Source organism: Apibacter muscae (assembly GCF_007845595.1).
GTDB lineage: Bacteria > Bacteroidota > Bacteroidia > Flavobacteriales > Weeksellaceae > Apibacter > Apibacter muscae.
Window position 1 is genome coordinate 288,358 of sequence record NZ_SELI01000023.1, and the last position, 57,671, is coordinate 346,028.

58 protein-coding genes and 3 tRNA genes are annotated in these 57,671 nt (G+C 30.6%); 22 read left to right on the top strand and 39 right to left on the bottom strand.

What is annotated here, in order from left to right; genetic code table 11:
• Positions 1-220 precede the first annotated feature (220 nt).
• Complete coding sequence (locus ETU10_RS10065) at positions 221-1,978, top strand: AMP-dependent synthetase/ligase (RefSeq protein ID WP_146311966.1); 1,758 nt, start codon at positions 221-223, stop codon at positions 1,976-1,978.
• A 74-nt stretch (positions 1,979-2,052) separates the two neighbouring features.
• Here ETU10_RS10065 and ETU10_RS10070 read toward each other — a convergent pair whose 3' ends face one another.
• From ETU10_RS10070 to ETU10_RS10115, 10 genes are all read right to left on the bottom strand, one after another.
• A complete protein-coding gene (locus tag ETU10_RS10070; RefSeq protein ID WP_146311968.1) occupies positions 2,053-2,625 on the bottom strand; it encodes a hypothetical protein in 573 nt (190 codons plus the stop codon).
• A gap of 54 nt (positions 2,626-2,679) precedes the next feature.
• The gene (locus tag ETU10_RS10075; protein WP_146311971.1) at positions 2,680-3,285 is read right to left on the bottom strand and encodes a J domain-containing protein; all 606 of its coding nucleotides are present in this window, start codon (positions 3,283-3,285) and stop codon (positions 2,680-2,682) included.
• 82 nt (positions 3,286-3,367) lie between these two features.
• Positions 3,368-3,952 (bottom strand): porin family protein, encoded by a 585-nt coding sequence (locus ETU10_RS10080; RefSeq protein WP_146262875.1) that lies wholly within the window; start codon positions 3,950-3,952, stop codon positions 3,368-3,370.
• Between the two features lie 25 nt (positions 3,953-3,977).
• Complete coding sequence (gene sucD / locus ETU10_RS10085; protein WP_146311973.1) at positions 3,978-4,850, bottom strand: succinate--CoA ligase subunit alpha; 873 nt, start codon at positions 4,848-4,850, stop codon at positions 3,978-3,980.
• A 46-nt stretch (positions 4,851-4,896) separates the two neighbouring features.
• Positions 4,897-5,808, bottom strand: coding sequence for a UDP-3-O-(3-hydroxymyristoyl)glucosamine N-acyltransferase (locus tag ETU10_RS10090; protein WP_146311975.1), 912 nt, complete (start codon positions 5,806-5,808; stop codon positions 4,897-4,899).
• A gap of 26 nt (positions 5,809-5,834) precedes the next feature.
• Entirely contained in the window at positions 5,835-6,398 is a 564-nt protein-coding gene (gene efp, locus ETU10_RS10095) for an elongation factor P (RefSeq protein ID WP_146262872.1), read from the bottom strand.
• 20 nt (positions 6,399-6,418) lie between these two features.
• Positions 6,419-7,216 (bottom strand): acyl-ACP--UDP-N-acetylglucosamine O-acyltransferase, encoded by a 798-nt coding sequence (gene lpxA, locus ETU10_RS10100; protein ID WP_146311977.1) that lies wholly within the window; start codon positions 7,214-7,216, stop codon positions 6,419-6,421.
• 1 nt (position 7,217) lies between these two features.
• Positions 7,218-8,612, bottom strand: a complete 1,395-nt coding sequence (locus ETU10_RS10105) for a bifunctional UDP-3-O-[3-hydroxymyristoyl] N-acetylglucosamine deacetylase/3-hydroxyacyl-ACP dehydratase (protein WP_146311979.1) — start codon at positions 8,610-8,612, stop codon at positions 7,218-7,220.
• A gap of 18 nt (positions 8,613-8,630) precedes the next feature.
• A complete protein-coding gene (gene lpxD / locus ETU10_RS10110; protein ID WP_146311981.1) occupies positions 8,631-9,653 on the bottom strand; it encodes a UDP-3-O-(3-hydroxymyristoyl)glucosamine N-acyltransferase in 1,023 nt (340 codons plus the stop codon).
• Positions 9,654-9,705: 52 nt separating this feature from the next.
• Positions 9,706-10,932, bottom strand: a complete 1,227-nt coding sequence (locus ETU10_RS10115) for an HD domain-containing protein (RefSeq protein ID WP_185145092.1) — start codon at positions 10,930-10,932, stop codon at positions 9,706-9,708.
• 60 nt (positions 10,933-10,992) lie between these two features.
• Here ETU10_RS10115 and porX point away from each other — a divergent pair, with 60 nt between their 5' ends.
• The 3 genes from porX (at position 10,993) to ETU10_RS10130 (ending at position 14,189) form a co-directional block, all read left to right on the top strand.
• The gene (gene porX, locus ETU10_RS10120) at positions 10,993-12,534 is read left to right on the top strand and encodes a T9SS response regulator signal transducer PorX (RefSeq protein WP_146311983.1); all 1,542 of its coding nucleotides are present in this window, start codon (positions 10,993-10,995) and stop codon (positions 12,532-12,534) included.
• A gap of 85 nt (positions 12,535-12,619) precedes the next feature.
• Positions 12,620-13,525: an EamA family transporter gene (locus ETU10_RS10125; RefSeq protein ID WP_146311985.1), complete on the top strand. Its 906-nt coding sequence runs from the start codon at positions 12,620-12,622 to the stop codon at positions 13,523-13,525.
• A 16-nt stretch (positions 13,526-13,541) separates the two neighbouring features.
• The gene (locus ETU10_RS10130; RefSeq protein ID WP_146262866.1) at positions 13,542-14,189 is read left to right on the top strand and encodes a protein-L-isoaspartate(D-aspartate) O-methyltransferase; all 648 of its coding nucleotides are present in this window, start codon (positions 13,542-13,544) and stop codon (positions 14,187-14,189) included.
• 45 nt (positions 14,190-14,234) lie between these two features.
• On the opposite strand, the gene ETU10_RS10135 is transcribed toward ETU10_RS10130, so the two are convergent.
• The 4 genes from ETU10_RS10135 to ETU10_RS10150 all read right to left on the bottom strand — a co-directional run bounded on the left by ETU10_RS10135 (position 14,235) and on the right by ETU10_RS10150 (position 15,480).
• Positions 14,235-14,861, bottom strand: coding sequence for a DUF937 domain-containing protein (locus tag ETU10_RS10135; RefSeq protein ID WP_146311987.1), 627 nt, complete (start codon positions 14,859-14,861; stop codon positions 14,235-14,237).
• Positions 14,862-15,173: 312 nt separating this feature from the next.
• Positions 15,174-15,257 (bottom strand) — tRNA-Leu (locus ETU10_RS10140).
• Positions 15,258-15,297: 40 nt separating this feature from the next.
• Positions 15,298-15,370: transfer RNA gene (locus ETU10_RS10145), tRNA-Lys, on the bottom strand.
• A gap of 37 nt (positions 15,371-15,407) precedes the next feature.
• A tRNA-Lys gene (locus ETU10_RS10150) sits at positions 15,408-15,480 on the bottom strand.
• Positions 15,481-15,583: 103 nt separating this feature from the next.
• Between ETU10_RS10150 and ETU10_RS10155 the strand changes: the two genes are divergently transcribed.
• Positions 15,584-16,096 carry a shikimate kinase gene (locus ETU10_RS10155; protein ID WP_146311989.1) on the top strand — a complete coding sequence of 171 codons (513 nt, stop codon included), beginning with the start codon at positions 15,584-15,586 and terminating at the stop codon, positions 16,094-16,096.
• Here ETU10_RS10155 and ETU10_RS10160 read toward each other — a convergent pair.
• Positions 16,093-16,476, bottom strand: coding sequence for an RNA-binding S4 domain-containing protein (locus ETU10_RS10160; RefSeq protein ID WP_146311991.1), 384 nt, complete (start codon positions 16,474-16,476; stop codon positions 16,093-16,095). The two genes, ETU10_RS10155 and ETU10_RS10160, sit on opposite strands and share 4 nt — an antisense overlap.
• 171 nt (positions 16,477-16,647) lie before the next feature.
• On the opposite strand from ETU10_RS10160, the gene ETU10_RS10165 reads away from it, so the two are divergent.
• The 3 genes from ETU10_RS10165 to ETU10_RS10175 are packed head-to-tail and all read left to right on the top strand — an operon-like array spanning position 16,648 to position 19,428.
• Positions 16,648-17,994: a dihydrolipoamide acetyltransferase family protein gene (locus tag ETU10_RS10165; RefSeq protein WP_146311993.1), complete on the top strand. Its 1,347-nt coding sequence runs from the start codon at positions 16,648-16,650 to the stop codon at positions 17,992-17,994.
• Positions 17,995-17,997: 3 nt separating this feature from the next.
• A complete protein-coding gene (locus ETU10_RS10170) occupies positions 17,998-18,429 on the top strand; it encodes a copper resistance protein NlpE N-terminal domain-containing protein (protein ID WP_146262861.1) in 432 nt (143 codons plus the stop codon).
• Between the two features lie 57 nt (positions 18,430-18,486).
• Complete coding sequence (locus ETU10_RS10175; RefSeq protein WP_146311995.1) at positions 18,487-19,428, top strand: YihY/virulence factor BrkB family protein; 942 nt, start codon at positions 18,487-18,489, stop codon at positions 19,426-19,428.
• 86 nt (positions 19,429-19,514) lie between these two features.
• Here the strand turns inward: ETU10_RS10175 and ETU10_RS10180 are convergent, their stop codons facing one another.
• Positions 19,515-19,820, bottom strand: coding sequence for a hypothetical protein (locus ETU10_RS10180; protein ID WP_146311997.1), 306 nt, complete (start codon positions 19,818-19,820; stop codon positions 19,515-19,517).
• Between the two features lie 154 nt (positions 19,821-19,974).
• Positions 19,975-20,517 (bottom strand): YqgE/AlgH family protein, encoded by a 543-nt coding sequence (locus tag ETU10_RS10185; protein WP_146311999.1) that lies wholly within the window; start codon positions 20,515-20,517, stop codon positions 19,975-19,977.
• 43 nt (positions 20,518-20,560) lie between these two features.
• Here ETU10_RS10185 and pdxH point away from each other — a divergent pair, with 43 nt between their 5' ends.
• A complete protein-coding gene (pdxH, locus tag ETU10_RS10190) occupies positions 20,561-21,208 on the top strand; it encodes a pyridoxamine 5'-phosphate oxidase (protein ID WP_146262857.1) in 648 nt (215 codons plus the stop codon).
• A 3-nt stretch (positions 21,209-21,211) separates the two neighbouring features.
• On the opposite strand, the gene priA is transcribed toward pdxH, so the two are convergent.
• On the bottom strand, positions 21,212-23,635 hold the full coding sequence (gene priA / locus ETU10_RS10195) for a replication restart helicase PriA (protein ID WP_146312001.1): 2,424 nt from the start codon (positions 23,633-23,635) through the stop codon (positions 21,212-21,214).
• Positions 23,636-23,812: 177 nt separating this feature from the next.
• On the opposite strand from priA, the gene ETU10_RS10200 reads away from it, so the two are divergent.
• The 3 genes from ETU10_RS10200 to ETU10_RS10210 all read left to right on the top strand — a co-directional run bounded on the left by ETU10_RS10200 (position 23,813) and on the right by ETU10_RS10210 (position 25,587).
• Positions 23,813-24,340: a hypothetical protein gene (locus tag ETU10_RS10200; protein ID WP_146312003.1), complete on the top strand. Its 528-nt coding sequence runs from the start codon at positions 23,813-23,815 to the stop codon at positions 24,338-24,340.
• Positions 24,341-24,387: 47 nt separating this feature from the next.
• A complete protein-coding gene (locus ETU10_RS10205) occupies positions 24,388-25,029 on the top strand; it encodes an HD domain-containing protein (protein WP_146312005.1) in 642 nt (213 codons plus the stop codon).
• A 96-nt stretch (positions 25,030-25,125) separates the two neighbouring features.
• Positions 25,126-25,587 (top strand): YtxH domain-containing protein, encoded by a 462-nt coding sequence (locus tag ETU10_RS10210; RefSeq protein ID WP_146312007.1) that lies wholly within the window; start codon positions 25,126-25,128, stop codon positions 25,585-25,587.
• Between the two features lie 57 nt (positions 25,588-25,644).
• On the opposite strand, the gene glsA is transcribed toward ETU10_RS10210, so the two are convergent.
• Positions 25,645-26,625 (bottom strand): glutaminase A, encoded by a 981-nt coding sequence (glsA, locus tag ETU10_RS10215; RefSeq protein ID WP_146262853.1) that lies wholly within the window; start codon positions 26,623-26,625, stop codon positions 25,645-25,647.
• Between the two features lie 225 nt (positions 26,626-26,850).
• Here glsA and pheS point away from each other — a divergent pair, with 225 nt between their 5' ends.
• On the top strand, positions 26,851-27,870 hold the full coding sequence (gene pheS, locus ETU10_RS10220) for a phenylalanine--tRNA ligase subunit alpha (RefSeq protein ID WP_146312009.1): 1,020 nt from the start codon (positions 26,851-26,853) through the stop codon (positions 27,868-27,870).
• A 49-nt stretch (positions 27,871-27,919) separates the two neighbouring features.
• Here the strand turns inward: pheS and odhB are convergent, their stop codons facing one another.
• From odhB to aroC, 14 genes are all read right to left on the bottom strand, one after another.
• On the bottom strand, positions 27,920-29,155 hold the full coding sequence (odhB, locus tag ETU10_RS10225) for a 2-oxoglutarate dehydrogenase complex dihydrolipoyllysine-residue succinyltransferase (RefSeq protein ID WP_146312011.1): 1,236 nt from the start codon (positions 29,153-29,155) through the stop codon (positions 27,920-27,922).
• 9 nt (positions 29,156-29,164) lie between these two features.
• The gene (locus tag ETU10_RS10230; protein WP_146312013.1) at positions 29,165-31,927 is read right to left on the bottom strand and encodes a 2-oxoglutarate dehydrogenase E1 component; all 2,763 of its coding nucleotides are present in this window, start codon (positions 31,925-31,927) and stop codon (positions 29,165-29,167) included.
• Positions 31,928-32,277: 350 nt separating this feature from the next.
• A complete protein-coding gene (locus ETU10_RS10235) occupies positions 32,278-32,826 on the bottom strand; it encodes a hypothetical protein (RefSeq protein WP_146312015.1) in 549 nt (182 codons plus the stop codon).
• An 82-nt stretch (positions 32,827-32,908) separates the two neighbouring features.
• Positions 32,909-34,561: a DNA repair protein RecN gene (recN, locus tag ETU10_RS10240; RefSeq protein ID WP_146312017.1), complete on the bottom strand. Its 1,653-nt coding sequence runs from the start codon at positions 34,559-34,561 to the stop codon at positions 32,909-32,911.
• 5 nt (positions 34,562-34,566) lie between these two features.
• Entirely contained in the window at positions 34,567-35,472 is a 906-nt protein-coding gene (porD, locus tag ETU10_RS10245; RefSeq protein ID WP_146262847.1) for a type IX secretion system protein PorD, read from the bottom strand.
• Positions 35,473-35,485: 13 nt separating this feature from the next.
• Positions 35,486-36,688, bottom strand: coding sequence for a bifunctional phosphopantothenoylcysteine decarboxylase/phosphopantothenate--cysteine ligase CoaBC (gene coaBC / locus ETU10_RS10250; protein ID WP_146312019.1), 1,203 nt, complete (start codon positions 36,686-36,688; stop codon positions 35,486-35,488).
• A gap of 9 nt (positions 36,689-36,697) precedes the next feature.
• Positions 36,698-37,015 (bottom strand): DNA-directed RNA polymerase subunit omega, encoded by a 318-nt coding sequence (locus ETU10_RS10255; RefSeq protein WP_146262845.1) that lies wholly within the window; start codon positions 37,013-37,015, stop codon positions 36,698-36,700.
• A 19-nt stretch (positions 37,016-37,034) separates the two neighbouring features.
• Positions 37,035-37,904 carry an outer membrane protein assembly factor BamD gene (locus ETU10_RS10260; protein ID WP_146312021.1) on the bottom strand — a complete coding sequence of 290 codons (870 nt, stop codon included), beginning with the start codon at positions 37,902-37,904 and terminating at the stop codon, positions 37,035-37,037.
• 115 nt (positions 37,905-38,019) lie between these two features.
• The gene (locus ETU10_RS10265; RefSeq protein ID WP_146312023.1) at positions 38,020-38,877 is read right to left on the bottom strand and encodes a sugar phosphate isomerase/epimerase family protein; all 858 of its coding nucleotides are present in this window, start codon (positions 38,875-38,877) and stop codon (positions 38,020-38,022) included.
• A gap of 10 nt (positions 38,878-38,887) precedes the next feature.
• Entirely contained in the window at positions 38,888-40,174 is a 1,287-nt protein-coding gene (gene fucP / locus ETU10_RS10270; RefSeq protein ID WP_146312025.1) for an L-fucose:H+ symporter permease, read from the bottom strand.
• Between the two features lie 107 nt (positions 40,175-40,281).
• Entirely contained in the window at positions 40,282-41,160 is an 879-nt protein-coding gene (gene dapA, locus ETU10_RS10275) for a 4-hydroxy-tetrahydrodipicolinate synthase (RefSeq protein ID WP_146312027.1), read from the bottom strand.
• Between the two features lie 97 nt (positions 41,161-41,257).
• Entirely contained in the window at positions 41,258-41,782 is a 525-nt protein-coding gene (locus ETU10_RS10280; protein ID WP_146293535.1) for a TlpA family protein disulfide reductase, read from the bottom strand.
• 1 nt (position 41,783) lies between these two features.
• The gene (locus tag ETU10_RS10285) at positions 41,784-42,437 is read right to left on the bottom strand and encodes a thioredoxin family protein (RefSeq protein ID WP_146312030.1); all 654 of its coding nucleotides are present in this window, start codon (positions 42,435-42,437) and stop codon (positions 41,784-41,786) included.
• A 10-nt stretch (positions 42,438-42,447) separates the two neighbouring features.
• A complete protein-coding gene (aroC, locus tag ETU10_RS10290) occupies positions 42,448-43,509 on the bottom strand; it encodes a chorismate synthase (protein WP_146312032.1) in 1,062 nt (353 codons plus the stop codon).
• 385 nt (positions 43,510-43,894) lie between these two features.
• Between aroC and ETU10_RS10295 the strand changes: the two genes are divergently transcribed.
• From ETU10_RS10295 to ETU10_RS10325, 7 genes are all read left to right on the top strand, one after another.
• Complete coding sequence (locus tag ETU10_RS10295) at positions 43,895-44,623, top strand: hypothetical protein (protein WP_146312034.1); 729 nt, start codon at positions 43,895-43,897, stop codon at positions 44,621-44,623.
• Positions 44,624-44,626: 3 nt separating this feature from the next.
• Positions 44,627-45,295 (top strand): phage baseplate assembly protein V, encoded by a 669-nt coding sequence (locus tag ETU10_RS10300; RefSeq protein ID WP_146312036.1) that lies wholly within the window; start codon positions 44,627-44,629, stop codon positions 45,293-45,295.
• Positions 45,296-45,297: 2 nt separating this feature from the next.
• Complete coding sequence (locus ETU10_RS10305; RefSeq protein WP_146312038.1) at positions 45,298-47,145, top strand: DUF3289 family protein; 1,848 nt, start codon at positions 45,298-45,300, stop codon at positions 47,143-47,145.
• On the top strand, positions 47,139-47,693 hold the full coding sequence (locus tag ETU10_RS10310) for a hypothetical protein (protein WP_146312040.1): 555 nt from the start codon (positions 47,139-47,141) through the stop codon (positions 47,691-47,693). Before ETU10_RS10305 ends, ETU10_RS10310 begins: the two co-directional genes overlap by 7 nt.
• A 22-nt stretch (positions 47,694-47,715) precedes the next feature.
• On the top strand, positions 47,716-48,288 hold the full coding sequence (locus tag ETU10_RS10315; protein ID WP_146312042.1) for a hypothetical protein: 573 nt from the start codon (positions 47,716-47,718) through the stop codon (positions 48,286-48,288).
• A gap of 22 nt (positions 48,289-48,310) precedes the next feature.
• Positions 48,311-48,886 (top strand): hypothetical protein, encoded by a 576-nt coding sequence (locus ETU10_RS10320; protein ID WP_146312044.1) that lies wholly within the window; start codon positions 48,311-48,313, stop codon positions 48,884-48,886.
• Positions 48,887-49,020: 134 nt separating this feature from the next.
• Positions 49,021-49,230: a hypothetical protein gene (locus ETU10_RS10325; RefSeq protein ID WP_146312046.1), complete on the top strand. Its 210-nt coding sequence runs from the start codon at positions 49,021-49,023 to the stop codon at positions 49,228-49,230.
• Positions 49,231-49,446: 216 nt separating this feature from the next.
• On the opposite strand, the gene secA is transcribed toward ETU10_RS10325, so the two are convergent.
• The 6 genes from secA to ETU10_RS10355 form a co-directional block, all read right to left on the bottom strand.
• Positions 49,447-52,764, bottom strand: a complete 3,318-nt coding sequence (gene secA, locus ETU10_RS10330) for a preprotein translocase subunit SecA (RefSeq protein ID WP_146312048.1) — start codon at positions 52,762-52,764, stop codon at positions 49,447-49,449.
• A gap of 109 nt (positions 52,765-52,873) precedes the next feature.
• Positions 52,874-53,095: a DUF2795 domain-containing protein gene (locus tag ETU10_RS10335; RefSeq protein WP_146262825.1), complete on the bottom strand. Its 222-nt coding sequence runs from the start codon at positions 53,093-53,095 to the stop codon at positions 52,874-52,876.
• Positions 53,096-53,291: 196 nt separating this feature from the next.
• The gene (gene trxA, locus ETU10_RS10340) at positions 53,292-53,753 is read right to left on the bottom strand and encodes a thioredoxin (protein WP_146312050.1); all 462 of its coding nucleotides are present in this window, start codon (positions 53,751-53,753) and stop codon (positions 53,292-53,294) included.
• Positions 53,754-53,950: 197 nt separating this feature from the next.
• Complete coding sequence (locus ETU10_RS10345) at positions 53,951-54,754, bottom strand: TPM domain-containing protein (protein WP_146312052.1); 804 nt, start codon at positions 54,752-54,754, stop codon at positions 53,951-53,953.
• Positions 54,732-55,163, bottom strand: coding sequence for a TPM domain-containing protein (locus ETU10_RS10350; RefSeq protein WP_146312054.1), 432 nt, complete (start codon positions 55,161-55,163; stop codon positions 54,732-54,734). Before ETU10_RS10350 ends, ETU10_RS10345 begins: the two co-directional genes overlap by 23 nt.
• An 8-nt stretch (positions 55,164-55,171) precedes the next feature.
• Positions 55,172-55,777 carry a LemA family protein gene (locus tag ETU10_RS10355; RefSeq protein WP_146312056.1) on the bottom strand — a complete coding sequence of 202 codons (606 nt, stop codon included), beginning with the start codon at positions 55,775-55,777 and terminating at the stop codon, positions 55,172-55,174.
• 253 nt (positions 55,778-56,030) lie between these two features.
• On the opposite strand from ETU10_RS10355, the gene ETU10_RS11250 reads away from it, so the two are divergent.
• Both ETU10_RS11250 and ETU10_RS10360 read left to right on the top strand, forming a co-directional pair.
• Positions 56,031-56,225: a hypothetical protein gene (locus ETU10_RS11250; protein WP_221410381.1), complete on the top strand. Its 195-nt coding sequence runs from the start codon at positions 56,031-56,033 to the stop codon at positions 56,223-56,225.
• Between the two features lie 15 nt (positions 56,226-56,240).
• On the top strand, positions 56,241-57,362 hold the full coding sequence (locus tag ETU10_RS10360; protein WP_262710365.1) for a DUF5690 family protein: 1,122 nt from the start codon (positions 56,241-56,243) through the stop codon (positions 57,360-57,362).
• Positions 57,363-57,671 lie beyond the last annotated feature (309 nt).

The window sequence follows — 57,671 nt, forward strand, 5'->3', positions numbered from 1 at the left end:
AGTAAGCATAAAACTGAATCAACAAAAAATTTTCTTTCTTCAACTATATTAAGCTTATCCTAAATTATTATTCTTATTTTTGTAAGCGTTGTACTGTATTTATTAGGGATTCATAAATGGGTCTTTAGATATTTATTTTTGTAAACTTTTGTGTTTCAACATAAATCCATCTAAATAGTAATTTATAAAAACTTTGATACAGGTTTTAAATATTTAAACAATGAACTTTGTACATTCGATTTTAGAGAATCAAAAACTTAATTCAAAAAAAGCCTTAAATTATAAAGAAGATGGTGTTTGGAAGAGTTATTCATGGAAAGAATTTCATGACTTAGTATTGCAAACCGCAAATGCGTTATCTAAGCTGGGAGCCACCCCTCAAGATAATATAGCTATATACGCAGATAATATGCCCCAGTGGGTGATTATGAATTTTGCTATATTGTCCTTAGGTGCAACAACAGTTCCTATTTTTGCCACATTGCCGGAAGATCAAGTGAAGCATATTATTACTGATGCTAATGTAAAATTTATACTAGTAGGAAATCAAAAACAATATGATATAATCCTGAAGATTCAAGATAAAAAAGATTTAATTAAGCATATTATTTTAGCCAAAGATTCTTTAGAACTTAAAACCAATGATTCCTATCATTTTAATTCCATTATAAAAAATGAATCGGTTGATTTTAAAGTTTATAATAAAAATGAGGACGATACAGCATCTATTATATATACTTCTGGTACAACAGGAATTTCCAAAGGTGTTATGCTTACTCATGGTAATTTTTATACCATATGTAAATCTCATCAGGATTTTTTTGAATACGATTTTTACAATGAAAATTCATTAGTGTTTCTTCCACTCAGTCATATTTTTGAAAAAGGTTGGAGTTCATTTGTTTTATATTCGGGAGGACAATTAAGTTTTTGCGAGAATCCTAAAGAAATAATTAATTATTTAAAGGAAGTTAAACCTACGGCTATGTGTTCAGTTCCTAGACTTTTTCAGAAAGTTTACAATACTATTCACGAAAAAATTCAAAGTAGCTCTAACTTAGCACAAAACTTTTTTAAATGGTCTATTGGTATTGGAAAGCAAGTTTCTGAATTAAAAAGATTAAAAAAATCAATTCCAATCAACCTAAGATTTAAATACTTTTTAGCCCACCAATTAGCTTTTAAGAAAGTAAAGAATCAATTAGGTGGTAATCTTTGGTTTATACCTGTAGGTGGGGCTTCAATTACTTCGAATATTACTGAATTTTTTGATGCGATAGGACTTCACCTAACGGTTGGGTATGGATTAACAGAAACTTCTGCTACGGTTACTTTATTTCCTTTTCAAAATTATGTATATGGTACCGTTGGGAAACCTATAAATGGCGTAGATGTTAAAATTGGAGAAAACGATGAAATTCTTGTTAAAGGCAATAGTGTATTTAAAGGTTATTATAAAAATGACGAAGAAACTAAAAAAGTTTTCACTGAGGATGGATGGTTTAAGACTGGGGATGCCGGTAAGTTTGATAATGATGGCAATCTTATTATCATTGATAGGATTAAAGATTTGATGAAAACATCCAACGGAAAATATATTTCTCCTCAACCATTGGAAAACTTACTTACCAACGATAACTTTATTCAGCAAGCGGTACTTATAGGTGACAACCGCTCTTACGTTACTGCACTACTAGTCCCTGATTTTGAAAATTTAGAAAAATACGCTAAATCTAGTAATATTATTTACGAATCTAAGCAGGATTTAATAAACAAAAAAGAAATTATTGATTTCTACTCTAATAAAATTAAATCCATTCAAACGAACTTAGCTAGTTATGAACAGATAAAAAAATTCAAAATTTTACCTGAAGATTTTTCCATTGATACGGGCGAAATTACTCCCACGCTAAAAGTTAAAAGACGGGTAATTTTAGAAAAGTATCATTCAATCATTGAAGCCATGTATGGAGAATAAATTTTTATACTTCAAAATATATAAATTCATCATTCTTGTAATATTTAAATTTTGAATAGAAAAATTTTATAAAATTAAATTTCAAGGTCGTAGTTTGATAATGATAAACTCGTTAATACATTATCCTTATTAAAATAAAAAGTTGCATAAACTGAATTCGTTTTTAATTTATAGGTAGGCAATTCAGAGGTTTTAAATTTAATTAAACGATTGGAATAATTTTTTTGAATCTCTGACAATGTCGATTTATGTAAAGTTATTCCATCAAATAATTCAAAATCATTTATTCCTCCATAATTAAAACTTACTAAAAGTATTTTATCTTCATTCCCAGCCTTACCTTCAGGTTCAGAAATAGAACTAATTTGAAATCCGTTTGTAAAATCCCAAGTGTATATATTTCCTGCACCATTTATAGATTCAAAACTAGTATATCTAGCAATAGTATTAATCTCAGAAATTTTCTTGGGTAGCTTAAAGCCATCTTTGGTGAAAAATAAATCTTTAATTTTCCCTTTAGAAATCGGACCATATATCAATGCTGATCGTTTGACTGTTGGCGATTGATTCGCTATTTTTTGCGCATTTATTGAATTTATACTTATTGAATAAATGACTGTAATTAAAACTATTAATAAATGTTTCATAATAATATTTTTTAAGATCAAACGAAGATCATACCAATTATAATATGCAAAATGTTAAGATTTATTTAAAAATTGATCTATTTGTCTTTTTATATTTATTAAAACATTCATTAAATTAATATTTCTATTCATTGATTTAATATAACTATGAATGATGTCTATTAAATTGGATTTTGAATCGGCAAGAATAATTAACTGGTTAATAATATTTAATTTATCGTTGGATGAGAGATATTTTAAACAAGCCAACACTTCTTTAATGATTTGCTCTTTAATATTTTGTGAACAATTTGTATGCAAATAATGTAAATTTCTATTATCTAATAATTTTTGAAGTGCACTATACAATGCTTTCTTACTTATTTTATTTCTATTTCTAGAATTTAAAAATTTACGTATTTCAATAAACTTATTTAAAAAAATTTCTGGAGTAACTACTTTATTTTTTTGAGTAAAATACTTTAAATCGTATTTTTTTTTTAATTCAGAATTAGATAATATATGATAGGCTTCATTAATTTCAATAAAAAATTTTCTATAATCTTCATTATCCCTATTTCTATCCGGATGATATTTTAATGCTAAAGTTCTATAAGACTTTCTAATTTCAATACTTGAAGCAGAAGGAGTAAGATTTAATATGGAATATAAATCTTTCATATTGAAATAATTTTAATTTTGAGGAATATCTAAAAAAAGATAGAGAAAAAATTCTCTATCTAATATACATTTAAATATTTGATTAATAAGAATTGAAGTAATAGGTTACTCCAAATCCTAAAATTGAAGTTCTTTGTTGTCCTTGATATTTTTTATAAACATCTGTTAGTCCATAATTATATCTGGCAAATATTTCAAACTTACGAGAGAAACTATATCCCATTCCAGCACCAATGGATAAATCTAAAGTTTGTGGCTTATCACCATAGTAAGCTTCGTCTAATTCTTTATTTTTTTGAGAAACTAGTATTCCTATTTGCGGTCCTATCTCTCCGAAAAATTCACTATCAGCTTCAGAAAAATAGGCTCTAAAATAGATGGGTATATTAACGTAATTTTGAGCATATTTAATACTACCATCTTTTTCTCCTTGCATAGAATAGGCTAACTCTGCATTAATATAAAATTGATTGTCATACCCCAATGGGAATTTTACTGAACCTCCTAATGATCCTCCGATGAGAGCTTTAGAATCAACATGTATTTCACTAACATTACTTGTGTGAACAGTTCCTCTAATACCTATACTAATTTGTTCTTGAGAGTGTAAACGGGTAATAAATAATAGAAGCAACAAAAAAACAACTTTACTAAAATAATTTTTCATATAATAAATTTAACATTCTTCTAATTTATTTTAAGAGGTTAGCCACAGTTTTACCAATGTCTGCTGGAGAATTAACTACAACAATACCACATTCAGACATGATTTTCATTTTAGCCTGGGCAGTATCATTTTCTCCTCCAACAATTGCACCTGCATGTCCCATAGTTCTACCTTTAGGAGCTGTTTGACCTGCAATAAAACCAATAATAGGTTTAGGAGAACCTATAGATTTATACCAGTGGGCGGCATCAGCCTCAAGCTGACCACCAATCTCGCCGATCATAACAATGCAATCCGTATCCTCATCATTAATTAATAATTCTATAGCTTCTTTAGTTGTAGTTCCAATAATTGGATCTCCACCTATACCTATAGCTGTAGAAACCCCGTAACCTGATTTTACGACTTGATCTGCTGCTTCATAAGTAAGTGTACCAGATTTAGATACAATTCCTACTCTACCTTTTTTAAATACAAATCCAGGCATAATTCCAACTTTTGACTCTTCTGCGGAAATAACTCCCGGACAATTGGGACCTATTAAAGTGCAATCGTATGATTTTAAATAATTTTTAACCTTCACCATATCTTCAATGGGAATACCTTCCGTAATGCAAACTATAACTTTTATTCCAGCTTCTGCAGCTTCCATAATGGAATCTGATGCGAAAGCTGGAGGAACAAATATGATTGAAGTATTAGCTTGGACTTTATCCACAGCCTCTTTAACAGTATTAAATACAGGCTTATTTAAATGAACGGACCCACCTTTGCCTGGGGTTACTCCACCAACAATGTTAGTTCCATATTCAATCATTTGTTCAGCATGGAAAGTACCTTCTTTTCCTGTAAATCCCTGAACTATTACTTTAGAATTTTTATTAACTAAAACAGACATATTTTTCTCATTTTTTTTGTGTAATAAATATATAAATAATATATAGTTATTTGACTATTTTTTTTAATGTAGCTAATTCTTTTAATTTACTTTTAGCTTCATCTGCCGGATATCCAAAATAAGTTTTGTTTCCTTCTAAATTTTTTGAAACACCGGATTGAGCTAAGATAACAGCTTTAGATCTAATAGTTATTGAAGAAGCTACACCTACCTGTCCCCAAATAGTAACCTCATCTTCTATAATACAACAACCTGCTATACCTACTTGAGAGGCTATCAGACATTTTTTCCCAATAACCGTATCATGTCCTATTTGTATTAAATTGTCCAATTTTGAACCTTCCCCTATAATTGTTGAATCAGTAACTCCTCTATCAATAGTGCAGTTTGAGCCTATTTCAACGTTATCATTTATAATTACGTTACCTACTGATTTTAAACGATCGAAGGAGTATCCTCTATTTTTATAATAGAATGCATCTCCTCCTATCACAGACCCTGATTGAATGATTACATTATCACCAATAGTTGTAAAATCGTGAATGACAACATTGGGGAATATTATGCAATTTTTTCCAATTTTTACTTGATTTCCTATGAAAACACCTGGCTGAATAATTGTGTTATCACCAATATCAAGATCAGTAGCTATCATTTGATTTTTTAAACTGAAATCTCTAAAATAACCATTAATAGCGTTGAAATCTCTAAATGGATCGTCTGAAATAAGTAAAGATTTTCCTTCGGGACAATCTACTTTTTTATTTATTAAAATTGTAGTTGCATTACTATTTAATGCTTTTTCATAATATTTTGGGTGATCTACAAAAACTATCTCTCCTTTTTTTACTCGATGTATTTCATTAGTACCGTAAATAGGGAAATTTTCATCACCTATAAATTCAGCCTTAATTATAGAGGCAATCTCTTTCAGAGTAAAAATTTTAGGAAATTTCATAAATTAAGCTGAATAAAAATTAGTAATTATTTTACTCTTTCAATATAAGAACCATCTTCCGTATTAATCTTTATTCTTTCTCCAGCTTCAATAAATAAAGGAACTAAAATTCTTGCACCTGTTTCAATAACAGCATTTTTTTGTGCGTTAGTAGCTGTATTACCTTTAACCCCAGGTTCCGCTTCAATAACTTCCATTATTACACTTGCAGGTAATTCTGCAGATAATGGAGTCTCATCCTCCTCTTTTAAAATAATCATAACTTCTTCCCCTGCTTTCATAAACTGAGAATTTTCTATAAGATTTTTATCTATATAAATTTGTGAAAAGTCATCATTATTCATAAAATGAAATCCATGATCATCGTCGTATAAATATTGAAATTTTCTAGTTATAACTTTAACTTCTTCAATTTTACTACCTGCAGAAAATGTATTTTCAATTACCTTTCCTGAGGTTAAAGATTTCATTTTTGTTCTAACAAATGCAGGTCCTTTACCTGGTTTAACATGTAAAAATTCAATAATTTTAAATATATCATCATTAAAATTTATACAAAGACCTTTTTTTATGTCGCCCATTGAAGCCATAATATTCTAAACTTTTTTTATTAATCCATATTTTTTATAGCATTAAAACCTTTCATCACTCCTCTCATACTTGACTGTATAAATTGAATAATTTCATCCCTTTCTGGAGTAGCTTCAAACTCTGCTTCAACTACTGATAATGCTTGTGATATATTTAATTTCTTTTGAAAAATTACTCTGTAAATACTCTGTATTTCCGCAATTTTTTCTGAAGTAAATCCTCTTCTTCTTAAACCTACTGAATTTATACCTACATAAGATAAAGGATCTCTGGCAGCTTTTACATACGGTGGAATATCTTTTCTAACAAGAGAACCACCTGTAACAAAGGCATGACTACCTATTGAACAAAATTGATGCACTGCTGTCATCCCAGCCATGACTACAAAATCTCCAACTGTGATATGCCCTGCTAAAGTTGTATTGTTTGAAAATATACAATGATCACCTACAGTACAATCATGAGCTATATGAGAATAAGCCATAACTAAGCAATTACTTCCTATTGAAGTCTTCATTTTATCTAAAGTACCCCTATTTATAGTTACACATTCTCTTATAGTAGTATTGTTTCCAATTTCTGTAATCGTTTGCTCTCCTTTATATTTAAGGTCTTGAGGGGGTGCTGAGATCACTGTTCCTGGAAATATTTTACAATTTTCTCCTATTCTAGCACCATCCATGATCGTAACATTTGATCCTATCCATGTACCTTCTCCGATATGTACATCGCCGGAAATTGTGGTAAATGGCTCAATAGTTACATTTTCAGCAATCTTAGCTTTCGGATCAAGTGATATTAATAACTTTTGATTCATTTTAATCTTTAGTTTTTACAACTTGTGCCATCATTTCAGCCTCCACAACCATTTGTCCGTTACAATAGCCATATCCTTGCATATGGACAATCCCTCTTCTAATAGGCTCTAATAAATCTATTTTAAGTATTAATGTATCTCCAGGTACCACCTTCTTTTTATGTTTAACTTTATCTAATTTTATCAAGTATGTAGAATAATTTTGTGGATCTTCAACATTTTCTAAAACAAATATACCACCTGTCTGGGCCATTGCTTCAATTTGTAAAACTCCAGGCATAACTGGTTCACTTGGAAAATGCCCAACAAAAAATGGCTCATTTATAGTTACATTTTTTATACCTATGATATGTTTATCATCAATCTCCATTATTTTATCTATCAACAAGAAGGGAGGTCGATGAGGAAGCATTCTCATTATATCGTTAATATTATATACGGGCTGCTGATCGTAATTAAATTCTGGAATATTTTTCCTTTTGAATAATTTGTAAAGCTTGTTAAGTTTTTTAGCAAATTGAGTGTTGGAATGATGTCCAGGCTTATTTGCTATAATTTTAGCTTTTAGTTTTACTCCAACCAAAGTTAGGTCTCCAACAACGTCTAATAACTTATGCCTTGCCGCTTCATTGGGATAGTAAAGAGTTACATTATCTAAAATACCATTGGGTCTAACACTTACCTCTGGCTGATTAAAAACTGCTTTTAACTTCTCTAAAGTTTCTTCTGAAAGTTCTTTATCTACATAAACAATAGCATTGTTTATATCTCCACCCTTAATAAGCCCAGCATCTAATAAAGTTTCTAGTTCATGTAAAAAACTAAAAGTTCGTGAATTTGAAAACTCATCTTTAAATTCACTAATATTCTTCATTGTAGCATTTTGAGTACCCAGTACTTTGGTACCAAAATCAACCATTGTCATAACTTCAAAATGATCTGATGGAATGGCTGTTATCTCAGAACCAGTTTCTGGATCCGTGTAAGAAATAATTTCTTTAATGGTAAAATATTCTCGTACTGCCTCTTGTTCAACAATACCTGCTTTTTCAATGGCTTCAACAAAAAATTTTGAAGAACCATCCATTATTGGTGGTTCTGAGTTATTAAGTTCAATATAAACATTATCTAGATCCATGCCTGTTAAGGCTGCTAAAATATGTTCACATGTATGTATTTTGACTCCTTTTTTTTCTAAAACAGTACCTCTTTCTGTTGAGGTAACATAAGCCGCATCAGCTTCAATGGTAGGCTGACCTTCTAAATCAACTCTTACAAAAACAAAGCCTGTGTTAACAGGCGCTGGTTTTATAGTCATTATGACCTCTTTACCAGTATGAAGTCCTTTGCCTTTAAGTACAAACTCTTGTTTTAGTGTTTTTTGCTTTTCAGACATTCTTTAATAAGTTAATTATTATTTATCTAATTTCTCTTCGATTTTCTTTAACCTTGAAACCAATTTCGGAAGGTCCTTAAAGTAAATAAAACTTTTTTGATATTTTAGATAGTCAATCGCTGGATATCCGAATAATCTTTTGTGATTTTCAACATCTGCCATTACTCCACTTTGACCTTGAATAATTACGCGATCTCCTATTTTTAAATGTCCAGCAATTCCTGCTTGACCTCCTATCATAACCCAATTACCAATTTTTGTTGAGCCTGCAATTCCTGTTTGTGCTGCAACTACTGTATGCTCTCCAATCTCAACATTGTGTGCTACTTGAATAAGGTTATCCAATTTAACCCCTTTTCTTATTATTGTTGAACCAATGGTTGCTCTATCAATGGTGCAATTAGATCCAACTTCAACATCATCTTCAATAATAACATTTCCTAACTGTGGAACCTTTTGATAACCTTCCGCCAAAGGCTCAAAACCAAAACCATCTCCACCTACAACAGTCCCTGCATGAATGACACAACGATTACCTATAGTACAATCATTATAAATTTTAGCTCCAGGTCCTATATAGCAATTTTCTCCTATGGTAACATTATCTCCTATGTATGCTTGAGGAAAAATTTTAGTATTATCTCCGATCTTTACATTATTACCAATATAGGTAAAGGCACCAATATATAAATTTTCACCTAAATTTGCGGATTTCGAAATAAATACAGGATCTTCAATTCCTGTTTTATGAGTTCTCAAATCATTGTAATACCTAAGCAATTGATTGAATGAAGCATACGCATCTTTAACTACTATCATTGTTGGTAGTTCAGAAGTATCTTTAGGAATAAAATTTTCCGATATAAGTACAATGGATGCCTTTGTATCTTTTAAATAATTTTGATATTTTTCTCCCCCTAAAAAAGTAAGTGTACCAGGTGTACCATCCTCAATTTTAGATATGTATGAAACTATAACGGTAGGATCTCCTATTACAATTCCATTCACTAAATCTGCTATCTGTTCAGCCGAAAATTCCATAACTTGGCAAATGTAAACATTTTATTAAAATAATAAAAATTCTTTATAATTTTCATAATATATCTCTAGGAAAACATAGATGATACCTACAAATATTTTTATTAGATTCATTATTAAAAACCGGATTCCCTAAATCTTGAAGTTTTACTATTTCTCCAGTTTTTAAAAGTAGTTTGATTGCTTGCGTTTTTCTTTCATAGAGAAATATATTCAGCTTGTTTTGATGTACAAAATACTTTCCATCTTTTAAATTATATTTTTCTTCAACTTTAGATTTTAACTTACGTATCTCTTCGTCTGATTTAGGATGAGAACTAATACGAGAGAAAGGTAATTTCCTTTGAATAATTGATTGACTTAAAATTTTTAGAATTTCATCATCTACAAATTGCCAATCTTTCAATGCTGTGATAATATCGGTATCATCCAATCGAGAAAAATACATTATATCTTCAGCATTTAACTGAGAAAAGTCTGATTTATTTAAAAAATAACTCAGTGTGGAAGTGGAAGGTATTTTCTTACAATCTTTAATTAAATCTTTTGCTCTTTTTAGGGCTTGAATTAAATATACCTCAGCAGTAACAGAAGTTTTATGAAAATAAACTTGCCAATACATAAATAACCTCGAAGTTAAATATTGTTCAATAGAGTAGATTCCTTTTTCATCAATTACTAATTCATCATGTACAACATTCATCATTGTAATTATACGCTCAGAATTTATATTACCTTCTGAGACTCCTGTAAAAAAACTATCCCTTTTGAGGTAGTCTAATCGATCTAGATCAATTTGGCTAGATATAAGTTGATGAAAAAATTTTCTCGGATATTTATCACGAAAGATTTCTAAAGCTAGAGAAAGTTCACCATTATATTCATTATTCAATAAATTCATAAAAGTAATTGATAAACTTTCATGATGTATATTATCCATTAGGGTTGACTCTAAAGCATGCGAAAAAGGACCATGTCCTATATCGTGAAGCAAAATAGCTACAGATGCCGCTCTTTCCTCGTCCTTAGAAATTTTAACACCTTTTTGTTTTAAAACCTGCAATGTCAATTGCATTAGATGTGTCGCGCCTAAAGCATGTAAAAACCTTGTGTGGGTGGAGCCTGGATAGACATAATAAGTGAGACCGGTCTGTGAAATTCGCTTTAATCTTTGAAAGTACGGATGTTCAATTAATTTTAAGATTAAAGAATCTGAAATGGTAATGAATCCTAAAACTGGATCATTAAATATTTTCTTTTTTATATTTTTGCCTTGATTCAAAGGGCATATTTTTTGTAATTACAATGCAAAAATATAGATTAAAATATAAAAAATATATTAATGAGTGTTAAAATTTTGTGGATCGATGATGAAATTGAAATGCTAGAACCGCATATTATATTTTTAAAGAATAAAGGATATGAAGTTTTAGAGGTTAACAATGCAACTGATGGGTATGACATTATCATAAATGAGCCGATACAAGCCGTTTTATTGGATGAAAATATGCCTGGTATTGGAGGTTTGGAAGCATTGCAAAGAATTAAAGAATTAAAGCCTCGCTTACCAGTAATTATGGTTACTAAAAATGAAGCTGAAGATATAATGGAAGAAGCTATTGGAGAACAGATTACTGATTATATTTTGAAACCTGTGAATCCTAATCAAGTCTTGTTGAGTTTAAAAAAAATATTGAAAAGTGATGAAATTATAGAAAAGCAAACGGTAAAAAGTTATCAACAAGAATTTAGTAGAATTTCTATGGATCTAATGTATGCACGAAGTTATGAAGAATGGATACAGCTCTACCAAAAATTGATTTTGTGGGAACTACGTTTTGATAAGCTTTCTGATGTGGAAATGAATAAAATTTTGCAAAATCAAAAAGATGAAGCAAATAGCTTGTTTGCAAAGTTTATTGAAAATAATTATTACAACTGGTTACACGAAAACTCAAAACTTACATTATCTCATACTGCTTTTAAAGATGTTATTTATCCGGTAGTTAAAAATAGCAGTAAAACCTTGCTACTAATGATAGATAATCTTCGATACGACCAGTGGAAGATGATCGAACCCTTATTTAAAAAATATTTTTCAAGTTCTAAAGAACAAACGTATTTTAGCATTCTACCATCAGCTACACAATACGCTAGAAATTCTTTTTTTGCTGGTTTAATGCCATCAGAAATTGAAAAAAATTACCCACAATATTGGACTCAAGAAACTGAGGAAGGACATAAAAATCAGTTTGAAGAAGAATTGTTAAAAATACAGCTTCAAAGACTAGGTCTTTCAAATATTAAGTTGAAATATTATAAAATCTTGAATGCAGAATTTGAAAAGAAAGTTTACGATGAGTTTAAGTCTAATTTAAAATTTGATTTTATAAGTATCGTTTACAATTTTATTGATATTTTATCTCATGCAAAAACTAATAATAATATTGTAAATGAATTGATTAGAGACGATAAAACATTTAGATCTTTGACTTATACATGGTTTGAAAATTCAAGCATTTTAAAAACAATTCAACTAGCCTCTGAAGAAGGATTTAAAGTTATAATTACAACTGATCATGGGACCATTTATGTAAAAAAGCCAAGCAAAGTGATTGGAGATCGTGAATCTTCTACCAATTTAAGATATAAATTAGGTAAAAATTTACAGTACGATTCAAAGGATGTATTTGCAATATCTAATCCTGAAGATTATTTTTTACCCAAAGTTAATGTTAATTCTAAATATATATTTGCAAAAGAAAATAAGTTTTTCGCATATCCTAAAAATTACAATCATTTTGTTAATTATTACAAAAATACCTATCAGCATGGAGGTATCTCCTTGGAAGAAATGATTCTGCCAATTACCATTTTTGAATAATTTTTCTAGGAATTTAAAATCGATTCAAAAAGTATTCTATATTTATTGGAATACTTTTTTACTTTTGCAACCGAATTTAAAATCCATGAATCTTAGTTACCTTAAATCACTTTTGTATGTTTGTTTGGCAGCATCCTCTTACGGATTGGTAGCTACCTTTGTTCGTTTAGCCTATAATCATGGATATACTACTGGAGAAGTTGTAATTTCACAAATGCTTATAGGATTAATTAGTTTAATTTTTATTCATAAAATAATTTATAGAAAAGAACAAATTAAACATTCAACAAAGGATAAATATAAACTTATCATTTGTGGGACTTCTTTTGGTTTAACGAGCACCTTTTATTATCTAGCTGTCCATTATAAAATTCCTGTATCTATATGTATCGTTTTGCTAATGCAAGCTGTTTGGATGGGGGCTTTCATAGATTTTATTGTTAATAAAAAAAAACCTTCTTTGATTGAAATTATTTCAATTTTTCTTATTCTAATAGGTACGGTTTTAGCCACTAATTTAATTAATGATAATCAAGTAAAACTTAATCCTATAGGTTTATCATTTGGTATATTAGCAGCAATATCTTACACTTGTTCCATGTATTCCTCCAATAAAATTGGAACGCAAATGTCACCTATTCTACGTTCTGTTTATTTATTTATGGGTTCAACTATACTAGTATCTTTAATTTGGGGAAAAAGTATTCTACAAGGAACTTTCAATTTTACAATATTTTACCAATGGGGAATTATCTGTGCTTTATTTGGAGCAATTTTACCCACTATATTATTTACTAAAGGGATGCCTGTAGTAGGTATTGGTATAGGAAGTATTCTAGCCTCATTAGAGTTACCCATATCTGTCTTAATGGCAAAATTTATTTTGAATGAAAATGTGTATTTTCTACAATGGATAGGTATTGTACTCATATTAATTTCAATCGTTTTGTTAAATCTAAGTTTTTTATTACCAAAAAACACTAAATTATAATCCTGCATTATTAAATATGGCTTTAGATACACTCAAGCACAAAGGAAAAAGAAATAAGCTCATTCAACTACTTAGATCAAAAGGAATTGGTGATGAAATGGTTTTAGAGGCCATGAATCAGGTTCCTCGGCATTTATTTATAGATTCAATATTTGAGGATTTAGCTTATGAAGATAAGGCTTTTCCCATTCTTTCCGGTCAAACAATTTCGCATCCATATACAGTAGCTTTTCAAACACAGCTTTTACATGTTCAACGCGGTGAAAAAATACTTGAAATTGGAACTGGCTCCGGCTATCAAACAGCTGTTCTAGTTGCATTAGGAGCACAAGTATTTACTATTGAAAGGCAAAAGGAATTGTTTGAATTTTCAAAAAAAATCTTAAAAAAAATTCATTTCCCTCCAAAATATCAAACTTTTGGAGATGGATACCAAGGAATTTCTTCTTTTGCTCCTTTTGATAAAATTATTGTAACTGCTGGTGCTCCAAATGTCCCTAAAATGCTATTACAACAGTTAGCCATAGGAGGAATAATGGTTATTCCTATTGGAGATGAAGCTCAAAAAATGTATACAATTTTAAAATTAGATATCAATACCTTCGAAACTATGGAATTTGGTGATTACCAATTTGTTCCTATGCTCGAAAATAAAGAACTATAAAAATTCAGTTTTTATCTTATTTTTATAGTTCTTTATTGAAAAGATTTATTTGCCTAAAAATTTGCCTAATAAATTACCCAAAAGTCCATTTCCCTTTGAACTTTTATTCCCAGAAACTAAACCTGCTAAATCATCTAAACCTAATTTTCCATCTCCATTTTGATCTAGTATACTTGACAAAATGCTACTTCCTGAATTCCCCCCTAAAAGACTGGATAACAGATTGGAAATCCCCCCTCCATCAGATATATTTGAGGATTGTGCTTGTTTTCCTAAATATCCCATAATTATAGGAGCTAATAAGCTTAATATACTACCTACACTGCTTGCAGAAACTCCTGTCTTCTGACTAATTCCATTTTGAATATCTCCTAATTGATTTCCAAATATATTTCCTAGAATCCCCTTACCTTCTTGCTCATTTCCTCCATTCCCTAAAAAGCCAGAAATATTATCAAGTATACTACCATCGTGTTTAGAAGTTACAGCATTTAAAATTCCTTGGGCTCCATCTTCAGTAGATGCATTATTCTGTAAAGCCCCTAATAAAGCTGGGATTGCTGATGAAACTACCGATGATGTTTGCTCAACTGAAGTATTTGTTTTCTCACTAATTCCATTGATGATTTGACTTCCTAAGCCACTTGTAAGTAAATTTAAAATGTTTTCCATTATAAAATAAATTGTAATTTAGGCTAATATAATATTTTATAATTAATTTAAATGTAAACCTTTATTTAAAACATATTACATGTTTAAAATATATTGAAGTTTTTTATGAATAATATTCTTTAATTTCTTATATTTTATGTATTCTATATTCAATTTAAATAAACATTAATGTAATTTAAAAATCAGATTTTCAGAGATAAAAATTTTTGATTACAATAAAGGTAATATATCAATAAATTTACGGATGCATTAAAGTAAATTATAGAACAAACATTTAAACAATTTTATCTCATCTTGGAGAAAAAATATAAGTACTCACGACCGGATTTGAACCGGCACATCCTTGCGGACACCACCCCCTCAAGATGGCGTGTCTACCAATTCCACCACGTGAGTTTATTAAAATAAAAAAAGCTTGAGATAAACTCAAGCTAAGTGACCTGGCTGGGGCTCGAACCCAGGACCCCAACATTAAAAGTGTTGTGCTCTACCAACTGAGCTACCAGGTCAAATTTGATTGACTTAAACTGAATTAGAATTAAATTGTGACCTGGCTGGGGCTCGAACCCAGGACCCCAACATTAAAAGTGTTGTGCTCTACCAACTGAGCTACCAGGTCAATTATATTCTAATTGCGTTTAGCGAGTGCAAATATAAATACTTTTTTCTTTTATACAAACATTTATAAATAAAAATTAGATATTTGTGAAAATTTTTGATTTATGAATATTTCATTGATTGGATATATGGGATGTGGGAAATCAACCATCGGAAAAGAAATTTCTGATATTACCGGACTAAAATTCATAGACTTAGATTCTTATATTAGTAGTAAAGAACAAATGTCTATTAATGAGATTTTTTATAAGAAAGGGGAAGTATACTTTAGAAAAATTGAAAAAAAATATTTACATGAAATTTTAAATTTAGAATCTATTGTACTTAGTTTAGGAGGAGGTACCCCTGTTTATTACGACAACATTGAAACAATAAATAACAAAAGCTGTTCTTTTTATTTAAAATTATCACCTAAGGAACTAGCACATAGATTAATGAAAGAAAAAGAACATCGTCCTTTAATCTCTCGTATTGAAGATCAAAATCTTGAAGAATTTATAGCTAAACATATTTTTGAACGCTTTCCTTATTACGAAAGGGCAAAATATAAAATTAATGGAAATCAAGATGTTCCTACAATTGTAAATGAAATTATAGATATAACTAAACCTAGTTAATTTTCCTCTGAAAGATCATCAGAAATATAACTTTCTAGATCTCTTCTATCTTTCTTGGTAGGTCTTCCTATTCCCTTTTGTCTATAATAATTTTGTGTTGATAATCTTGTTTGGAGCAACTCTAACTGTTCGGGTTCCGTAAGATCTTTACAATACAAGGAAACTAGCTTTGCACCTACTCTGTTGGTTGGGATTTGGATTACTTGAATTTTATAATCAATTTGATTTTTTCTTATGGTATACATCTCACCGCTATTAACCTCTTTTGAAGGCTTAACTACATGTTCATTTAATGAAATTCTATTTTTTTTACATTCCTCTGTAGCAATTGCTCTAGTCTTATATACTCTTATACACCATAAAAATTTATCTATTCTCATTGTATTTTATTTACAAAAATTATACTAAAAATAAATATTATATTTTGAATTGGTAAAATAATATTTTTATAATTATCATAAAATACTGATTAACAATTAAATATATGCAAAGTATTTATCTTTTATTCAAATCATAATTTTTCATTAATTTTGCACGGCTAATTGTATATTATGAGTGAATATAAAATTACCTTACCTCCAATGGGGGAAGGAATTATAGAAGCAACAATAACCCGATGGGTAAAAAATGAAGGTGATTTTATTAATGAAGACGAAATTATTGTTGAAATAGCAACAGATAAAGTTGATTCCGATGTACCAACTCCTAGAGCAGGTAAACTTATAAAGAAGTTAAAAGATGTTAATGAAGTCTGTGACATTGGGGAAGCTTTTGCTATTTTAGAAGTTGAAGATGATTCTTCCAGTAATAGCAATAATATAAGCTCCAATACATTGATTGAAAGTAGTGAAGAAGAAATAATTGCACAATTAGAATCTCCATTAGTACACAATACTTCTTCCATTGAAAACACTGAAAAGAAAAAAGATAATTATTATTCCCCATTAGTCCGAGCAATTTGTGAGCAAGAAAATATTTCTGAATCTGAGAGACAGAGTATAGTTGGAACTGGTTTAAACGGGCGTATTACTAAAGAAGATATACTTACTTATCTTAAAAATAGAAGTGAGATTTCTTCTACTGAAAAGGTATCTATTATAGAGTCTAAAATTATTTCTAGGGATTGTGAAACTCCTTCCGATTCATTAATCAATGATTTATCTACTAAGACTATAGTTTCATCTTCTGAATCGGATGAAATTTTTGAAATGGACCGAATGCGAAAGCTGATTGCTGAAAATATGCTCAGGAGCAAACAAATAGCCCCGCATGTTACCTCTTTTGTAGAAACGGACGTTACCAATATTGTATTATGGAGAAATAAATTTAAAGATTTATTTTATAAAAAGGAAGGGGAAAAATTAACTTATACACCCATTTTTATACAAGCGGTAGTTAAAGCGATTAAAGATTTTCCAATGATTAATATTTCTGTTAAAGGCTCTACCATCATTAAGAAAAAAAATATAAATATTGGTATGGCCACTGCTTTGCCTAACGGAAACTTAATTGTACCTGTTATAAAAAATGCTGATCAACTAAGTCTTTCTGGTTTGGCCAGGAAGATTAATGATTTGGCTAACAGAGCAAGAACAAATAAATTAAATCCTGAAGATACTCAAGGAGGAACTTATACCGTAAGTAATATTGGAGGATTTGGAAATATTGCTGGAACCCCAATTATTAATCAACCTCAAGTAGCAATACTTGCCATAGGAAGTATAGTGAAAAAACCAGCGGTTATTGAAGCTCCTCAAGGTGATTTAATTGGAATTAGACATAAAATGATTTTATCTCATACTTTTGATCACCGTGTGGTTGATGGTGCTTTGGGGGGGATGTTTATAAAAAGAATTTCTGATTATTTAGAGGATTTTGATCTTAATACTGAGATATAAAATATGGCTAGATATAAACTACTTTTTTTTATAATAATATTTACAAGTATCCTAAGTTGTAAAAAAAATTCAGTTCATGAATCAACCATTGCTTTAGATTCACTCAATTCAATACAAAAAAAGGATAAAAATATCTCAAATTTAGATGTTATAACTGGAACATATAATGGAGTTATTTCCTGTGATGATTGTGAGAATGTACAACTAACTTTAAAAAATAATGGCGAATATTCTTTATTAATTCATTTGGCTGATGAAGAAGATAGTCGGAAAAATACAACCCTTTTAAATGGTAGGTATATTTGGAATTCTAAAGATTCAATTATTTCTTTAGATCAAAATCATTTTAAGTTTTTAAAGCAAAAGAATAAACTTTATTTCCTATTTGATAATTCTTTAAATATTGCTGAAGATGAGGTTTTAGTTAAGGAATAGATAATTTTAGTACTTATTAGTTGTTTTATAAGTACTAAATAGTCTAAATAGTATGCTATGAATATATTGGAGAGTGTTAAGCAATATTTAAAAAGAATTAAAATTTCATCGATTAATGGAATTTCATTGTATGAAATTCTTCAAATCTGTTTTCAAGGAATAACTAAAGGTGCGATTGGATATAGAGCTGCAGCTGCTTCTTGGAATGTATTTATGAGTTTTTTTCCTTTTTTAATATTTTTTTTACTTTTTATCAGTTACTTACCTTATTACGACGAAATCCAGCATTTGATTTATGATTTCTTATTAAAAAAACTTTTACCTCCCAATATTTTTGATATTGTAAATGGATACATGAATGATCGTATACTACTTGTAAATAATCATTTAAATAGACCAAATATTTATTTATTATTGTTATCCGTTCTTTTGTTTATTATATTATCTTCCAACGGAATAAGATCGCTAATCACAGGATTCAAATCGGTTAACAATCATGATCCCATAGAATTTAAAGGTTTTCGGTCATTCTTTTTAAGCATATTTATTATATTATTTTTTTCAATCTTTTTAATTGTTTCTTTACTATTATTCTATGTAAGTGAAATAGTTTTAAGGCTCTTTCAATATTCTATATCATTCAATATCATAGAATTTAGAACAATAATTAACATTTTTAATTATATTATATCTTCAATAATATTTTTCTTTGGAACTTGTTTTCTTTATTATTGGGGTAGAACTGCTCGATTAAAATTTAAAGAAGTCATTCCTGGTGCTTTACTAACCACCCTTCTATTTCCTATATGTACTTATATATTTGGTTATTACATAACCCATTTTACTCGCTTTAATGTTCTATACGGTTCCATTGGCTCGATGCTTATGCTTATGATATGGGTAAACCTATCTGTAACTTTTATATTAATTGGTTATGAATTGAACATTGCAATAAGAAAAGCTAAATTTAACAGGAGTTTCATTAAGGATAAGGTTTGAAAATAAATTTTAACTACATAATGATTATTATTTAAAGATAAATTAAAAGGATTACTTTAAAAATTTTCTCAATTATGTCTAGATTTTTAGATTAAATCCTGAATTTTTATAATTTTTATATAGTGTTTGCCTAGTTTAGATGTATAGCTCCCATTTCCATTAAAAACATACTCTCTATTAATTTCTGGTTTTAATAAATTATTCCTATCGACAACAGCGTAGATAATTGTATTAGGTTGTAAATTTTCATTCACTGAACTAGTGATTTGAATTTTTAAAATATGCAATTGTTTATTTCCCTTAGAAATACTCTTTTCATTATTTATTACTATACCCGTAAATTGGTAATGATCAATTTTTTCTTTTAATGTATGTTTTTCTACTTTATTCATATTCATAATATTAGTAGAATGACATGAAGAAATAATAAATAGATTTACAATAATTAATATTTTAGTGATGGTTTTTAATAACATTATAATGTATTTAATTAAACGAAAATTTTAAATTCTTTTGAAAAATAGTTGATTAGAATATTCAATTTTATTAATTATATAACGGATTCGTAGGATAATTTACCCATATAATATTCCTTTTATCAGCTTTTATTAATTTATTTTTCCAAAGATTATCTTCCCATTTTAAAATATTTAGATCTTTATCGGGCAAAACCATCCAATCCTTATTGTTTATTTCAGTTCTCAACTGTTTATATTTCCACCCGGTATAGCCTATAAAAAAACGAATTTCATCATTTTCAATCCACTTATTTTTAAGTGCTAAAGTAATTTCTTTATAATTGCCCGACCAATAATAATCTTTACCTATATATGTACCTTTTGAAATTAGATCTGGTCTTGAATGTATGACAAACAAGTGATCTTGATTCACGGGACCTCCCATATATACATCCATGTCTAAATCAATTTCTGGGATTATCTCATTTAACTTTTTTTCGTACAACTTATTTAAAACAACCCCCACAGAACCTTTAAATGGATCATCTCCGGTTAAATATATAACAGATTTTGAAAAATATTCATCATTCAAACCAGGCTTAGCAATTAATAAATTACCCTTATAACTCATTTTTAAATATCTTTACATGAAGTAAAAATACATATTTTAAATAATGGAAGATTTATCCAACCTAAGAAAAATTTACAATTCCGGAAAACTTTTGGAATTAGATCTAAAAGATAATCCTATGGAATTATTTAGAGACTGGTACTTACTTGCAAAAAGTCACGATTTGATCTTAGAACCCAATGCTATGTCTGTTTCAACTATTGAAGATTCAAAAAATCCACGCACCCGTATGGTTTTACTTAAAAAATTTACTTGGGAAGGATTTATTTTTTTTACTAATTTCGAAAGCCGTAAAGGTACTGCCATTGAAGAAAACAATAATGTTTGTTTAAATTTTTATTGGGATCGGTTAGAGAAACAAATAATTATAAATGGTTGCGCAGAGAGATTATCAGCGAATTTATCTGATGGTTATTTTCACTCTCGCCCTAGAGGAAGCCAATTAGGAGCAATAGTCTCTCAGCAAAGTAAAGTGATTCCCAACCGTGAATTTCTGGAAGAAAAATTAAGAGTTTTAGAAGAAGAAACTAAGAGTTTAAATGAACTTGAGAGACCCAATAACTGGGGTGGATATTTAGTAAGACCTAAACAAATTGAATTTTGGCAGGGAAGACCCAATCGATTGCACGATCGTATATTATATACATTGTTAGATAATTTTGAATGGAAAATAGAACGTTTAGCTCCTTAATATTTATAAGGGATCTACATCAATGGTAATCTTCACTGATCGATAGGCTTGGACGGATTCAACTTTTGTTAAACTTTGTTCAATAAAAAATTTTAAATTTTTGGTTGATTTATTTGCAGGATGCTTCAACAGTACTTTATATATATAATAATTGTTGATCCTAGGAATTAGCCCCTCCTCAGGTCCTAATATAAAAGGTTCTTGTATAAAATTCCTTAAATATTCTACTACAAATGTAGCCGTTTTCTTTGCTTTGTCTTGTTTTTTATGTTTAAAGGTAATCTCAATTAAACGATAATACGGGGGATATAAAAATTCCTTCCGCTCTTGCAAGATAGTATCCTTGGCTAAATGGTAATTGTTTTCTTGAATGAATAAATATAAAGGATTTTCAGGATCAAAAGTTTGTATTAAAACTTTACCCGCTTCTCTTCTTCCTGCTCTTCCACTTACTTGGGTTAACAATTGCAAGGTTCGTTCTTCCGCTCTAAAATTTGGGAAATTCAATAATGAATCCGCACGTATAACTCCAACCAATTGTATAGAATCAAAATCTAAACCTTTGGTAACCATTTGCGTCCCTATTAATATATCTATTTCATGGAGGTGCATTTTTTCAAATAGTATTTCATACGCATGTTTTCTTTTCATGGTATCTACATCCATTCTTGCTACCCTTGCCTCTGGAAATAAATGTATAATTTCTTCTTCGATCTGCTGTGTTCCGATTCCTTTAGTCTCCAATGAATGGGAATGACAACTAGGACATGTTTGAGGCAAAGCCCGAGTATTTCCACAATAATGACAACGCAAGGTTGAAGAGACTTTATGATAGGTCAATGAAACATCACAATTGGGACAGGTGGGCGAATGGCCACATTGATTGCATTCTAGTATGGGTGAAAACCCTCTACGATTATGAAAAAGTATAACTTGTTTTTTATTTTCTAAACAAATTTTAATTTGTTCGTACAATTCATAAGAAATATTGGGGGTAATGGTTGGTGTACGTAATGAAACCAAATCAACTTCAGGTAATTTTATTTCTCCAAATCTTTGATTTAGTTCCACAAAACCAAATTTACCTTGGTCACAATTGTAATAGCTTTCCATGGACGGTGTTGCCGAACCAAGTAACACCTTAGCCTTGAATTGGTGGGCTAAAATTTGCACACAATCTCTAGCATTGTATAAGGGCAAAGTATCACTTTGCTTATAAGAACTGTCGTGCTCTTCATCTACAATAATTAATCCTATGTTTTGAATAGGAAGAAAAATTATTGACCTAGCTCCGATTAAAATTTTGTATTTATTGTTCAATGTATTTTTCCAAACTTCAACCCGCTCATTCTGGTTTAGTTTTGAGTGATAAACCCCTACTTCATTGCCAAATCTTTTTTGAATTTTAGTAACTAATTGCGTAGTAATTGAAATTTCCGGTAATAGTAACAAACAATTCTTACCCAATTTTAATTGTTCATCAATCAGGTGAAAATAAATTTCTGTTTTACCAGAGGATGTAACTCCTTGTAACAAAACTGTGTTATATTTAGAAAACTGATTACGGATTTCATGAAAGGCTTGGTTCTGAGCCTCTGAAAGCTCATTAAAATCCTCTATATTATCGTCGTAATCTTCAATTCTATCAATCTGCAATTGAAATTCGATTAAAAAATTTCTATCTATCAATCCTTTTACAACAGCCGGAGAGAATCTATCCACAAGCTCTCTTTTTCCTATATGACTAGTTCTCTGTTGTTGCCATTGAATAAATACTAAGAAGGCTTCTCTTTGTTTGGGTGCTCTATCAATTTCTAAAAGCGCTCGCTTAAAAATTTCAGAATTTTTAAAATCTGGATTCAAATCCAAATAAACCATTTGCTTAGGTTTATATTTTTCAATGATTTGCTCATCCAACTCAACCAAATTTTTTTCAAACAATGATTTTATGGTAGGAACAATATGTTTTTTAGAAATAAATGATTCAATTTCCTTTAAATCGATGGAAGTTTTAACTTCTAAATTCTGCATTACAAATATTTCTCTTTCATCCAATTCTTCCCATATTATCTCGTGACCCGTTTTTCTTATATACGTTTCACTTTCTAATTTTAAAGCACTTGGAAAAGCATTTCTATAAACATCTCCTAAGGTACATAGATAATACTCTGATATCCATTTCCAGAAATTTAACTGGCTTATAGTAACAAATGCTTCATTTTCTAATATTGTAAAAATCTCTTTCGTCTTGTAGAGCTCGGGTTTTATCTTATGAATTTCTAAAATGATTCCAGTGTATAACTTTTTTCCACCAAAAGGCACGACAACTCTTTGCCCAATTTGTAGACTATTTTCAAGTACTTTAGGTACATGATATGTAAATACCCCTTTAATAGGGAGTGGCAAAATTACATTAACAAACTCCACCCTTTTAAAATATTATAGATTCAAATATACGTTTTAAATTCATTTAATATTTTGCCCTTCGTATGTATTAAAAGATCAACCAATTAAAAAATATTTAAATAATAGAATATTTTTTTGCTCAATTCTTTCGTTTAAACATTTAAACAATTAACTTTACTATTCTTCAATTAAACAACTATGAAAATATTACATTATTTATTTGACTATAAATCTACCATATTTATCTCTTTAATAGTATTAATTATAACAATTCTATGTCTAAATATTTACCCCATAAAAAAGGAACATTCTTTAATTGAAAATGCTATATTTACTGGAAGTATAATTTCGCCAGTAATATTTTTATTTATTACTATTGGATTATTTAAAGGATTATTTTGTAAAAATACACCTACTCCATCAAATAAAAATTATGGGCTTACAGTGATTCCTAATAATTGTTTAGATAAAATCTTATATTGGATTTTAAGCAGTATTATACTAGTGGCAATTTATTCTACCATAGATAACCACTTTCATATCGCAATATTTTTATTCATTATAATGCTTTATTGGATTTTCTTTAAATCTTTGAGTATAGTTTTAAAAAATTCTTTAAAATGTAAAAAAAATTTAGGGTTAAGCATGATTTATGGTCTAACATATACCCTATTGTTTAATCTTTGGTTTTACACCATTACATTTATGATGTATCGTATAAAATAAAAATCATACCCCAATATATTTATAATATTTAAAATTCAATTTTATATATGAATGAACTAGATAAAATAAATTATATAAAAACTTTTGTTAAAAACCGATTGTATAATGAATATTCTGGACATGACTACTGGCATATTGTAAGAGTGGTAAATAATGCTCAAAAAATTATGCTTAATGAATCTGCCGATAATTTAAAAGTAATTATTGCATCTTGGTTGCATGATATTGGTGATTATAAACTGCATAACGGCATTGATAAAACTAAAGAAATAGTTTTTCCTTTACTAAAGTCCATGGAGTTTAATAACAAGTTTATCGATGACATACTAAAAATTATTTCTGAAGTTTCATACAATGGCGGATTTAATCAACCACCATCTTCTATTGAAGCTAAAATTGTTCAAGATGCAGACCGATTAGATGCTATGGGAGCCATTGGTATTGCCAGAGCTTTTGCATATGGAGGAAATAAAGGTAGAGAAATTTATAATCCGGATGATAATTTGAATATTTATAATTCCAAGGAAGAATATAAAAATAATAATTCTAGTTCTATTATGCATTTTTATGAAAAACTATTAAAACTTAAAAATTTGATGAATACTGATACGGCTAAATCCATAGCCCATCGAAGACATGAGTTCATGATATTATTTTTAAATGAATTTATGGATGAAATTAAGAATTAGAAACCTTTCTAATAGATAAGATTTTAAACAATTTCTAATATATGGTTTAGTTTTTGCTCTTAATAAGATAAAATCAAATCTCAATATATTAAAGTTATGGACAAAATTATTGAAAAGTTAGAAAAGGAAACTGGATTAACGAAAGAGCAGGCAGAAAAAGCTTTAACCATTATTAAAGAAGCATTTAAGGCTGGACAACTGACAGAAAACGTTAAAAATTCAGTTGAGGGTAAATCAAACGATTTCAAAGATTCTATCTCTTCTTTTTTTGATAAAATATCGGATAAAGCTAGTGAAATAACTAGTAAAATCAGCGATAAAGTTTCAGAATTTACAGATTCTGCTGAAGATAAAGCTGATGATTTAAAGGATAAAGGTAAAGATCTTATTGATTCAGCTAAAGATAAGGTTGAAGATTTAAAAGATAAAGGCAAAGACTTATTAGACTCAGCAGAAGATAAAGCTGAAGATTTAAAAGATAAAACTAAAGAACAAGCCAATTGCGCATTAAACAAAGCAGAGGACGAATTAAAAGATCTTAAGAAAAATATCCAGTAAAAATAATTGGAAAAAAGCAATAAAATTTTAAAAATTTTATTGCTTTTTATGTAAATGTTAAAAAATACTTAAATTAAGTTCTTTACTTAGCTTTTCCATAATATATAATCCAGGTACGGAGTTCCCCTGCTCATCTAAAGAAGGATTAAAAGTACCAATGCCTATTTTCCCTGGCACAGATGCCATAATTCCTCCACCAACACCGGATTTAGAAGGAATTCCAATTTTACTTGAATATTCCCCGCTATAATCATACATTCCAGCAGTTAGCATGATGGATTTAATTAGTTTACTGATTTCTGGGTTATAAAATGTTTTATCACCGTCAAATCTAGTTCCATTATGGGCGAAAAAATATCCAATTTTGGCTAAATCCTCTGCGTTTACTTCAATGGAACATTGTCTAAAATAGTTGTTTAAGCTTTCTTCATTTTCAGCATCAAACAATCCAAAATTCTTTAGTAAGTAAAACATTCCTCTGTTTCTATTGCCTGTTTCCTTTTCAGATTGATAAACCGCTTCATTGATATTTATGTCCTCATTTTTAGTAATATATCTTACTCTTTCCAGGATTTTTTTATAAGCTTCATCATCTTTCCCTTTAATCAAAGCTGTTGTAACTATTGCACCTGCATTCATCATCGGATTTAAAGGTTTATGTCTATATTCCAAAGCTTCAAATGAATTGAATGGTTTGTCTGTTCCATAATAACCCATTCTTTCAAAAACATATTTCTCACCTCTTTCCTCCACTGCTAGCATTAAGGCTATTACTTTTGAGATGCTTTGCATAGTAAATTTACTTTTTGTGTCTCCTTTGGTATGTAAATTTCCTAAGGAATCTACCAATGCAACTCCCACTAAATTTTTGTTAGCTTTACTCAATTCAGGAATATAATCAGCAACTTTACCTTTATCTATGTAGGCTTTACTTTCAATTAAGGTTGAAAATAGTAACTGATCAATCTTAGAACCCTGTGCAAAACCTGATTTAGGCACTAAAACAAGTAGAAATAGAATGTAGAATAATTTTTTCATACGTTTATACAATTTATTTTAGCATAAAAATAAATATTTATTTAAAATTTACATAAAAAATTTAAAAATTTTTATTTATTTCAAGTGTTTTTTTAGCTAATACGTGATAAATCAAAAAAATTATGTTTTATTAATTTCAAATATTTATCTAAAATAATCTATTAGTTTTAGTATTTTTGCATAGCCCACATATATTTAAAAATTTTATTTAAAGAAATTATAACAATGATAGATAATATCAAAAATTATTTAAAAGAAGTAGAAGAATTTAATCCGAAAAATCCTGAAGAATTAGAAAATTTTAGAATTAAATTTTTAGGTAAAAAGGGTATATTGAATGATTTATTTCAAAAGTTTAAGGAAGTCCCTAATGACACTAAAAAGGAGTTCGGACAGCAAATCAATCATTTAAAACAATTAGTAAATGATAAAATTAACTCATTAAAAGATAATTATAATTTTAGTAAACAACCTACTAGTGATACATTGGATTTAACACGTCCAGGCTATCCCTTTAACTTGGGTACTAGACACCCCATAAGTGTTGTAAAAAATAAGATTATAAGCATATTTAAGAAAATTGGATTCTCTGTAGCTGATGGTCCTGAAATTGAAGACGACTGGCATAATTTTACCGCATTAAATATGTCGGAACATCATCCAGCTAGAGATATGCAGGATACATTTTTTATAGATAAGAATCCAGATTTAGTTTTAAGAACACATACCTCTTCTGTTCAAATCCGCTATATGGAAAAGAATGAACCTCCTATTAGGATTTTATCTCCGGGGAGAGTTTACAGAAATGAAGATATATCTTCTCGTTCTCACTGTATGTTTCATCAAATTGAAGGTTTATATGTAGATACCAATGTATCTTTTGCTGATTTAAAACAGACTTTACAATTTTTTACTTCGGAACTTTTTGGGAAATCTGAAATAAGAATGAGACCCTCTTATTTTCCTTTTACAGAACCTAGTGCAGAAGTTGATGTTTATTGGGGATTAGAGACTGAAACCGATTATCGAATAACTAAGGGTACAGGATGGTTAGAAATTTTAGGTTGTGGAATGATTGATCCGAATGTTTTAAAAAATGTCAATATTAACCCTGAAAAATATAGTGGTTTTGCCTTTGGAATGGGAATAGAAAGAATCGTAATGCTCATGTACCAAATTGGTGATATTAGAATGTTTACAGAAAATGATATTCGAATGTTAAAACAATTTAGCACAGAATATTAATAAATATTTATAGAAAAAACCGATAATTGAATTATCGGTTTTTTTATTCTTATAACTCTAAGGCTTTTTGTGGATTGTTATCCATTAAGAATTCCAAAGGGTTTTCCACAGCTTCTTTTACAGCAACTAAAAATCCAACAGACTCTCTTCCATCAATGATTCTATGATCATAAGACAATGCCACATACATCATAGGTGCAATAGTAATCTGTTTATTTTTAACTATGGGCCTATCTACAATATTGTGCATTCCTAGAATAGCACTTTGGGGTGGATTTATAATTGGTGTTGAAAGCATAGATCCAAAAACTCCCCCATTCGTAATTGTGAAAGTTCCTCCTGTCATTTCATCAACAGTTATTTTTCCATCCCTAACTTTTAAAGCTAGTTCTTTTATATTTTGTTCCACTCCTCTAAATGTCATAGTTTCTGCATTTCTCAGTACAGGAACCATAAGTCCTTTAGGACCTGAAACTGCTATGCTTATATCTTGATAATCATAAGATGTTTTATAATTACCATCAATCATTGAATTTACGTCTGGATATAATTTTAATGCTCTAACCACTGCTAAAGTAAAAAATGACATAAACCCTAACCCTACTCCATGCTTATTTTTAAATTCTTCTTTAAATTCATTTCTCAATCTATAAATTTCACTCATATCTACTTCGTTAAAAGTAGTTAGCATTGCCGTTTCGTTTTTTACGCTAACTAAACGCTCAGCTACTTTTCTTCTTAAAGCAGATAATTTTACCGATTGGGCAGTTCTAGCACCATTTCCTGCAGAGGTTCCCATGGATGGAACGGCTGCCTTAATTGCATCTTCCTTAGTAATTCTTCCATCCTTCCCAGTTCCTTTTATGGTTGATGGAGCTATATTTTTTTCTTCCAGTATTTTTTTTGCTGCAGGGGAAGCTTCTCCAATTGCATAGGAATTATATTTAGGTTCAGGATTTGGAACTGAATGGGATACAGATTTAGTATTTTCATTCAATTTCTCTTGAGATACTTCTATTGACTTTTCTGGAGTTTCATTGGTTTTTTCTGCATCTGTATCTATTAAACAGATCACTTGTCCCACTTGTACTGTATCTCCCTCCTCAGCCTTTAAGGTTATAATGCCCGATGCTTCTGCCGGAAGGTCTAAGGTTGCTTTGTCTGAATCTACTTCAGCTATGGCTTGATCTTTTTCTACGTAATCTCCGCTTTTAACCAGCCAAGTCGCTATCTCTACTTCAGTTATTGATTCTCCCGGTGAGGGAACTTTCATTTCAAGTATCATTATTAATTTTTATTTTATATTGTTAAATACGCTATTAATTAAAGATTTCTGTATTTTTATATATCGATCATGAGAACCGGGGGAAGGTGAACTACTAGCCTTAGGAGATATAACATCAATATCAAATTTCCTAAACTCTTTCAAAATATACCACCATGCTCCCATATTTTCAGGTTCTTCCTGTACCCAGTAAAATTCTTTTTTATTCTCATATTTATCTAATATCTGATAAATTTTTTCCCAATGTAAAGGATACAATTGTTCAATTCTAACTAGAGCTACCTTCTCATCCATAAGCTCTTCTTTTTTCTTTAACAGATCATAATAAATTTTTCCTGAGCAAAAGACTAATCTTGTAACTTTTGTTACATTTGAACTTGGATCGTCAATAACTTCATGGAAACTGCCCTCTGCCAATTCTTCTAGAGTGGAAGTAACTTTGGGATGCCTTAATAGGCTTTTAGGAGAAAATACTATTAAAGGTTTTCTAAAATTAGGTTTTAATTGTCTTCTAATTGCATGGTAAAAGTTGGCTGGAGTAGTTGAATTGATAACGTACATGTTTCCGTTGGCACATAGAGATAAAAATCTCTCTATCCTAGCCGATGAATGTTCTGCACCTTGACCCTCAAATCCATGAGGGAGTAGCATAACTAATCCATTTTGCATTTTCCATTTATCTTCTGCTGCTGATAAATATTGATCGATCACTATCTGAGCTCCATTAGCAAAATCGCCAAATTGGGCTTCCCATATAGTTAAAGAATAGGGTGTAGTCATGGCATAACCATATTCAAATCCTAAAACACCATATTCAGAAAGTAGTGAATTATAAATATAAAATTTTGCTTGTGTATTTAGTTGATTGAGGGTAATTATTTCTTCCTCTGTATCTTCTGTCTTAATAACCGCATGTCTATGAGAGAAAGTTCCTCTTTCTACATCTTCCCCTGATAAACGAACCGTATGTCCTTCCATCAATAAGGTTCCATAGGCAAGTAATTCAGCCATTCCCCAGTCTATGGAATTACTTACTTCTACCATTTCTTTTCTTTGGTTGAGTAATCGCTGAATTTTATTAAATAAATTTTTATTCTCTGGAACTTGAGTTATCACTTTTGCTATCTGCCTTAACTCATCGATGGGGAATGAGGTATCCGTCGGGTTTAAAAGTTCCTTTTCACCTACTCTATCAAAATTTTTCCATTCTTGTTGCATAAACAATTCAACTTTTGTTGTGTCCATACTTCTTGAATCTTCTAAATTTTTGTCTAAAAGTTGTTTGTATTGCTCTTCACTTTCAGCGATTAGTTCTGGAGTTATAACATCTTCTTGTTCAAGTTTTGCTTTATAAATTTCTCTCGGGTTTGGGTGCTTAGCAATTAGTTTATATAGCTTAGGTTGCGTAAATCTAGGCTCATCACCTTCGTTGTGTCCATATTTTCTATATCCTAAAAGATCTATAAAAACATCTTTATGGAATATACTTCTGTATTCTGAAGCAAATCGAACCGCATGTATTACCGCTTCCGCATCATCTGCATTTACATGCAATACTGGACAACGAACAGTTTTTGCTATATCCGTACAATAGCTACTTGAACGTGCATCTAAATAATTAGTAGTAAAACCAATTTGATTATTAATTACTATATGAATGGTTCCTCCAGTTTTATAACCGTCTAACTTCATCATTTGAAGAACTTCGTATACTATTCCCTGAGCAGCGATAGCTGCATCTCCATGTATAAGTATAGGTAAAACTTTGCTATAATCTTCGTTAAAATTATGATCTGCTTTTGCTCTTGCAATTCCTTCAACCACGGCATCTACCGTTTCTAAATGTGAGGGGTTAGGAGCTAGACTAATATTAACTACTTTGCCTTTTTTTGTATTGTATTTATTACAGGAACCTAAATGATATTTAACATCTCCGGAAAAAATATTTTCTACATAATCTTTTCCTTCAAATTCTGTAAATATTTGCGAATAAGATTTATTAAATATATTGGCTAGCACATTTAGTCTACCTCTATGTGCCATACCAATTACAATTTCTTCAACTCCCAATTCAGAGGAATTATTAATAATTTCATCAAGTGCAGGTATTAAAGTTTCTCCACCTTCTAGAGAGAATCTTTTTTGACCTACAAATTTGGTATGAAGAAAATTTTCGAATGCTACGGCATGCGAAAGTTTTTTTAATATTCTTTTCTTTTCTTCTAAATTTAACTGTGGTTGATTAAAACCTTTTTTAAGCCATTCTTGAATCCAACGTATTTCAATTGGACTTTGTATATACATGTATTCTATACCTATGAAATTGCAATAAACCTTATTTAGTAGTTGAATAATTTCTGCAAGTGTATAGTATTGATCTAGGCCTATAATTTTACCATTGAATTTTACAGATAAATCTTCTGTAGTTAATCCAAAATTTTCAATATCTAAAGTTGGGGTATAAGTTCTTCTTTGTCGGACAGGGTTAGTTTTAGTAAAAAAATGCCCTCTCATTCTGTATTCGTTAATAAGATTTATGACTTTAAATTCTCTTACAACGTCTTCAGAAATGCCCGTATGATTATCAACAATGAACTGTTTTTTTTCTTCATTTATTATTTGTTTCCCTTCATAACTTGTATTTGCAAAGTCAAAACCTTGGAAAAAAGCTTTCCAACTAGGTTCTAAACTGTCAGGATAAGACAAATATTTTTGATAAAGTTCCTCAATATATTCAGAATGTATTGCATTTAAGAATGAGAATTGATCCATTTATTTTATTTTAAGTAACTAGTCAAATTTAGTTTTATGTTTAGCTCAAATCTAATAATTTTAACTATACCTGCAAAGTATTTGATCTAGTTATTTTAATTGATTGAATATCAATTAATTAACATCTAAATAAATAGATATCTGTTTTTCATATAATTCTCCTTTTTTTTATATCATAAATTAATAATTATTTAAAAATTCTAACCTTATAAATACTTAAAATTCATAAAAAACAATAATTTAACATTTAATAATTTATAAATAACTGTGAAAAAATTGTTATAAATTAATATAAAATAAAGATTATTTTTAACTGCTTATTCTTATCCGTTTGGAGAAATTTATATGAATTAATTATTCTTTATGTAGGTACATCCTTCATAAGTTCTATTATTGAAGGTAAATGTAGTTTTCCATAAAGGAATTTCCTCAGAAGAACATAAAGAATTGCTTTCTTCTTGTGATATTCTTTTTATTGAACCTTTAAGATTTTTATTATCATCTTCAAAGGATAAATATATAGTAGGATCATTAAAATTTATATGTATGGGTATTTCTTTAGTAAAATTATTCTGTAAATCATTTATATAAAAGGAATTGTCTTTAATTTGCGCAGTCCATGGGGATTGTTCTATACTGTTTACTTGAAAATACAATTGATTAGACAATATTGTTTTAATAAAATCAACAGGAGAAAGTATTCCTACCTGATTTAAATTTGCACTATCTATATTTATCCATTGTATAGTTTTGTTCATAGTATATAACATCTTCATATCCACTCCTTGATAACTGCCTAAAAACAAATAAAATTTAGTATTATATTCTCCTGAGTATATTTCTTGAGAGAAGCTTACAATTGAGAATAGAAATATCACAGGAATAAGGAATCTTTTCATGCAAAAGAGAATTTTAAATTTCAATAGTTAATTAAAATTCTATGCCATAATTTAATAGGAATATAAATTATAAAAATATAATTTATTTAAACAGCTCTATTGCCTGCTGTCTTGCACTCTCTGTAACATCAGAACCACTAATTAATTGGGCTATTTCTTCAATTCTTTCTTCTTCTGATAGCTTTCTAACTCCGGTAGTTGTTTTACCCATATTTTCCTGTTTTTCAACTTTTAGCTGTACTTTTCCTTTAGCGGCTACTTGAGGTAGATGCGTAATTGTAACTATTTGCATAGATTTAGACATATCACGCATTAACTTACCCATTTCATTGGCAATTCTTCCTGAAACTCCGGTATCAATTTCGTCTAAAATTAAGGTAGGTAATTCCACATTTTCTGCCATAATTTTTTTTATGGCTAACATAACTCGGGAACGCTCCCCCCCTGATATAGCCTTGACTATTGGCTGAATGGGCATACCAACATTGGCGGAAAATAAGATTGAAACTTTATCTGTTCCAGAAGGAGTAAAATCTTTTAAGGGATCAACTTTAATTTCAATTTGTGATTTATCCATACCTAAATTAGAAAGAATTTTTAAAATATTTTTTTCTAATACCGGTGCATTTTCCAATCTTTTAGAACTTAAAATTTTGGCTCTTTTACTTAGTATTTCTGTACATTCTTCAATCTTTTTTTCTGATTCGAATATTAAAGATTCTATTTGTTCTAAATCTAAATGATTTTTGGCTAAATCATCACGAACAGTTATTAATTCTTTAATATCTGAAACTTTATGCTTATAAAGTAAGGAATGAATAAGATTAATTTTTTGATTGTATTCTTCAAATTTTATTGGATCAAGCTCTAATTTTTCAAGCAGGTTTTCACTTTCAAATGAAATATCTTGCAATTCAGCTTTTATACCGTTTATTCTTTCTAAAAGCTTTTCTACATCTATGGAAACCTGGGAAGCTTTATCCATGCGAGATATAATAACTTGAATTTGTTGTAAAAGCCCAACATCTTCATTATCTATGATTTGTTTACTTTCGGATAAAATTTGAGCCAAAAACTCAGAATTTTTCATTAAATTAAAATTAGATTGCAATTCATCAAACTGCAATTCATCCAATTCTGCTTTTTCTAATTCCTCTAATAGATATTTTGAATATTCTTGGTCTTTAGAACCGGTTAACAATCTATCTTTTAGCTCTTGAAGCTTTCTATTTTCTAAATGGTATTGTGTGAATATTTTCTCATATTCATTTTTATCCTCTTGTAGAGATGAAAAATGATCTAATAAATCTAGCTGGAATTTCTCATTTAATAGTTGAGCAGTCTCAAACTGCGAATGAATATCCAACAGACGAGAGGTCAATTTTTGAAGAATATCCAAAGTAACTGGACTATCATTAATAAATGCTCTGGATTTGCCTGAAGGTAAAATTTCTCTTCTAATTATTGTATTTTCATCAAATTCAAGATCATGTTCTATAAAAAAAGATAAAAAATTATTTTTTTTAATTAAAAAATCAGCTTCAATGATACATTTTTCATCCGAATTTTTAAGTGATTTTAGATCTGCTCTTTCTCCTAAAACTAATTTTAATGCTCCTAACATAATAGATTTACCTGCACCGGTTTCACCAGTTATTGTAATCATGCCATTAGGTAAATCTAAATTAAGATGATCTATCAACGCATAATTGCGAATTGATAAATGTTTTAACATAATCTTTAGTTTTTAATTTGATTCCAGTAATCTTTACTATTTATGGGATTAATTGTTTCCAACAAGGTCTTTAATTCTGCTAAATTAACTTTAGTTGTTGGTAGCCCCGCAGAAAAAATATTTTTTATTTCTTCTCTTTTAGCAATAAAAAAATTATCTAAGGGATAAAATTGATAGTTATTGGTATAGGCTTTTAAAGATAACAAATTTTCTGCAATATTATTTTTTGCTAATTGTTCATTATTCGCCATTAAGTCTAAACCTAAACGATGATATTGGTAAAATACATCTCTAAGTGTATTGGATTTATTGTTTATTAGATCTGTAATTATACTACCCCTAGTTTTTGGTCCCTCAAAAGTGTTCCATCCATCATAGCCTTGATTGATAGAATTATCTGCTATTTTTTTTGCCTTCTCAAAATATTTGGTTCCGCCTCTTCTTGAAAAGGAATCTGCATCGTAGCCCAAAATCATATAAACATAAAAGCTTATCACATCCGTTAAATTTTTGCCACTAAATTTATTTTCATTAAATATTAGATTCTCAGATTCATTATAAGTAAACTTAAATTGAGTGTCTTGAAAATTTAATAAAGGAGTGATATAGTTGGAATTGTATACCGGTCTTCCAGATTGAATGAAAATAGTTGCTTTAAATTCATTGGAAACTTTTTCTTGAATGGTAATACCAATGGTACATTTTATTCTTTCTTGTAGAGAAAGTGTACCTCCGTCGGTCCATTTAGTATTATTGATAAAATCCTTTAAATCTTTTTTTAAGGTATTAAATACTTGAGTATTGGATCCGGCAATTTTATCATAGTTTACAATTACATCTGCATACAATTCTTGCGAATAGGTAGATAAAGATGCAATAAAAACTATAAAAAAGCTCAGAATTTTTTTCATTGTAAATTATATTTTATATTTTGCTGAATATATAATTAAGAATATCTTTAGCTACTTCTTCTTTAGATTTTAAATTAAAAGAAGTTTTATTTTTATTCTTATCAAAAATAGTTATTTTATTCGTACTAGATTTAAAACCTGCGCCGGGGTCTTGCAAGGAATTTAAAATTATTATATCTAAATTTTTTTTCTTTAGTTTATGCAGTGCATTCATTTCCTCGTCATTGGTTTCTAAAGCAAAACCTACTAGCATTTGATTTTTTTTCTTTTCTCCCATAGTGAAAAGAATATCCTTATTTTTGACTAAATTCAACTGAAGAGTTTCCTCTACTTTTTTAATTTTAGTAGTAGATACTTTTTCAACTCTGTAATCTGACACAGCAGCAGACATTATAGCTATATCCACTTCATCATAGTATTGAAATACTGATTCAAACATCTCTTGAGCAGATGTAACATTTATTAGCTTTATTGAACTTGATAAAGGTATTGTTTCATGGCTTGGACCTGAGATTAAAATTACTTCAGCGCCTAATTTTTCAGCCTCTTTGGCTAAATCAAAACCCATTTTTCCTGAGGAATGGTTACCAATAAAGCGCACCGGATCTATAGACTCATAGGTAGGTCCTGCGGTTATTAAGATTCGTTTATGGTTGAAAATGGAATTTTTTTTAAAAGATTCTTCAATAAAAGTAACAATCTCCTCTGGCTCTGCCATTCTACCTTCTCCCTCTAGACCGCTGGCTAGCTCTCCACGATTGGGAGGAATTAATATATCACCTTTATCTTGAAGAGTCTTAATATTTTTTTGATTACTAGGATTTAAATACATATCTAAATCCATGGCAGGAGCAAAAAATATAGGGCATTTGGCAGATAGATAAGTGGTTAATGCTAAGTTATCCGCAAGAGCATTTGCCATTTTGGAAAGTGTGTTTGTAGTTGCTGGAGCAACAATAATAAAGTCAGACTTTAAAGCTAAATCAACATGGTTGTTCCACTTACCCGTGGACGTACTAAAAAATTCTGTATAAACTTCGTTTTTTGAAAGCGTACCTAAGGTAAGCGGTGTTATAAAACTATGGGCTTCTGGGGTCATGATTACTTGTACATCAACCCCTTTTTTAATAAAAAGCCTTACAAGAAAAGCGGTTTTATAAGCAGCAATACCAGCAGTTACTATAAGCAATGCTTTTTTTCCTATTAAAACCGACATAAAATAAAATTATTCGTCTGTTTTTCTAAAATAAACTTCATTATCTAACCATTCTTGAATAGCTATCAAAGTTGGTTTTGGTAATTTTTCGTAATATTTTGAAACTTCAATTTGCTCTCTATTTTCAAAAATTTCATCCATGGAATCACTATTTGAAGCAAATTCGTCTAACTTTTGATTTAAATCGTTTTTTATAATAGTATTGATCTGTTCTGCTCTTTTCCCAATAATTACTATAGCCTCATAAATGTTTCCAACTTTATTTTCAATATTTTCTTTATTGAAGGTAATTGTATTGGATGGCGCTTTTAATTCTTTCAAATTCATTTTTTAGTAGGTATGGATATTAAATTATTTTTTTTCTTTCTTTATCAGAGTCTTTTTTATTTTTAGACTCTTCTATGTTTTTTTCTTTGCTATCAAAATCTTCTCTAGCATTTTCTAAACGATTCTTTAGTCTTTGTGCTTCATTAACATATTCCGATTGTGGAAAATTTTTCACAAAATTTGTATAGGATAAAACGGCATCATTCAAACGATCATTCTTTAATCGGTGAACTGAGTTTACCGCCAATTCTGTTTTTGCTCTTAGCAAATAGATTTGAATTTCTTCTCTAAGATTTGTATCTGGAAATTCATCCAAAACGTTATTGAAAGCCACTATTGACCCTTTATATTCAGTAATTTTATACAAAGTTACGGCATTCTCAAAGGCTTTTTTCTCTAGTTTATGGGTGAGTTCATCCATCATTCGGTTACATTCCACAATTTTATCAGAATTTGGATATCTGTTGATATAAGATTGTAACTCTTTTAATGCATTTTTTGTGTTGGATTGATCTAAATTATAGTCCGGGGAATCTTTATAATAACAAAAGGCAGACATATAAGCTGCTTCTTCAGCTCTTTTATCTTGTGGATACGTCGATAAAAAGGTTTTAAATTGATGGGCAGCCAATCTATAATTTCCGTCTAAATAATTTAATTGTGCATTTCTATAGGCAATTTCCGGTGCATCGTCCGTACCAACTACTAATTTATTTGCATACTCATACAAACTTATCGCCTGTGGGTACTTCTTTTTTTGTTCATACTCTTCCGCAATTTTTAAGACATACCCTTTATCAGAACTTTTTAATGCTCGATTTAATTTTTTTTCACAGCTAACATTTAATAGTAAAGTAGAAGCTGTTAAAATAAAAATAATTTTTTTCATTCGCTTGCAAAGTTATACCTTTTCCATCTTATTTACAAATAAACAAAGGCTCAAGAATTTAAACTTATAATTAACTTAAATATTATTCAATAATTGAATTTTTCAAGCTTTATTTTTAGTTTCTATTAAATTCTTCCATCTTTTCTCTTATAAATGAAAGGCTTTTATTGGCTAATTCGTTTGCCTTATATTTTGATGGTCTCCATAGCGATACCGCTTCAGCCATACCAGCAACCGAAGAAGAAAAATTTTCAAGAACCAAGTTTCCTTCAAAATTGATTTCATTCAATCCCTTAAATAAATCATCCCATCTAACCAAACCTTCTCCCAAAATCCCCCGATCGTTCTCTGTCATATGAATATGTTTTAACCATTTTCCTGAATTTTTCACTGGATCATAAAAACTGGTTTCTTCGATATTCATATGAAAAGTATCTAAGTGAAGAAAAAGATTGGTTGCTTTTACTCTTTTTATCAGTTGCAACGTATCCTCCGCTTGGTTACAAATGTAGCTTTCGTATCGATTGATCGGCTCTATGCCTATATTAATATTAAACTTTTCCGCATACTTTGCAGATTCACCCCAGACCTCTAAAAGTATAGTTTCTTCTTCTGAAGTTCTAGGCTTTCCACTAAAAACTCCAATAGCAGAATGTAAAACCCCTCCTAAATAATCCACTTCCAAAATAGCAGCTTTATCTATGGCTTGTTGTATTAATTTTATAGCTTCTTTAGGGTGGGTAGGAATATGATAAGGTTTAGATAAATTTAACCCACAAACAGCTTCAATATGGTTATCTTTTAATTGTTTTTTAACTGTAGGCGCATCGAAATCCATTGAATTGGGCAATAAGATTTCAATTAAATCAAAACCTGATTTTGAGGCTTGTTGAATGGCATACAATCCCGCATCTGCCTTCCAAGATGGCGGTATCCAAGAAAGGATTGATGCTCCAATGCGTGCTTTTATCATACTAGGTAGTTTATAATTTTATACTGTTTTTTACTTTGTAACCGTAAAGACCATATAGGGCAATTAACACAAAGCAGACCAAAGGTACTATCATAGCCATTGAAATGCTTGTAATGTCTGATACAAAACCCATTACTGCCGTTAATATTGCACCTCCTACAATGGCCATTACCAAAATTGAAGAAGCAGTTTTGGTTTCATTCCCCAGTTGGTTTAGCCCTAAAGAAAATATTGTTGGATACATTATTGACATGAAAAAGCTGGATATAACCAAAGCCCAAACTCCTATAAGATTCGGAGAGCTAATTCCAATGAAAACCAGAACAATATTGATGATAGCATAAATAGCCAATAATTTATTTGGTTTTATGTATTTCATGAAAAAGGTTCCGGCAAATCTTCCAACCGTAAGAGCAATTAGTGAAAACGTTAAATAATGTGCCGCTTCAAAATCGCTAATTCCAGGGATCGAAAATTTGGCATATCTTATCATAAAGCTCCATATGCAAACTTGTGCACCCATATAAAAGAATTGGGTAAAAACAGCTAATTTAAAGTGTTTGATTTTCCATAAATGAGACAAGGATGAAAATAATGAATCTTTCTTGCCCGATTTTTGTTCTTGTATCTTAGGAAATTTCACCAAAGCAAACAGGATGGAAAATAGTAAAGCCACTGTTGAAATTACTAGATAGGGAGTTTCAACCGCATGTATTTCAGATTTATAATAAGCTTCAATCCCAGAGGGAGACATTTGGCTTAAAGTAGCTTCGTCGTGTTCTACTCCTGAAAAGATGAAATACTGCCCCACTAAAATCCCTGTAATACACCCGATAGGGTTAAAGGCCTGTGCTAAATTTAGCCTAAAAGCAGCCGTTTGTGGTGAGCCCAATATGGTAACATAAGGATTTGCTGCCGTTTCTAAAAATGCCAATCCACTAGCTATAACGAATAAAGCAAATAAGAAAAAACCATAAGTAGCATTTTGTGCCGCAGGATAAAAAAGAAAAGCCCCTAATGAAAATAATAGTAGTCCTATAATAATTCCAGTTTTATAATTGTATTTTCTTAGTACCATGGAAGCAGGCAAAGCAAAAAAGAAATAACCTAAATAAAACGCTGATTGCACTAAACCGGATTGAAAATCGGTTAATTGAAAGGCTTTTTTAAATTGGCTGATAAGTATATCGTTTAAATTATTAGCCATCCCCCATAAAAAAAACAGGGAAATTATTAATACTAATGGGATTAGCATTAACTTTTGGCTGTTGGACGAATTAATAGAATCTTTGTTCATGATTTATGATTGGTTTTAGTTTATTGAATGCAAAGATTAAACGATTAAACCACTAAGGTTAAATATTGCTATTGAGATGCATATTCATTTTTTCAATGAATTTATATCTAAAGTTTTTTTAATTCAGAACTTAATTTATCCATGAGTTGTTGGGTTGCTTTTACTAAGGGCAAACGTGTATTTGAGGTTTTAATAATTCCTTGCAAAGCTAAAAGTGCTTTGATTCCCGTTGGATTGCCTTCTGCAAAAATAAGCCTAATTAAGCTTTGAATTTGGTAGTGTATTTGATAGGCATCTTGAACCTTGTTTTCCAAACCTAAGCGTATCATTTGAGAAACTTTTTCGGGCAATGCTTGCCCAAGGACTGAAATTACTCCATCCCCTCCAGCTAAAGTTACGGGTAAGGCATATTCATCATCCCCGGAAGTTAATATAAAATCCTGAGGTTTATTTTTGAGTATATCTGTAGATTGTAAAAAGTTACCGCTTGCTTCTTTAATTCCTAATAGATTTTCAATTTCATTCGCCATTCGTAAGGTGGTTGTAGCTTCTATGTTTGAAGATGTTCTACCAGGTACATTATATATTATAATAGGTTTAGGGGAATTTTTAGCAAGGGCTTTATAATGTTGAAAGATTCCTTCTTGGGAAGGTTTATTGTAATAAGGTGATACCGACAAGATAGCAGAAAATGCTTCTAAATCTGTGGTTTGAAGTTGACGTATGATCTCAGCAGTATGATTTCCACCTATCCCTAAAATAAGTGGAAGTCTATGGTTATTTGTTTGCTTTATACATTCAATGATTTCCCTCTTTTCCCCTGCTTCTAGAGTAGCGCTTTCTGCGGTAGTGCCTAAAACAACTAGGTAATCTACTCCACCTCCTATATTGTAATTCACTAATTTTTCAAGAGATGAAAAATCCACCGTTTCATCTTCATTGAAAGGCGTTATTAAAGCTACACCTAAACCTTGCAATAATTTCATAAGAGTAACAATTTATCTTTTAAGCCATAAAAATACTATTTTTTTCAACAACACTATTTTTATAACCGTTTTTTTTACTATTTTATCTGGATACTGATTAGAATTTCAAATTTTTCCAATCTCGGGCTCCAATGACTTTTTCTTGAATTTCTCCATTCTCTTTTATTAAAAAAGTGGTTGGATATTCCGTAGGCAATAAGGAGGTTTCTATGGGACTCACTGCCTCATAAACTGGGAAAGTATATGAGTTTTCTTTTAAATATTCTTCTACTTTTTTCCTGTCATCTTTCATGTATATAAGCACGAATTGATAGTCTTGCTTGCTAGAATTGTACAAGGTTTGAATGTCTGGCATTTCGCTTTTACATATAGGACACCAAGTAGCCCAAAAATTCAAGAAAATTTTTTTGCCTTTAAAATCTTTAAAATTAACATCCGGGGTATTTACACCTTTTAGTTCAATATTATATTGTTCTGGAGTTAATTGACTTATTTTCGCGTACTTACTTTCTGCTGTTGAGGATTGTATTTTTTGTAAATACCCCCTTAAAGGGGTAAATAATAAAGCGATAATCAATGCTATAAAAACTATATTTACTACGTAAATAGGTTTTATTTTCATACTATATCTTAGAGATTATTTGCGTTAATTCATTGGCAATTTCATGCCCTTTGTCTTTGTTGTAAAATCCTTGAATGTCTTTTGCAAAATCATCATGAGTATAGGCTTCAGGATTTTCCTTGTATTTTTCTAAGAAAGGTGCACAAGATTTCGGACGAGGTCCCCAATGAGATATTTCTTCAAAAGTTTCAGCGTCTATAAATAGGATAATAGGAATGGCTTTGCCCCCATTGGTTAAATATTGCTGAATAAGTTTTTCGTCTGCATCTCTAAAGAAAAGTTTAAAATCTATATTAGATGAACTTTCTGCCAACTTCTGAACCACTGGAACAATTTGGGAAGCATCTCCACACCAACCTTCAGAAATAGCCAGAATATTAACCTTTTTATTCAGTTTGTTTAGTATAGAAAGTACAGATTCTTCTAAAACTAAAGTTTTGTCGTTTCTGTGAATCCTACTAAGATTTAACCGTGTATATTCCGCCAGTTTTTGGATATCTTTATCTCCCTCGTTATTTATACCTTCCTGAGCTTGTTTTTCAATAATTTCTTTATAAGAATCATAGCTTACTGCTTGTTCCCAATAATATTTTAGATCTATTGTTTGTGCCATCACTTTGATTGAATTGTAATTTTTTGGAATTGGTTTTGCCAATTCTTGGTGTTTATATTTTTCTAAGTTTATTTAATAAAGTAAAATCTGCCAGAACCATGGCTGTTAAGGCTTCCACAATAGGAACCGCCCTAGGAACTACACAAGGGTCGTGTCTTCCTCTGCCGTGTATCGTAGAAACTTCCCCCCTTTCATTAATGGTGGATTGTTCTTTCATAATTGTAGCTACAGGCTTAAAAGCTACCTTAAACACTACATCCATTCCATTGGAAATCCCTCCTTGGATGCCGCCGGAATGATTGGTTAAGGTTTTTCCTCCTTCTATAAATATATCGTTATGTTCGGATCCCATACATCGGGTACCTTCAAACCCACTTCCTATCTCAAAACCTTTGGCGGCATTTATCCCCATCATTGCCTGTGCCAAACGTGCAGATAACTTATCAAAAATAGGTTCGCCTAAACCTATAGGCATGTTCTGCACTACGCAGGTAACCGTACCACCAATGGTATCTCCTTCTTTTTTAATTCGGGAGACCAAATCAATCATTTTTTCTGCCGTGGATGCCTCCGGACATCGTACAATATTGCTTTCCACTTGAGAAAGATCCAGTTCTGTATAATGTTTATTCAATTGAATTTCTCCGATGGATGAAACGTACGCCTGAATTTTAATTTCTGGAATCAGTTGCTTGCATAAGGCGCCGCCCACCACCCAGTTGGCAGTTTCTCTGGCAGAGGTTCTCCCTCCTCCTCTATGGTCACGAATCCCGTATTTTTGCGTATAGGTAAAATCTGCATGGGAAGGTCGAAAAACCTGCACATTGTATTCGTAATCTTTAGATTTTTGGTTGGTATTGGGGATTAGAAAACCAATGGATTGACCGGTAGTTTTTCCTTCCAGTAATCCGGAGAAAAATTCTACCTTATCGTCTTCCTTTCTTTGGGTTACAATTTTAGATTGCCCCGGTTTTCTTCTATCTAGTTCTTTTTGCACGGCTTCTAAATCTACCGGAAGACCTGCCGGAAAACCGTCTACTATTCCGCCAATGGCTGTGCCATGACTTTCTCCAAAAGTAGTAAGTTTTATAATTTTTCCAAATTCATTAAACATACGTACAAAGTTAATTATAAAAAAACGATTTATCAATAGTTATGTATCAAGGCTAATCGTACGTGTAACCACTTATCCATGCGGTCTTTAGTATAAAATAATACATTCATCACTAAAATTTTATAAAAAATACAGATAAAAATTTGCTCAACTTCTTGTATTTTATCTACCTTTGTGATAAATAAACATATATTTTATTCTAATTCGTTTAAATATTAATTTTTAAAACTAATACTATGGCAAAGAAACCCGTATTTGGAGACGGCAATCGAATGCTTACCGAGTAAGAGGCAGATTGACTTCGTCACATCAGTCACAAAATCCCTACCTATGGGGGTAGCAAATCCAACCTATTTGTTATCCGCAAAACTTAGTTCAGTTTCGGATGAATGCTAATTTTAAAAATAAAATCCCTTATGTTTCGCAGTACAATGAGAGTGATTATTCTTTCATCAGACATTTGGCAACGCAGTTTGGAGAATATTTTTACTATGATGGTGAGCAGTTTATTTTTTCTGCTTGGGGAAGCAAAATTGTGGAGCTGATGGAAGGGGAAGATATTTACGATTATGATTTATCTATGCAAATGGGGGCGCAAGCTTTTGGGCTTACGGGGTACGACCCTCAGCAAGGAGAATCTTTGATTGTAGAATCTTCTTCTAAAAGGGTGCAGTATAGCGAGAATCCTTTTCAGCAATATGCAAACAATGTTTCTGAGGATTTGTACGCTAGCCATATTCCTACGGCACATTACGGACATAGCAATTTAAGAGAGGGAAGAATGGCGCTTGATATGGATTTGGAGAGAGGCATAAGAAAAAAAAGAGAATTGGTTCGCTTGGAAGCTCGTGTAAATAATCCTTCGCTTCGGGTGGGCGATATTGCTAAGTTGAAAGTTTGGATGCCGGGGCACCAGATTTTTAAAAATGGTAAGGTTCCTGCGGAGAGTTACAAGGTTTTAGAAATTGTACATAGTTTTGAAGATGGTTTGGGCTACGAACACCGTTTTGTGGGTGTGCCTAAAGATTCTGTAGTTCCTGCTTCTTTTAATTCGGGGTCTTTCCCAAGAGCAGATGTACAGCATGCTGTGGTAAGCCAAAACCAAGATCCGTAAAAAATGGGAAGGGTGCGGGTGCAGTTTGCTTGGCAAAAAGCCAAAAACAGCCAGACCCCTTGGGTGCAGATCATTCAACCGCATGCAGGTTCGGGCAAAGGAACGTATTTTACCCCCGAAGTTGGGGAAACGGTTTTGGTGGCTTTCCAAGGAGGAAACCCGGATGCACCGGTGGTGCTGGGTACGGCTTATAACGGAGGAGAGATTGCCCGTTATTACACGGAGGGGAATGATTTAAAGGTGATTGAAACCCGTAGCGGTACCAAGATTGTTTTTAACGATGCCGAAGGTAAAGGAAGTATTTTGGTGGAAGACCCGAGTGGAAATCGCTGGTTTATGGATGGACAAGGGTCTATTTCGGTGGATGCACCTAAGGATTTTTCGGTAACGGCAGGAGAAAATATAAACCTGAGCGCAGGAAAAAACATGAACTTTAGTGCGGGGCAAAACCAAACTACTTCGGTAGGAATGAATGCTACTACCCAAGTGGGTATGCAGTACTCTTTGTTTGCTGGGGATATTGATATGGACTCCGTAGGTAGTGTAAATATGAAATCTAAAGAATTGCAAGAACTTTCTGAGGAATACCAAAGTTCTACAGAAACTACTATGAATTTTCATGCACAGGAAACTTCCCATAATAATAGCGGTGAAAAATCTAATTTATTCTAAAAATGGCAGGAGGTAAAATAACAATACGGGCAGGGGGTAAAATAACCAAAGTATCGGAAAAATATTCGGTGTATACCAACAAGCTTACCTTAAATTCTAACGGACCAATAAACATTACTTCCGATAAGGATATTATTTACGGTGCTCCGGAACAACCTAAAACCGGTGGAGAATATATTCTTAGAGGTTGGTGGAGTTCTGACCAAACCGGCGAAGATAAAATTAAATCTTCCTTTATAGGAGAACAAGTATTTTTTGTGGTAGAAACAAAAAACATAGCCGTCGGCGAGGAAATTTCCTTTGTATTGTACGACGATAGTTCCCTAACCTATCAAGTAGGACAAGAAAGAAGAAAATTTCAGGGAGAAACAAAAAAAACAGAAATTCCTTTAATACATACAGGTACAAATGAACCTTATACTACCGAAAAAATAAATTCTGAAGGAAAAGCCATAATTAACTTTTATGTTACCGAAAATAAATTTATTTCTGAATTACTGCAACAAGACAAAGACGGTTATTTAGAATTATTTTTTAAAATTTCTTATAAAGATGAGCAATATGAATTGCCGATTATATTTGGGGATTACCTGAAAGTGTATGATGTTTTCCCTATAGACCGCTTTAAAATGCCGGGGATTAACCGCACGGGAGATGGAGTAGCCGATGATATGACCTTTGGCAGGGGAGTAAAAAGTAAACCACCCATTTACACTCCTTCGGAGGTTAGTAATTACAAAGATAATTATACTAGACGGGGCTTTTCTTTAGAACAAGATGCCGATTGGGTTAATTATATTCCTTCTTCCGGGGAAAATACTTCTTTCCCTGAAAGGAAAGAACAAGGCAAGGCATGGAAACCCGAAGAAATTGTAGCCAAAAAAGACAACCTGCAAGTAGCTCCTACAGAAGTAAAACCTTTAGATTATATAACCCCTAAAGTATATAAAAAGGCTCTATACAATAAAAAGGACATTTTTAATACCAAGTATAAGAAAGAAATAAAACCAAGAGGAGTACTTATTGCTAGGTATATGGAAAACACAGGTGAGTATACCGAAAAATTATATAAAGAATATAAGGATAGATACGGAACCCTGGCGGCCGAAAAACATTTTGAACGGTTTAAAAGTATGGTGGAACGTTATTTTGACTGGAGAGATTTGCAAGGAAACATAGGTAAAATGGTGGATAAATTTAAACAAAATGAAGGAGGAATTTATGAAAGCGAATTACTTAGCCAAAACTTGGCCAAACAGCCGGCTACCCTTGCCTATTGCCAAAAAATAGAAGATTACCTAAGCCTCAAGCTAAAAGAAAGCGAAGGCGATTTTCAAATACTCAAAGATCAACAAATATACTTTGAAAAACGAGAAGATTTTGATGAAAGGAAAAAAAAGCAAAAACAATTCGGCCGTATTATGTATAGTTGGGGATTTAGTGTGGAAGGCGCAAAAAATATGGTAGAGGGGCGTACCATTGCCCTAAACGATATTTGGGCACGAGAGGTTTACCTAACCGGATTTAAAAAAATAAATGCCCGGGAGTATAAACTAAACTACCGAATTATTTTGTGGGATCATTTCGGGCTGGATTTGCCCGATATGGAAAAACTGTTTAATATACTTCCCCAAGCCTCTGAAATTTTTGCCCATTGGTTTATTTTGCAACATTTGTACGGTTACCGTCCCTTCGTGACCCAAGCCGTAATAGAAAGAGAATTTAGCGGGAATATTTACTATACCCGTCAGGAAAATATAAAGGCACAACAGGCAGAACAAGCAGCAAAAGAAAATGAAGCCCAAGATGCCCAACAAAAAGTTAACCTAAACAACCTTCCCAAATGGTAAAATTAAAAACCCTTCGTCTAATTTTTTATTCCCTGTTTATTCTTATTTCCTGTTCCGGTACCCAAAATAAAATAGAATTTGTACCTGTTAATCGAAGAGAAAAAAAATTTATTTCCAGTTATTCAGGCGATTTGCACAGAGATACTTATATTTATAGAGAAAGGATATTAATAAAAAAACCTCCAGCCGATTTGGAAGAGCTAAAAAAAGCAATGATGGATTACCGGAATAAAAAAGGAGTTCCATTGGATAAATTGGATACGGATGAATACAGCATGAATTTTTACCGTTATACAGATGATACCTCTTATTTTCTGAATCATATAAGCTATGACACTTGGGATGGACAAACCAAATACTTAGGGAGTCAGGAACAAGATTTTTTAGGCTTTGTTTTTAGTGAGCGTTGTCCGGCAGATACTACACAATGGCAAACTCATGTTTTATGGACAATTCCTGACCAAGAGAAGCTAAAAAAAGATGAGTTTTATGAACTAAAACAGGAAAATATAATTCCCTGTCCTAAACCTAAAGATCCTTATCAGTAATTATAAACATAATCTTACTAAAATGGTAAAATTAAAAATTCTTAGTCTTTTTTTAAGTGCTTGGTTTATTCTGGCTTCCTGCTCCGGTACAGATACAGGAAAAAGTAAAGATACCTCTCTTAAATTTATACCTGTAAAAATAAAAGATAAAAAAAGCATTTCCAGCTATGATGGTGATCTGCACAGAGATATCTATATCTATACTGAAAGGGTACTAATAAAAAATCCACCCACCGATTTAGAAGAACTAAAAAAAGTAATGATTAATTACCGGAATAAAAAAGGAGTTCCACTGGATAAGCTGGATACAGATTTATATTCTATGGGATTCTATCGCTATACGGATGATACCTCTTATTTTCTTACTCATGAAAGTTACGATACCTGGGATGGACAAACCAAATACTTAGGGAGTCAGGAACAAGATTTTTTAGGCTTTGTTTTTAGTGAGCGTTGTCCGGCAGATACTACACAATGGCAAACTCATGTTTTATGGACGATTCCCAATGAAGAAAAACTAAAAAAAGATGGGTTTTATGAACTAAAACAGGAAAATATAATTCCCTGTCCTAAACCTAAAGATCCTTATCAGTAATTATAAACATAATCTTACTAAAATGGTAAAATTAAAAATTCTTAGTCTTTTTTTAAGTGCTTGGTTTATTCTGGCTTCCTGCTCCGGTACAGATACAGGAAAAAGTAAAGATACCTCTCTTAAATTTATACCTGTAAAAATAAAAGATAAAAAAAGCATTTCCAGCTATGATGGTGATCCGCACAGAGATATCTATATCTATACTGAAGATTTTTTAATAAAAAATCCTCCTACGGATTTGGAAGAACTAAAAAAAGTAATGATTAATTACCGGAATAAAAAAGGAGTTCCGCTGGATAAGCTAGATACTGATTTATATTCTATGGGATTCTATCGTTATACGGATGATACCTCTTATTTTCTTACTCATGAGAGTTACGATACCTGGGAGGGACAAACCAAATACCTGGGAAGCCAAAGGCAAGATTTTTTGGGTTTTGTTTTTAGTGAGCGTTGTCCGGCGGATAGCACCCGCTGGAGAACTGATCTTCTTTGGTACATTCCCAATGAAGAAAAACTAAAAAAAGATGGATTTTATGATATGGGAAAAGAAATCCTTATTCCTTGTCCTAAACCTAAAGTTCCTTCCCTTAAATAGCTATCCTCAATGAAAAAGTTAAAAAACTATAGTCTAATTTTTTATTCCCTATTTATTCTGGTTTCTTGTTCTTATACAAAAGAAAAAAAATTTATATTTTTGGTACCTATGAATTTAAAGAAAAAGAAAAAGGAATGAAAATATCTTTAGAAGAAGCTACGCAAATATATGTTAATTATATTTTTAAACAAGATACTCAAAAAACAAGTGTAAAATGTATACTAGATGTTGTTTATAATGATAATTATATATTTATAGATTCTCCATTAAATTTTAATTCAAAAACAGGGTATAATATATCTGGAATATGGGTTAATGGATATACAGGACAAATAGAAAAATAAAAACAGAAAAGAATTTACATATTGTACTTAAAATTCCAAAAAAATATTATTATAAAGAAATTTATGTAAATTAAAGAACAGATAGAATTCAAATTTTAAAATAAAATTGGATAAATAAGTATCAAATCTTTTAATTAATTTATATTAACAATCGTGAATTCATTTCAAAGAAAAAAACTAATCCTTTATTAGGATTAGTTTTTTTTAATTTCATGTTTAGTCTTCAACCATCCAACCTTCATCTATATACGGTTGTGCTTGTTTAAATTTTAGGTTTTTGACTTCTCCCGTTCTTAAATTACGAATAGTTACCAACTCATTTCTTCCAATTTTATTCACTCGTAAAGGTTCCTGTATTTCTCTATCTTTAGCTTCTTCTTCTTGGTTTTCTTCAAAGTTTCTACTTTCAACCATTTTCTGTTTTACTTCTTTAGCTTCATGTATGGTAGTATTATTAGCTTCAATAGGTAAACCGCCTTTAAATAGGAAAGAAATTATTTCTTTATTGGTTTTGTCTAACATATCTCTAAATAATTTGAAAGACTCTTGCTTATAGATTACCAATGGATCTTTTTGTTCCCATACGGCTGACTGGGCTGATTTTCTTAGTTCATCCATTTCTCTTAAATGGTCTTTCCAGTTTTCATCAATGATCGCCAAAGTAATACTCTTTTCAAAATCTTTCAATAAAGCTTTACCTCCTGAGTTGTAAGCTTTTTCTAAATTTGTAGTAACATTTATTACTTTACTACCATCTGTAAATGGCACAGAAATGTTTTTGTACGATCGATTAGGAGATAAAAATACATTGGAAACGGTTGGGTAAAGTTGCTCTGCTGTATTCTCTAGTTTTTCTTTGTATAAAGCCTCAGCATGTTCAAATACTTTTTGTGTTATATCAGCTTCATTTAAACTATTAAATTCTGCACTATCCATTGGAGTATCCATTGCGAAAGTAGTAGCCAATTCAAATTCAAAATTCTTGAAGTCTCGATTGGATTTGTTCTCTTTAACAATAAGTGCAGCTGTATCAAATATCATATTAGCAATATCAATACTTAGCTTCTCTCCAAAAAGAGCATTTTTACGTCTGCTATAAATAACTTCTCTTTGTTTATTCATAACATCGTCATATTCCAAAAGTCTTTTTCTTATGCCGAAATTGTTTTCTTCCACTTTTTTTTGCGCTCTCTCAATGGAATTACTAATCATAGAATGCTGGATAACATCTCCTTCTTTATGCCCTAAACGATCCATCATTTTAGCAATTCTATCAGATCCAAACAAACGCATTAAATTATCTTCCAACGAAACATAAAACTGTGAGGATCCTGGATCTCCTTGTCTACCCGCTCTACCTCTCAACTGACGGTCCACCCGTCTAGAATCATGTCTTTCTGTACCAATTATCGCTAAACCTCCTGCATCTTTCACTTCATCAATCAATTTAATATCTGTTCCTCTACCAGCCATATTGGTGGCAATAGTCACTACTCCCGGTTTTCCAGCCTCTGCAACTACTTCCGCTTCTTTTTTATGTAATTTAGCATTTAAAACATTGTGAGGTATTTTTCTCATTTTTAATGCTTTGCTTAATAATTCAGAAACTTCCACGGACGTTGTCCCTACCAATACAGGTCTCTTTTCTTCTTGAGATAAACGAATCACTTCGTTTAATACTGCATTAAATTTTTCTCTATTGGTTTTATATACTAAGTCTTGATGATCTTTTCTTACCACTGGCTTGTTGGTAGGTATAGCAACCACGTCTAATTTATAGATTTCCCAAAATTCACCTGCTTCTGTTTCTGCTGTACCCGTCATTCCTGCAAGCTTATTATACATTCTAAAATAATTTTGTAGGGTTATGGTTGCAAAAGTTTGGGTAGCAGCTTCAATTTTAACATTTTCTTTTGCTTCTAGGGCTTGGTGTAAACCGTCTGAGTAACGACGCCCTTCCATGATCCGTCCGGTTTGCTCATCAACGATTTTTACTTGACCATCCATAACTACATACTCTATATCTTTTTCGAATAATGTATAGGCTTTAAGTAGTTGATTTAGTGAATGAATTCTTTCAGATTTAATTGCAAATTCTCTTAAAAATTCTTCTTTTTCTTTATGCTCTTCTTCTTTAGGTAAATTTTTGCTTTCTATATCTGCAATAGCAGAACCTAAATCTTCAAGCATAAAGAAATGTGGATCTTCATTCCCTTTGGATAAAAATTCAATTCCTTTATCGGTTAATTCTACTTGATTATTTTTTTCGTCAATAGCAAAATATAAATCTTTATCTGCTTCTGGCATCATTCTATTATTGTCTGAAATAAAATATGCTTCTGCCTTTAATAGGATAGCTTTGTTACCTTCTTCCGATAAAAATTTGATTAAAGGTTTAAATTTGGGTAATCCCCTAAAAACTTGATAAAGTTTTTGTCCTCCTAGCTTTTTATCTCCATTGGCTAATAATTGTTTAGCTTCTTGAAATATTTTAGTTAATTCATTTTTCTGAACTGTAAAAATACTTTCAACTACTGGTTTTAAAATTTGATACTCTTGCTTGTCTCCTTGTGGAACCGGACCTGCAATAATTAAAGGTGTACGGGCATCGTCTATCAATACGGAATCCACCTCATCAACTATGGCATAATTTAATTCTCTTTGTACTAAATCTGAAGGAGAATTTGCCATATTGTCACGCAAGTAATCAAATCCAAATTCATTATTGGTTCCGTATACGATATCAGACAAATAGGCTTGTCTTCTTGATTCTGAGTTGGGTTGATGATTATCTATACAATCTACTTTTAAACCATGAAATTCAAATATAGGAGCCATCCAAGCAGAGTCCCTTTTGGCTAAATAGTCATTAACTGTCACTACATGAACTCCTCTACCTGTCAGTGCATTTAAATACATGGGTAAGGTTCCTACCAAAGTTTTCCCTTCTCCGGTTGCCATTTCTGCAATTTTACCCTTGTGTAGAACTGTTCCGCCTATGTATTGCACATCATAATGAATCATATCCCATTGAACTTCTTTTCCTGCTGCATTCCAATTATTTTTCCAGATGGATTTTTCTCCATTAATAGTTACATATTCCTTAGCATTTGCTAGTTCTTTATCAAAGTCTGTAACTGATGCTTCAATAGTAGAATTTTCTGTAAATCTTTTAGCCGTTTCTTTTATCACTGCATAGGCTTGCGGTAAGATCTCCTCTAGTACTTTTTCTTCTATTTCATACGATTCTTTTTCTAATTTTTCTATTTCTGCGTAAAACTTTTCTTTTTCTTCAACATCTTCAGTTGTTTGAGTTTTCTCCTTTAAATCATTAATTTTAGTTCTGATTTCTTGGGTTGCTTCATTTATTTTCTCCTTAAACTCAATGGTTTTATATCTAAGTTGATCAATCGATAAGGTTGCTATTTGCTCTTCTTCATTTTTTATTTTCTCTAAATATTTATTTAAGAGTTCAAGATCTTTTTTATGTTTATCTCCAACAAATAGTTTAAGGATAGAATTTAATATATTCATGCTGTATGAGGTGTATTGTTAATTTTTAAACAAGCAAATTTAGTAAATTTGGCTCTGTTACAAATAATTTAAGTGAATAAATAAAGCCCTATATAAGGGCTTTATTTATTTAATATTCGTCTTCGTTCCAGAGAAAGTCATCATCTGTTGGATAATCGGTCCATATTTCTTCAATACTATCGTATATTTCTCCTTCGTCTTCTATGGCTTGAAGATTTTCTACTACTTCCAAAGGTGCTCCTGTTCTAATAGCATAATCGATTAATTCATCTTTTGTTGCGGGCCAAGGTGCATCACTTAAATAGGATGCTAATTCTAAAGTCCAGTACATAAATTCAAAATTTATTTATTAAGAATATTTTTTTATAGGTCGAAGTCCTCAAACTTCAAGCCAAAGCTTATTATTATTTTTTTTAAGATAAAATTTAATTCTAACTAACTACTACACTTCTTTTTATAAGAAATCAAAAAATAATATAGAATTATATGTGGTTAAGACAACTTGACATATTTTATCAGTAATTAATTTATTTAAAAATTATTTCTTTGATAATGTTTTCAAAATCTTTTTTGGAGATAGCTCCTTGTACCATTTGAGGTTCTCCATCCATCGGAATAAATAATAAAGAGGGTATGCTTCTAATACCAAACATTGCAGCAAGTTCCTGTTCTTTTTCTGTATCTACTTTATAAACATCAATTTTGCCCTCATACTCTGCTGCCAACTCTTCTAAAATGGGTGTTACCATCTTACATGGACCACACCAATCAGCATAAAAATCTATGATCGCTGGTTTATTTCCCAAAAATTTCCATTGATCCGGATTATTTTGGTAATCCATAATTTTAACTTTAAAATCTTCTATATTTAATGGTATTGTTTTCATTGATACTTTTTTTTCTATTTGTTTATTGTCTGTCTTGTCCTTACGTTCACAGGAATTAAGTATAAGACTAAAAATTATTGCTACAAAGATTATACTTTTCATTAGTGACAAGCATTATTAAATTAACATTGAATTTCATTTACTACCCAGTTAATTAGTAATAAAATTCTAGACCAATCATTGTCTTTTATATTATTATACAAATGATGTATAATCAAATATTCAGCCTTTTAGATATAATCTAAATATTATTTAGAGAAAATTTTAAAAATTAATTTTAAATAACTTTTAATTTTAAATTACCATCTTCCACTAGCACCGCCGCCGCCGAAACTTCCCCCACCGCCGAAACCGCCGAAACCACCACCGGATCTTCCTGAAAATCCACCTCCAAAGCCTCCGAATCCACCTCCAAAAAATCCACCACCTGGCCCCCAAAAATCATCATCTTTATTTTTACCGTTTTTGTTATAGTAAGTTCCTTTTCTTTTTCCTTTTAGTATTTGTGATATGTATATAAAAAGTATAATTAAAACAATAATAAACACCAACGAGGAGACTAAATCTAGTGGCTGATCTTTGGAAGATGATTTAAATTTTCCTTGTAAAACATTAAAAATTTGATCAATCCCTGAATTAGAAGCCCCATAATAATCTCCGTTTTTTAGATGCGGTATCATATAATCATTTATAATTTGGTGAGAGATGAAATCTGTCATAGCATCTTCTGTACCTCTACCGTTCTGTATGGACAATTGTCTATCTTCTGTAGCTATTAATATTAATATTCCATTATTTTTGCTTTGTTTACCTATCTCCCATCTTTTCCCCCAACGTGCAGCTACATAATTTATATCATCTCCCGTCAGGGTTTTAACTATACATAGCAATATTTCCGTAGAGGTTGAATCATTATATGCAATAAGTTTTTTTTCTAAAAGATTTTTTTGAGCTTGAGTTAAAACTCCTGCATAGTCATTTACTGGATATATTTTTGCTGGCTTATCAGGAATTTGAAACTCCTTTTGGGCTAAAAAAATGCTTGTATTTAATAGCAACACAAGCAAAATTCTCCATAAACTATTTATTGTATATAATCTCATTGGGTATTTGATTTATACCAAAATTTTCTGGGGTTGATGGAAAATATTTTATTAATTGTTCCCCTATTTTTTTTATGGCTGTGAGGATTCCAATGTCAAATTGTTTATTTTTAAATGAATATAGAATTTCTTCAATTAGATTATTCCAAAAGGATTGGTTTACATACCTATGAATATTTTCATCTCCAATCACTGCAACTTTTTTTTCGTTTTCAGAGACGTATATTAAAACTCCATTTTTATTCTTTGTTTTCTGCATCTCCAATTTATAAAATAATCTTTGAGCCTCAGCCAGTGGATCCCCTTGTAAAAGCATATCAACATAAACCCTTATTTCACCGGTTGTAAATTTTTCAACTTGTTGAATGGTATCAATAATATGCTTTTCTTGATTATTTGTAAATAGCATTAAATTAATTATTTTTCTCCGTTTAACAATAAATCAACATCTGGAGATTTATCTGATCCTTCAAAGGATTTAAATAGAGCCTTTTCTTTTAAACCTTTTATACTTGAAATTATGCTGTAAGGTAATTGTGTTATATAATTATTATATTCGGTAACCGATATATTGTAATTATCTCTATCTATTTTTATCCGATTCTCTGTACCTTCCAGCTGACTCTGAAAGGCTAAAATACTTTGATTGGCTTTTAAATCGGGATACTTTTCTACTGAGACTAAAAGTCTACTTAAAGCACTGTTTAAACCTGCTTGAGCCTTCTGAAATTCAGCCAATTTTTCAGGTGTTAAATTGGAAGGATCAATTTGTACAGAGGTAGCCTTTGCTCTAGCTTCAACGACAGCTGTTAAAGTTTCTCTTTCGTAATTTGTTGCTTTTTTAACCGTTGCCGCTAATTGGGTTATTAAATCTGCTCTTCTTTGATAGGCAGTTTCTACAGCTCCCCACTTCAATTTGACATCATTATTTAAAACCACCATTCGATTACTAGTTACAATATAAAACCCAATTAAAAAAATGGCAATAACTAATATTATTATTCCTGTACTGAATTTTTTCATAAATAAATTTCTTAAAACTTAATCTTTAATATAACGATTTTAAACTAAATTTAGTCTAATAGCGAAATTACAAAAAATTTTATTGTATTTAAATTAATTTATTTTTTTTCAAAATATTTATTAAAATTAAATTTATAAATCACATTTTAAGATTATTATTATTACCATTTATAACTATTTTATGACATAATTATAAAATTATCTTAACATAATATTTTTCTCTTTGAGCAAAAATTTTTACTTGCTAAATTTTATGTTAAAAATTAATAATTTAAAAAATTATTCTTCTCGTTTACTATTTATTCTATGGGCGGGAGGAGCTGCTTTATTGTCCTATTCTTTGGTCTATGCATTGCGTAAACCTTATACTTCTGCAACTTTTGAAGGTATACAAGTTTTTGGCGTTGATTATAAAGTGGTTGTAACAATTATACAGATTCTGGGCTAGGCAATATCTAAATTTATTGGTATTAAATTAATATCTGAATTAAAAAGAAAAAACAGATTTAAGTTTATCATTGGCTCCATGGTGATTGCTGAGATAACTCTAATTTTATTTGGATTATTAGATTCTCCTTATAATTTAATTCCAATGTTTATCAACAGTCTGTCTTTAGGTTGCATGTGGGGATTTATTTTTAGTTATATGGAAGGGAGAAAACTTACTGATATTTTAGCAAGCTTTATGGGGGTAAGCATGGTAATCAGTTCTGGAACTGCAAAATCTGTCGGTTTGTATATGATGAATGTTTTAAAGGTAAACGAATTTTGGATGCCTGCTCTTATTGGTGGAATAGCTTTGCCAATACTTATCTTATTAATCTATATACTCAATCGTTTGCCTGAACCTAATGGGGAAGATATTGAATCAAAATCGAAAAGAGAACCTTTAAATAATATTGATAGAATAAAATTAGTGAAAAATTTTGCTCTATTGTTAATAGTATTATTTATAGCAAATGTAGTTTTAACGATCACACGTGATATAAAAAAGGATTTCTTGGTAAATATTGTTAACACATCTGAGCACTCCAACTGGTTATTTGCTCAGATTGATACTGTTGTTACTATTATAGTTTTAGTTACTTTTTGTTTAGTTTATTTTATAAAAAATAACTTAAGTGCTTTAAAAATTTTATTGTTCGTTCTTATTGTTGGAATGTGTTTAATGGCAAAAACATCTTTAAACTACAATCAATTGAAATTAGATACAGTTCTATGGTTATTTATTCAAAGTTTATGTTTATATTTTGCATTTCTTGCTTTTCAAACCATATTTTTTGAAAGGTTTATTGCTTGTTTTAAAATTAAAGGTAATGTTGGCTTTTTCATTGTATTAAATGATTTTTTAGGTTATATAGGTAGTGTATTAGTTTTATTCATTAAAGAATTTTTTGGCAGTAATATTCATTGGCTTACCTTTTACAATCAATTATCCGGATATACAGGCATATTTTGTTGTCTCGCATTTATATATGCTTTGTTTTACCTACAGTTTAGAGCAAAAAAAGAAAAAAATAAGCTAGAGCTACAAAAATATAATGAAGAGGGTAATATAAATACAAATCCTAGCTATACCATTTAAATTTACATAATTTAAAAAAATTAATATATTCAATGAAAAAAAAACTTGAGTTATTATGGAATGGTCAGGAACAGTTATTGACTATGGTTGCACTACTAAACTCCATACCTTTCTAAAAGTATTTTCTGATTAAAAATAAATAAATATAAAAATGATAAATTATATGAGGTTTATAATCTAAATAGCTCCATGAAAGATATTCAATAAATGTAGCAAAGTTTCGAAAAATATTTAATTGTCTCTCAGTCTGATTTTACATCTCATATATATCAATTTATTGAAACTCTAAATTCTCTATGAAACGAGAGC

What these genes read in the sequence shown, in the direction of transcription:
- ETU10_RS10165 (WP_146311993.1), top strand. Translation starts at nt 16,648, where the DNA reads ATGAGTGAATATAAAATTACCTTACCTCCAATGGGGGAAGGAATTATA.
- ETU10_RS10180 (WP_146311997.1), bottom strand. Translation starts at nt 19,820, where the DNA reads ATGAATAAAGTAGAAAAACATACATTAAAAGAAAAAATTGATCATTAC.
- sucD (WP_146311973.1), bottom strand. Translation starts at nt 4,850, where the DNA reads ATGTCTGTTTTAGTTAATAAAAATTCTAAAGTAATAGTTCAGGGATTT.
- lpxA (WP_146311977.1), bottom strand. Translation starts at nt 7,216, where the DNA reads ATGAATCAAAAGTTATTAATATCACTTGATCCGAAAGCTAAGATTGCT.
- glsA (WP_146262853.1), bottom strand. Translation starts at nt 26,625, where the DNA reads ATGAAAAAATTATTCTACATTCTATTTCTACTTGTTTTAGTGCCTAAA.
- ETU10_RS10090 (WP_146311975.1), bottom strand. Translation starts at nt 5,808, where the DNA reads ATGAAATTTCCTAAAATTTTTACTCTGAAAGAGATTGCCTCTATAATT.
- ETU10_RS10205 (WP_146312005.1), top strand. Translation starts at nt 24,388, where the DNA reads ATGAATGAACTAGATAAAATAAATTATATAAAAACTTTTGTTAAAAAC.
- ETU10_RS10260 (WP_146312021.1), bottom strand. Translation starts at nt 37,904, where the DNA reads ATGAAAAAAATTATTTTTATTTTAACAGCTTCTACTTTACTATTAAAT.
- ETU10_RS10170 (WP_146262861.1), top strand. Translation starts at nt 17,998, where the DNA reads ATGGCTAGATATAAACTACTTTTTTTTATAATAATATTTACAAGTATC.
- ETU10_RS10265 (WP_146312023.1), bottom strand. Translation starts at nt 38,877, where the DNA reads ATGATAAAAGCACGCATTGGAGCATCAATCCTTTCTTGGATACCGCCA.
- ETU10_RS10325 (WP_146312046.1), top strand. Translation starts at nt 49,021, where the DNA reads ATGAAAATATCTTTAGAAGAAGCTACGCAAATATATGTTAATTATATT.
- ETU10_RS10185 (WP_146311999.1), bottom strand. Translation starts at nt 20,517, where the DNA reads ATGAGTTATAAGGGTAATTTATTAATTGCTAAGCCTGGTTTGAATGAT.
- secA (WP_146312048.1), bottom strand. Translation starts at nt 52,764, where the DNA reads ATGAATATATTAAATTCTATCCTTAAACTATTTGTTGGAGATAAACAT.
- trxA (WP_146312050.1), bottom strand. Translation starts at nt 53,753, where the DNA reads ATGAAAAGTATAATCTTTGTAGCAATAATTTTTAGTCTTATACTTAAT.
- recN (WP_146312017.1), bottom strand. Translation starts at nt 34,561, where the DNA reads ATGTTAAAACATTTATCAATTCGCAATTATGCGTTGATAGATCATCTT.
- aroC (WP_146312032.1), bottom strand. Translation starts at nt 43,509, where the DNA reads ATGTTTAATGAATTTGGAAAAATTATAAAACTTACTACTTTTGGAGAA.
- ETU10_RS10160 (WP_146311991.1), bottom strand. Translation starts at nt 16,476, where the DNA reads ATGAGAATAGATAAATTTTTATGGTGTATAAGAGTATATAAGACTAGA.
- ETU10_RS10345 (WP_146312052.1), bottom strand. Translation starts at nt 54,754, where the DNA reads ATGAGATTATATACAATAAATAGTTTATGGAGAATTTTGCTTGTGTTG.
- ETU10_RS10130 (WP_146262866.1), top strand. Translation starts at nt 13,542, where the DNA reads ATGGCTTTAGATACACTCAAGCACAAAGGAAAAAGAAATAAGCTCATT.
- ETU10_RS11250 (WP_221410381.1), top strand. Translation starts at nt 56,031, where the DNA reads ATGTTAAAAATTAATAATTTAAAAAATTATTCTTCTCGTTTACTATTT.
- ETU10_RS10350 (WP_146312054.1), bottom strand. Translation starts at nt 55,163, where the DNA reads ATGCTATTTACAAATAATCAAGAAAAGCATATTATTGATACCATTCAA.
- ETU10_RS10255 (WP_146262845.1), bottom strand. Translation starts at nt 37,015, where the DNA reads ATGAATTTGAAAGAATTAAAAGCGCCATCCAATACAATTACCTTCAAT.
- ETU10_RS10080 (WP_146262875.1), bottom strand. Translation starts at nt 3,952, where the DNA reads ATGAAAAATTATTTTAGTAAAGTTGTTTTTTTGTTGCTTCTATTATTT.
- lpxD (WP_146311981.1), bottom strand. Translation starts at nt 9,653, where the DNA reads ATGGAATTTTCGGCTGAACAGATAGCAGATTTAGTGAATGGAATTGTA.
- ETU10_RS10280 (WP_146293535.1), bottom strand. Translation starts at nt 41,782, where the DNA reads ATGAAAATAAAACCTATTTACGTAGTAAATATAGTTTTTATAGCATTG.
- ETU10_RS10300 (WP_146312036.1), top strand. Translation starts at nt 44,627, where the DNA reads ATGGGAAGGGTGCGGGTGCAGTTTGCTTGGCAAAAAGCCAAAAACAGC.
- odhB (WP_146312011.1), bottom strand. Translation starts at nt 29,155, where the DNA reads ATGATACTTGAAATGAAAGTTCCCTCACCGGGAGAATCAATAACTGAA.
- efp (WP_146262872.1), bottom strand. Translation starts at nt 6,398, where the DNA reads ATGGCTTCAATGGGCGACATAAAAAAAGGTCTTTGTATAAATTTTAAT.
- ETU10_RS10155 (WP_146311989.1), top strand. Translation starts at nt 15,584, where the DNA reads ATGAATATTTCATTGATTGGATATATGGGATGTGGGAAATCAACCATC.
- ETU10_RS10310 (WP_146312040.1), top strand. Translation starts at nt 47,139, where the DNA reads ATGGTAAAATTAAAAACCCTTCGTCTAATTTTTTATTCCCTGTTTATT.
- porD (WP_146262847.1), bottom strand. Translation starts at nt 35,472, where the DNA reads ATGAAAAAAATTCTGAGCTTTTTTATAGTTTTTATTGCATCTTTATCT.
- dapA (WP_146312027.1), bottom strand. Translation starts at nt 41,160, where the DNA reads ATGAAATTATTGCAAGGTTTAGGTGTAGCTTTAATAACGCCTTTCAAT.
- ETU10_RS10305 (WP_146312038.1), top strand. Translation starts at nt 45,298, where the DNA reads ATGGCAGGAGGTAAAATAACAATACGGGCAGGGGGTAAAATAACCAAA.
- ETU10_RS10230 (WP_146312013.1), bottom strand. Translation starts at nt 31,927, where the DNA reads ATGGATCAATTCTCATTCTTAAATGCAATACATTCTGAATATATTGAG.
- ETU10_RS10235 (WP_146312015.1), bottom strand. Translation starts at nt 32,826, where the DNA reads ATGAAAAGATTCCTTATTCCTGTGATATTTCTATTCTCAATTGTAAGC.
- ETU10_RS10320 (WP_146312044.1), top strand. Translation starts at nt 48,311, where the DNA reads ATGGTAAAATTAAAAATTCTTAGTCTTTTTTTAAGTGCTTGGTTTATT.
- ETU10_RS10355 (WP_146312056.1), bottom strand. Translation starts at nt 55,777, where the DNA reads ATGAAAAAATTCAGTACAGGAATAATAATATTAGTTATTGCCATTTTT.
- ETU10_RS10335 (WP_146262825.1), bottom strand. Translation starts at nt 53,095, where the DNA reads ATGTACTGGACTTTAGAATTAGCATCCTATTTAAGTGATGCACCTTGG.
- fucP (WP_146312025.1), bottom strand. Translation starts at nt 40,174, where the DNA reads ATGAACAAAGATTCTATTAATTCGTCCAACAGCCAAAAGTTAATGCTA.
- ETU10_RS10125 (WP_146311985.1), top strand. Translation starts at nt 12,620, where the DNA reads ATGAATCTTAGTTACCTTAAATCACTTTTGTATGTTTGTTTGGCAGCA.
- ETU10_RS10075 (WP_146311971.1), bottom strand. Translation starts at nt 3,285, where the DNA reads ATGAAAGATTTATATTCCATATTAAATCTTACTCCTTCTGCTTCAAGT.
- ETU10_RS10175 (WP_146311995.1), top strand. Translation starts at nt 18,487, where the DNA reads ATGAATATATTGGAGAGTGTTAAGCAATATTTAAAAAGAATTAAAATT.
- pdxH (WP_146262857.1), top strand. Translation starts at nt 20,561, where the DNA reads ATGGAAGATTTATCCAACCTAAGAAAAATTTACAATTCCGGAAAACTT.
- ETU10_RS10200 (WP_146312003.1), top strand. Translation starts at nt 23,813, where the DNA reads ATGAAAATATTACATTATTTATTTGACTATAAATCTACCATATTTATC.
- pheS (WP_146312009.1), top strand. Translation starts at nt 26,851, where the DNA reads ATGATAGATAATATCAAAAATTATTTAAAAGAAGTAGAAGAATTTAAT.
- ETU10_RS10070 (WP_146311968.1), bottom strand. Translation starts at nt 2,625, where the DNA reads ATGAAACATTTATTAATAGTTTTAATTACAGTCATTTATTCAATAAGT.
- porX (WP_146311983.1), top strand. Translation starts at nt 10,993, where the DNA reads ATGAGTGTTAAAATTTTGTGGATCGATGATGAAATTGAAATGCTAGAA.
- ETU10_RS10210 (WP_146312007.1), top strand. Translation starts at nt 25,126, where the DNA reads ATGGACAAAATTATTGAAAAGTTAGAAAAGGAAACTGGATTAACGAAA.
- ETU10_RS10065 (WP_146311966.1), top strand. Translation starts at nt 221, where the DNA reads ATGAACTTTGTACATTCGATTTTAGAGAATCAAAAACTTAATTCAAAA.
- ETU10_RS10135 (WP_146311987.1), bottom strand. Translation starts at nt 14,861, where the DNA reads ATGGAAAACATTTTAAATTTACTTACAAGTGGCTTAGGAAGTCAAATC.
- coaBC (WP_146312019.1), bottom strand. Translation starts at nt 36,688, where the DNA reads ATGTCGGTTTTAATAGGAAAAAAAGCATTGCTTATAGTAACTGCTGGT.
- ETU10_RS10315 (WP_146312042.1), top strand. Translation starts at nt 47,716, where the DNA reads ATGGTAAAATTAAAAATTCTTAGTCTTTTTTTAAGTGCTTGGTTTATT.
- ETU10_RS10295 (WP_146312034.1), top strand. Translation starts at nt 43,895, where the DNA reads ATGAATGCTAATTTTAAAAATAAAATCCCTTATGTTTCGCAGTACAAT.
- ETU10_RS10105 (WP_146311979.1), bottom strand. Translation starts at nt 8,612, where the DNA reads ATGTCTGAAAAGCAAAAAACACTAAAACAAGAGTTTGTACTTAAAGGC.